This window comes from Ruegeria sp. CH6 (genome assembly GCF_056537005.1).
Genome location: NZ_JBQFQS010000009.1, coordinates 110,055 through 165,579, shown reverse-complemented (window position 1 = coordinate 165,579; position 55,525 = coordinate 110,055). Strand labels below are relative to the sequence as shown.

Genomic DNA, 55,525 nt, shown 5'->3' with positions numbered 1-55,525 from the left:
CCTGCCGCCCAGATCGCGGATCAAATCACCGGACTTCGGATCGCCGGGCTTTACGTATGGAACCAGTTTGACCGTACCGACACGCATCACAACGTATGGTGTCAGCGGTGGGATACAGTCATTGGGATCGGTGTCTTCCAGACAAGACAGAGCAGTGGCCCAGGTCGAATGCAGATGAACCACGGCGCCCGTTTCTGGCCGCGTCCCATAGAAGGCTTGATGCAGGGAAACCTCTTTGGTCGGCTTGTCGCCGGAGACGTGGTTCCCATCCAAATCAATCTTGGCGATGCGCTCGGGGTCGATATCTCCCAAGGTCGAATTCGTTGGCGTCATGAGAATCCCGTCAAGTAAACGCACAGAGACATTGCCCGCAGTGCCAACGGAAAAGCCACGCGCAAACAGCGAGGCGCACAGCTCGGACATCTGCCGTCGCAGGGCCTGTTCTTCAGAACTCATTTGCCTGCCTCCATCATTCTGAGGGCGTTCGCGAAAAAGTCTGGAGCGCCAAAGTTTCCAGACTTCAAAGCCAGCGCAATCGGTTCAGATTTCCCAACGCTAAGGACTGGCACGCCCGGGTCGATCTCTGGCCCAATTGACATGGCCGGTGACCCCAGTGCCTCAAAGACGGCTTTGGCAACAGCTCCCGACGTCTCTCCTCCTGCCACCACAAGGCGCTTGTACCCCGTTTCGGCAAGTTCTCGTGCTGTATCTGCAAAGAGATTGTCCAGCTTTTCCGCCACGGCTTCTTGGCCGAATTGACCTTGGATCGCGCGAACATCTTCCGGGCTTCCCGATGAATACGCGAGCGGCGCTTGATCCGGATGCGCTTCAAAGAAATCCAGAAGCGATTGCGCGGTCACATCCCCGGACATCACGCCCGGAACATTAATGGCGAAGGTTGGATGGGATTTCGCATGAATCTCAATCTGCCCGCGGGTCGCACCTGAACACGAACCGGCAAGGATCGCGGCAGGCCCTGCGATACCCGTGAAGACACTGCCAGCACTTTTGGACGAAGTCTCTCTCAGGAAGTTTTTTGGTAGCCCCAGCGCAATACCCGATCCCCCAGTAATGAGCTTGGCATTCTTTAGAGCTTCGCCCCAGGTCAACAAATCTTCATCCGAAATCGCATCGCCAATCACAAATCGTTCGTCGGCGTTCTGCAAAGCAGCAGCAATCGCCTCTGATCCTTGCTTCACAGCGTCAACTGGCACCAATCCAACCGCTTCTTCGGTCTGATGTTGCAACCAGCGCTTGATGTTCGCATCCGTCATCGGAGTAAGAGGGTGATTTTCCATCCCAGACTCGTGCAACAGCTTACCAAGCACAAAGAGATGACCGTAATAGATAGTACGCCCCGTTGTCGGAAAGGCCGGGCAGAAAACCACCTTTTGCGCGCCCAGTTCGTTGGCCAGCGCTTCCGCAACGGGGCCAATATTTCCCTCCGTGGTGGAATCGAAAGTCGAGCAGTACTTGAAGATGAACTGCTGGCATCCTTGGTCCGCGAGCCACCGCAAGGCACTCAGACTGTCTGCAACAGCTTCCTCGACAGGTGTAGTGCGGCTCTTGAGCGAGACGACACCTGCTTCGATCTCCTCGTCGGCTGGGGTTGTTGGAATACCCGGGAACTGAGCCGTTCGTAACCCACCTTCCGGCTCAACGCCCTTTGCCAAGGTGTTCGCGATATCACTCGCACCGGTAAAGTCGTCCGCTATGACGCCGATCTTCATAATTTGATGTCCCTGGTTGGCCCGAAATCCAGCCTATGGATATGCGGTGCCGCTCCGACGGGAAAAACCTCACGCACAAGCGGATCATGGCCGGGCACGATAAGTCGAGGGTGCGAGGCCAACTTTTCGAGCGTCTCGAAACCATCCATCATGTCTTGCAGGTCGACAACGATGGGAAACGCTTTGCGCGCCATGAAATTCTCGTAATAATGCGAGGCATCAGAGGCGAGTACCATCCACCCGGCAGCCGTTCTGACGCGAACGCATTGCAACCCGCGCGAATGTCCACCGATGCAGTGTACCGAGACCCCATCTGCAATCTCGGCTTCTCCATCGTAGAACACGACCTTGCCTGAATAGAGGCGCTTTACGACCTCGCAGACATGGCCAGCCGTGAAAGGCGCACGTAGGTGGTCATGGCACATGCAGGGGCCTGTGGCGAAGGCCATTTCCGCCGATTGTATGTGCAACTTTGCGTTGGGGAACATATGCAGCCCCCCTGCGTGGTCATAGTGAAGATGGGTCACGATGACCTCAGTCACCGCTTCCGGCGCGATGCCTAAGGGTCGCAAAGCCTCGCGCGGGTCCATCGCAATGGGACGACCACGGGCGACTGCCTCATCGGAATCGTAGCCGGTATCGACCAGAATGACTTCGTTACCGCGCTTCAATACCCAGATGAAGTAGTCCATCGCATGAGGTGCGTCGTGATTATCATCGATGATGAAACTGTCAGCTCGCGTCCGGGCATTTCGATCCGCGTATTTCACGGCGTGGATTTCCCAATCGTTCATCGGATGACCTCGGAATATTGGTGTACTATTTTCGTAGCGATCATATCAGCCACAGCCGCATCGAAGGATTTGAAATGCGCGCTTACTAGGTGGTCGGAAAACGCCGCGCTGTCATCATAAACCTCATAGAGAAAAACTGTCTCAGGATCATCGCCGAGGCAAACGTCAAACTGCTGGCACCCGGGTTCTTCACGCAAAGAGGTTGAAGCGTTTTCGACCATCAGCGGCAAAAAGGTGTCCCGCGTACCGGGCTTGAGAGTGAAGGTGACAGTAACCACAAACATCAGACGGAAAGTCCTTTCAGACGTGAGAAAGCGCGCTTCGCAACAGGCAGTTGGCTTAGGATCAGACCAATGTTGAGCACCAGCAGAATGGCGGCACCAGGTCGTGAAAAGAAGACCGCAAGATCCCCATCCGCCAAGAACAGCGACCGGCGGAAGGTTTCGTCAAACAGGCTGCCCAGAATAACCCCGATCACCAACGGCGCGATTGGGTATTTCATCAAGTTCATGAAATAGGCAACGGCGCCTACTCCAAGCATCAGGTAGAGATCATTGATGCCACCCCCAACACTGAAAGACCCAATTGTTGTCAGAACCATAACAACGGGCAAGAAGATGGTCTGCGGGATGGCGAGTATTTTGATAAAGACCCGAGCGGTGAAAAGCCCCATCAAGAACATTGTCAGGGAGGCCAGCACCAAAATTGCAACCACACGCAGAATGATCTCGGGGTCTATCGTCGGACCTGGGATCACGTTGTTGATCTTGAAAGCCCCCATCAAAGCCGCGGCGGGTGGTGAACCGGGAATGCCCAAAACCAAAAGCGGGATTAGCGCGCCCCCAATGCAGGCGTTGTTTGCTGTTTCAGAGCACAGCAGACCTTCCAATGACCCTTTTCCAAACTTATCGCCCTCGGTAGATACGGTCTTGCCGACTCCGTAGCTGACCCAACCGGCGACATCTTCGCCGACGCCAGGAAGCGCTCCTACCCCAGTCCCGATCACTCCTGAACGGCCAATGGTGGGCAGGTAGCGTCGGATGGAGCGTAGGTTCGGAAGGATACGACCTTTCAAGGCCAGAACTTTCCCTGCGTCAACGTGCCGAAGGCCATCGATAATTTGTGGAATGGCGAAGGCCCCCATCAAAACTGGCACGACCTGAAACCCGCTCAACAGGTAAGACCAGCCGAAAGTATAGCGCGGTTCAGACAAAAGAGGGTCGAGCCCCACCATGGACATCGCAAGCCCGATCAGACCGGCGATCCATCCCTTAATCACCAGGTCTTCGCTCATCAAAGTGCCAGAAAGCAATATACCGAAGAGGGCCAGCAGTGCTTTCTCCGGGCTTGCGATGTTCTTTGAAACCAAAAGCAGCGCCCAGACAAAAATCAAAAGCGTGATGGTTCCGATAACTGTGCCAATGAAACTGGCCGTCGTGGTCAGCCCTAGTGCTTCGCCACCTCGACCCGCTTTGGCCAGAGGGTAGCCATCCATGGCCGTTGCCGCGCTGGCTGCCGTGCCCGGAATGTTCAGCAGAATAGAAGGATAAGAGCCGCCGTAAATCGCGCCGACATAGGCCCCAAGCAAAGCGATAAGCGAATAGTCCAATGGGATCTTGTTGCCGAAAAATCCCGTCAGGATCGTCACTGCCAGCGTTGCGGTCAGACCGGGCAATGCGCCGAACGTGATGCCCAGGAACACAGATGCGATCAAATACAGATAAGTCAGCGGGTCCGCTGCCAGGCCCACGAATGCAGTCCCAAATCCAGCCAGTTGCGAAAGAATAAAATCCATCCGGTCAGTCTTTCCATAGCGGACGAAGCGTTACGTAGTAGTGGTATTCGATTTGCTTGAAGATCAGCCCGCCGCGCGCGGGCACGTTCTGCCGGAAAACAAAGGCCATCGCACAAACGAGGATGAGCGGGGCAAGTATTGCCACCAATGGAACGAACCGCAAAACACGTTCGGAAGCCGCTTTGGTCAACACCACTAGTGTTAACGCCACCCAAAAGGCCAGCGTGAACCAATCATCACCGTGTGCATTCCAATCCGCCTGAGCAGGATACACGGCGAACGCAAACAAACCGGCGACGACAACTGCTATGCAAGCCACCAAAGCACGCCGCGCGTGACCGCCGTAGTAGCCGTAAGTCAAAGCCGTGATCAGCAACCCAGAGCACAGAATGAAGTCCACTCTTGGAACCAACCCAACGACATATGCAAGAAGGATCAGTCCTATGGTTGAAGCTCGATAGGCTTCCGACTTATCCCACCCGATGCCCAAAGCACTGAGCGCGTTTTGGGCTCCACCTGAGCGGATGGAAATAGCCAGCAAGACGAAGGACAACACAAGCAATCCACAGAAGATGAACAACGGTACAATTGCAGCCGAGTTGTACCAGTCCGACCCACTTACACCTGCGCGGTTTTCACCCCAAAGTGGGATGTCCAATGTCTTCCAAAGGAAAAAGACGGACACTGTTATTAGAACAATAGCAGCCCAAAAATCGCGGGTCCGCGTGACCAGTGTTTCGTCGATTTTGTCCATGCCTGCCTCCTGGCAGAAAGGGCGCGATCAAACGCGCCCTTCCAAAGTTGATCGGATTAGGGCTTCTCGATACCCAGCGACGCCGGATCGACGGTCGCTGCGCCCAGATCTTGCAAGGTGTAGGCAAATGTCGCCTCAAGGTTCGCAAACAGCTCCTGAGCTTCTTCGCCGTGTTGACCACCGACATCGTAATTGTTTGCAGAGGCCCATTCAGCGACGGTGTCGGAGGCAATCGCTTGCTCGAAGGCATCACCAAGCGCGGCCTTTACGTCGTCCCCGGCTGAACTGTGAACTGCAAACCCGATGGCCTGTTTGAGCGGTAAATACTGATCGAGACCGTCATAAATGCCAAAGGCAGAAGGCACTGTTGCCCCTGCAATCTGTGCATCTTCGGGCGTCAACATCGCAAGCGGTTTAAGTTGACCGCCTTCGATCAACGGGGCCTGTTCAGCCAGTGAGGTCACAACCAACGCGACTTCACCCGCTATCGCTGCTTCCTGCCCGGGCGCTGAGCCTTTGTAGGGAACAAACTTGAACTCAGTCCCTGACCCTTTTTCGATGGCCAGAAGATTCAAATGATGGATCGAACCCGCGCCGGAAGCCGCAGCCGGAATAGTGCCAGGAGCAGCTTTTGCGGCGTCGACCAGTTCTTCCAGTGTATTGTAAGGGCTGTCCGCCGGGACCGAGATCAGATCAGGTGATCCACCGACAATAAACGGATACCAAAAGTCAAATTTCTTATCCCAACCACCCTGCACAGCAGCGGTGACGTTCGATTCAGAAAGACCAACCAATGTGTAGCCATCGTCTGGTTGGTTCATGACGTAGACCATACCGTTAGAGCCTGCGACACCACCTGTTTGATTGATCACATTGATCGAGACCGGAAGGTGTTTTTCCATCTCGGCCATGATCATTCGGTTGATCGTGTCCGTGCCACCACCGGCCCCCCAGACCACAGCTGTGGTGATATCACGATAGGGATAATCCTGCGCAGCAGCTGCGCCTGCAATGCCGGTCGCCATCACGGCTGCGGCCGCCAACCGCCCTAGCTTCAGTTTCATTTCCAAGTCCTCCCAAACATCTTTGCGTTTATTATTGCATTTAATTGCGTATACATTAAAGAATGCATTGTCAACGGACTGTAGTGAAAGCTGCTATCGCGCTATGAATGCGAAACGGGAAGGAAGCGGGCTAAGATGAAGAAAAGTTATGATGTGGCAGTGTTCCACGGGGACGGAATCGGCCCTGAAATTATGGCCCCTACGCTTGAAATCCTGCGTCAGCTCTCGCGCCGCAGTCCTTCCTACGAACTGGCGTTTACAGACGCTCCGGCGGGCGCAGGCCACTACGCCAAAACTGGAGATTCGTTTCCGGCTGGATCACTCGAAACTGCACGCAACGCTGACGCGATTTTGCTGTCTGCAATGGGCTTGCCGGATGTTCGATACCCTGACGGAACCGAGATTTCACCGCAGATTGATTTGCGAAAGCAACTGGGACTCTTCGCTGGTGTACGGCCAGTAAAGGTAAGCAGCGGACAAATGACCCCCTTGGCACTGCCTCCCGGAAAAGAGATCGACTTTGTGTTGATACGCGAAAGCACAGAAGGACTGTTCTTCACCCAAGGCGCTGGCGAAGTTACTGAACACGAAGCACGTGAAACTTTGCTGATCACTCGTGAGGTGTCCGAAAAACTGTTCCGTTTCGCGTTTGAACTCGCCCAGAACCGCAAAAGAACCGGGCGCGGTCGGGGTCGAGTTACATGTGTCGACAAAGCCAATGTATTCCGCGCCTTTGCGTTCTTCAGATCGATGTTTGATGCAGAAGCTGCAAACCATCCCGAATTGCAGGCAGACCATGTTTATGTTGATGCCACCGCTCTATGGATGGTTCAAAAACCTTGGGAATTTGATGTTATGGTCACTGAGAACATGTTCGGAGACATCCTCTCCGACCTTGGTGCAGGTCTTATGGGCGGTCTTGGACTGGCGCCTTCAGCAGATATCGGGTTAAACCACGCCGTGTTCCAACCCTGCCATGGTTCCGCTCCGGACATTGCGGGACAGGGTATTGCCAACCCATTTGCGATGATCCTATCCGCAGCAATGATGCTTGAATGGTTGGGGCTGACCCATGATCACCCAGACCTGTCCAACGACGGCGAACGATTGCGTGAAGCCGTGGAAAAGGTGACGGCGAACGGAAAGGACCTGACGCGTGACCTTGGTGGCACCGCCGGAACGCAGGACGCAGCCTCATCGGTATTGGAGGCATTGCGGGCATGAATACCCAACAAGCCATCAGGGTCGCTTGTGTGGGTGCGGGGTATTTCAGTAGGTTCCACTACGAAAGCTGGTCCCGAATGCCCGGAGCGGTTCCGATTGCATCCTGCAACCGTGATATCAACAAGGCGAAGGAAACAGGGCTGGCCGCTTACGATGATCTGTCGAAAATGCTGGAGGCGGAAAAACCAGATCTCGTGGACATCATCCTTCCACCTGTGGCGCAAGCCGACGCTATTCGAACTGCGCTGCATTCGGGCATAAAGTGGCTGATCTGCCAAAAACCTTTCTGCATGTCTCTGGATGAAGCGGAGAAGATCGTCTCCGAGGCTGAAGCGGTAGGCGCAACTATTGTTGTGCACGAGAACTTTCGCTTCCAGCCCTGGTATCGTTCGATCAAGGTAGCGATGACCGAGGGTCGAATTGGAACACCTCTACAAGCGACTTTCCGGCTTCGGCCCGGCGACGGACAGGGACCGCACGCCTACCTTGACCGGCAGCCGTACTTTCAAGTTATGCCACGTTTTCTGGTGCATGAAACTGCGGTGCACTGGGTAGACACATTCCGTTATTTGTTCGATGCGCCCAGCGCAGTTTATGCAGACTTGCGCCAAGTTAACCCAGTTATCGCAGGCGAGGATGCAGGTTACATCCTGTTTGACCACCCCAACGGTTTGAAAGCTCTGTTCGATGGCAACAGATGCCTTGACCACAGTGCCGAAAACCTGCGTCAGACCATGGGCGAGGCTCTCATCGAGGGAACGCAAGGATCACTGCTTCTTAACGGCGACGGTTCAGTAGAACTCCGCGGTTTTGGAAAACAGGAGCGGCAGCAGATTCTACCTCCAAGCGATCACGATGGATTTGGAGGAGACTGCGTCCACGCCTTGCAAAGTCACGTCGTTTCAGGCCTTCTAAGAGGCACGCCGTTGGAAAACACGGCCCGAGATTATTTGGATGTGATCCGCATCGAAGAGAACATCTATCTCTCGGCTGCGGAAGGGCGAAAGATCAACCTGGAGACACCGTGAAGGATCAGGACGCAAAAACTCTTTCCAATACGCAACGCGCTGTTAGGGATTTGCGACAGATGATCCTGTCTGGCGAACTTGCGGCCGGAACTGACCATCTGGAGTCGGAACTCGCCGAAACTCTGGGCATGTCCCGCACTCCGATACGGGAAGCTGCGCTGATGTTGGAAAGTAAGGGGTTGCTGGAAATGCGGCCCCGCAAGGGTGTGCGGATACTGCCTGTTTCATCAGACGATATGCGTGAAATTTACGACATACTGACGGAACTCGAGAGCCTAGCAGCACAGCGCGCTGCCGAAGCGGGTTATTCAGAAGATGAACTGGCAGTACTTGCCGGATCAATTGCAAAGATGGACCAAGCCATCGAAGCCGAAGACCTAGAAGACTGGGCCGAGGCCGACGAGTTGTTTCATCAGGAGCTCGTTCGGTTGGGCGGCAACAAACGGGTCGAAGCGATTGTCGCCATGATGAGCGACCAGGTGCGTCGCGCGCGCGCAACGACGTTGTTCATCAGGCCCCTGCCCGTCAAATCCAACGAAGATCACCGTGTTGTTTTTCAAGCAATTAGTGAAGGTCGACCGGATGTTGCCCGTGAACGTCATCGTGAACACAGACTACAAGCCAAGGCTATGCTTTGCGGGATACTCGAAAAACATCGGCTCAACAGCCTCTGATCTGCTCGTATTCGATCGTTAATCAACTAAAGTAGCTGCTTTTTTAGGCACAAAAGGCTCTCCGAACACCTGTCTAACACGGCAGTCCATCGTTGAGCCCGGTTGTTCTGATTTACTTTTTTCAGGTCACTCAACCAATCACTGCATCGATGGGGTTAAGATAGTACGATTTCGGATTAAATTAGTTCGATATCGTACTATTGGAGACTCAAAATGCCAAATCGAAGACGTTTTCTCAAGATTCTAGGCGGCGGCACAATACTGGCGGCAACGGGCGCGGTCGCGTTCCTTGCTACACGCACGCCGCATGACGCGCTGGCTCCGTGGACGCCAAAACCGTATGACGACCTACGCAAAGCCGCTTTGTCCTACGCAATTCTCGCCCCCAATCCACACAACTTGCAACCTTGGCTGGTCGAGTTGGTTGGACAAGACAAGGTGCGCATCCACCGTGATCCTGATCGCGAGCTTCCGGAAACCGATCCTTACAACCGCCAACTCTATATTGGCCTCGGCGCCTTTGTTGAGACGATGGTATTGGCGGCAAGTGCTCTCGGGTTTGATACTGAGGTCAAGTTGCTGCCAGATGGGGATGACGGACCCATCGCAGAAGCGGTGTTTGTTCCTGGCGGGGCATCCGATCCGCTTTCAGATCAAATCCTCAACCGACATTCAAACAAAGAACCGTACACTGAACAGCGGCTGTCCGAGGCGGAAGTGTCAGCCCTTGAAAACTACGCCACTCTGATTACCGATGAAGATTTGGTGGCCCGTATTCGAGACCTCACGAAACGCGCCTTTGAAATCGAAATGCGAACGCCGCAGACCCTGAAAGAATCCGTCGACCTGATGCGGATCGGGAAAGCAGAAATCAATGCCAACCCAGACGGGATTGAATTGCGCGATCCCATGCTGGAAACGCTGCGACTTACCGGCCTATTGGACAATGAGACCCTGATGAACGTTGACCACCCAGGCACTCAGTCACACATGCGAGACTACTTCGCGATGCTAGACGCGACGCCGCAATACGCAATCCTTACGACAGCCACAAATACGCGAAGCGATCAACTCGATGCCGGACGTCAATTGATGCGTTTTTACCTGAAGACAACCGAAATGGGCCTGGGCGTTCATCCAGTCAGTCAGGCCCTTCAGGAATATCCTGAGATGGCTAACGAATACGCTCTGGCGCATGAGCTTCTTGCGTCACCGGGCCACACAGTGCAAATGTTGCTGCGTTTGGGGTATGGACCCGAGCCAATTGCCACACCCCGCTGGCCGCTGGAGACACGAATTCTAAATGAAGCTTGAGGATGAGACCAACGAAGTCTACCGGTTCTTCACCGAGGTCGGGATCATTAATCAGCTGATCTCGACCAAGCTTGAAGCGTTCTTGCCTGGTCGAATGACAGCGACTCAATTTGGAATTTTAGGCCACCTGGTCCGGCGTCCCGAGGGAGAAACTCCACTACAGCTATCGAACGCTTTTCAAGTGCCCAAGACATCGATGACGCATATGCTCTCGAGCCTTGAAAATCATGCCCTGATTACCCTTGAAGCCAATCCCAATGATAAGCGTTCGAAAATTGCTCGGTCCACACCGGAAGGCGCGGAGTTTTTGAAAGCTTGTATGGAGCGGATGTCGGAAGCTCTTGGTCCAGTTTTGTTCGAACTGGGGCCTGAACCGTTTCACAGTTCTTTGCCTAATCTGACCCTCATTCGCGAAACATTGGACCGTGAGCGGGACTAGGCGCAACCTGCGTCAGCTCAAGCAAGCAGTAAAATTCTCAGAACATCATGAAGTCTCCGCCCGGGGAAGCGGCAGTGATCCTTTTGGCAATGTGGACGTGTAGGCAAATGTCACAACCATCAGAGGCACACACCTTGTTATTGCGCGCACTCATAGAGAGAGAACAGCTCAATGGGTTGGGCAAGGCCACGTATTTCGTGATCTCCACAGCTGACGAACATGTTCGGTACAGTATTTGCAACAGCTGAAGTCGCCAACACTCTCCGACCAATTGATTTTGTTAAGCCTTCAATTCGGCTTGCGACGTTAACCGCGCCGCCCAGAACTGTAAAATCAAGCCTGCCAGGGCTGCCGATATTACCATAACTGACCTGTCCAACGTTGATTCCAACACCAATGTCCAAAGGCGGTTTTTGAATACCTTCTCGTCGTGAATTGAGAGAAGTCAAACCACTCAATATGCTCTGAGCTGCGAGCGCTGCCATGCGGCATCGGTCGGCGTGGTCATTTTGAGTTTCAATAGTAAAGATTGATAGGATGCCGTCGCCCATGAACTTGAGGACGTCTCCACCGTTGTCTTCTACGGCTTTGACCACCAGATCAAAATAGTCAGTAAGCGTGTCAAAGATTTCTTCTTCCGGAGAGGTCTCGGAAAGTGCCGTAAAACCTCGCAGATCAGAGAACATAACCACGGCATCCAGAGTTGTTCGCTCACCGCGCTTTATATTGCCGCTCCAGACGGCCTCGGAAGGTCCATCTCCTAAATAAGTTCGAAGTAAACCTTTAGACGATTTGCGCATCGTAACGGGCTCAAGAGCGGAAGAAAGGGCCGGTAATGCCGCTTCAATCAGTCTAAGATGATCCTGCAAAAATCCGTCCGGCGACTGCGTAACAAAGGTGTAACCATGCAACGATCCATCACCGTAATAGAGCAAGGTGGCATAGTAGTCGGTGCCGCCCTGCTCTGCAAATTCCAGATAGGATGAATGCTCTGTTTCTAAGTCCAGTTGCCGGAGACTTTTGTGAAGTGGCTTTCTGTTCGCAAGAATATACTCAAATGAGCTCCCGACATAACCATCTGTCAACATCGTCTCATGGGTGACGTCGTAGCAGTCGGTACCTTCAGGCGTCCAAACTACCCCCCAGGCAATAAGCAATGGGTTGGCAAAGCGCTGGCCGATGTTTGCTCGCCACAGCGGAACTCCGGCTTCGGTCAAGGAAGAACAGAACTGTGACACCACCTTTACGGGATCGCCGGAGCGCCGACCTTCTGTGATCATCCATTCGGTTAGTCGAGCGACTTGTTCCATGGGCCCAATTTAGTCGCTCGGAAACGATGAGCAAAGACTATTGGATTTGCAATGTCGCTTGCTTTTACTGAGCAAACTGATCTGACTGATCCAAGTTGACGCTAGGGTGATCTTTGGATTGTAATCCATCGGAAAGATAGTTTGGTACATTTCGATTTCGTGCGGTTCCAAACCGGCCTAACTGAAGATTGCAGCCCTTCGCTCGGGCGACCATCAATAGAAACCAATCCCGCTGACATCTACGAGAACCTCGTGGTCGCGCCCGTAGGCTACAACTCCAACTGAGGTGATTTCGTCAGCGACGGGAATAGCGCGTAACATGGCACCTGAAGCCTTGAATTCTGACAGAGGCAAAGTGACTTCGGTCCATTCTTCAGAAGTTGCAAACCCGGCCTGATAGTATTGCCACGGAAGCACCGTGCCACGAGTCCTGAGGTGGACGAAGTATTGCTCGCCGTTACCCCGGACCAAGAGCCTGACGCCCGAAACACTCGCATCTGGCCGATCAGGCAACTTGCGTCGAAACTGGATGAAGCCCCCGTTGTTTTCTGTACTCACTGTTCCGGTCAACCGCGCGAATGCAACCTCACCTTCCGAACTAAACTGCACCTGCCCTGATGAGACCCCTCCCATGACAGTGTCGGCAACGTAGTCCCAACGTGTCTCCGGAGACTCGGAGAAGTCCTCTGCAAGATTTTCACCAGCCTGTGCCATTGTAGATCCGATGATAAAAAGACTTGAAACAAGCCCAGCGAAGTTTCCACGCATATCGTACTTTCTCAGTTCAGTATCGCGATAGAAAAGTTCAAGGCCGTGGCAAATGCGACCCACGCAAAGTACGGCAGGAAGGCCAGTGCGGAAACCCGATCTGAATTCCTGACCCGAGCGATGAACATGACGATTACAGCCAACAACGCGACAATGATCACAAGAGCAAACCACGGCAGTTGCAGTACGAAAAAGGCTGGGGACCACAGAAAGTTCAGACCCATCTGCGCCCACCACAGCTTCATGGCAGTCGAGCTTCGGTCTGTTTCGAACTGGCGCCAACCGGCATTGGCAATCAACACATAAAGCACCGTCCAGACCGGGCCAAATATCCAATTTGGTGGATTGAAAGCCGGTTTAGAAAGCTGCGCATACCAATCACCAGGTGCGGTCAGTGTCCCGATCAGGATGCCGCCTCCCAACATGAGCGCAAGAAATGCTATGCGGATCAACAAATTCGACATTGCGGGACTGCTTTCAGCAATGCTTGGTCGTCACGTTGACAAGCGCTTCGGAAGAGAATGTTGCAGTACTGACGTTGTCCGCATCGGAATATGATACCGTGGCGCCTTCGATCTCCGACCCTGTTACGGTGATTTCGCGTTGCCCGATGGTGTCATCCACATCGATGGTAAAGGCGAGTTTATCCCCGGCTGCGAGGGATGCGATCTCAAGTTCAATTGTATTTTGTCCGTCCACGACCACTGGAAATTGCCGCAGAGCATCCGCACCCTCAACGAATTCGAGAGGTTGAAAGACCTCTACGCCCGCACCTTTTTCGGTAACGTCGAAGATCAATCGTCCGGTAGATTGCGACAAATCAATTTTGAGGGTCGAAGCTTCAACTTCGCACGTTCCGATATTTGTCAGAACAAAACGGTCCTTGGGTGCGCCTTCTATAAAGCGAATTTGTACACCAGCTTGAAGCGAGGTGGCTGTGAAAAGTCCAAGGGTCGCCGCAAGAATACTCTTCGGGAGCATATTTATCTCCTAACTAAAGGGTTCTTGATAGATACGCTTCGACGGGTTTCATGGATCAGACTTATACCCTTTGACCATCGTGGTTTAGCCGACAGGGCCTTTCGAAGTTCTATGCACCGCTGTCAGAACGGCGAAGTCAAAACATGCCATTGTCATTCTCGCTGTTTGCTGGAACTTCCTGAAGAACGTCCCAGTGCTCGACAACCTTCCCATCGACATCCAGGCGAAAAATATCGATCCCTGCGTACTCGAGACCATCGGGCCAGATTTGGTGGCAATGCAGAATAACGTGGTCGTCTTCAGCAAAGGCACGTTTGATATCCACACGCTTTCCCGGGTATTCGGCGGCCATGCGCTCGAAATATTCGATAAACGCTTGCTTGCCGTCGCCAACATGCGGGTTGTGCTGCGTATAGGTTTCCCCAACAAAGATCTCTATGGCCTCGGCAGGTCGACACTCGTTGAACATCATTTCGTAGAAAGCGATGACATTTTTCTTGTTTGTTTTGAGGTCCGGCATACTGATCTCCAAATCGACGTTTGCACCGCCCAAAAAAATGTTGGCCCACGCAAGTCTTGGAAGCAACCCGGCAAGGACCTCAATCCCTAATCGGCAAGAAGTTACCGGCTTGATTTTGCGTTGCGACTATTTCACGGGTTAGCCACTTATTCGGTTTCTTCAAAGTCTATGTGAATATGATTTCCATCAGGATCGGCCACATGGATTTGCACCTTTCCAGCCCCCGGGAAATCAGTTTTGCGATACTGGATCTGACACGAGATCAGTTTTTCTTCGAATGCTCTCAACCCTGTGGCTGAGAGCGCAAAATGCTCGAGCTTGAGCTTCACTTCGGAGCCGACATTAGGCGTTCCTTCGTGACCTACAAGGTGAACCACGGCGTGATCACCCGCATACAACCACGCTCCGGGAAACGGAAAATCAGGGCGGGCCCCGAGTTTTAAACCCAAGACCTCTTCATACCAAGTAACCATCTCAGGCAACCTAGTCGTCACGATATTCACATGATCCAGCCGCTCAATTCTCATCTAAAAACCCTCAAGCACCAGCTTTCCTTTGGCCTTGCCGCTTTCAAGGATAGCATGCGCTTTCTTTAAGTTTGCAGCATTGATCCTACCAAGTGTATCGGTCGCTGTGGATCTGATCTTTCCGTCATCTATCAACCCGGCGACCTGATTCAGGATTTCGCTTTGACGGTTCATATCTCCAGTCCCAAAAAGCGACCGAGTGTACATGAACTCCCAATGCAATGAGATCGATTTGGGTTTGAACGGCGCGATGTCGAAGGTTTCAGGATCATCAATCAACCCAAAGCGACCTTGAGGTGTCATCACCTCTCCAGCTTGGGAAGCATAAAGCTGGGAATGGTTTGTCGAATAAATGAAATCCACGCTGTCGATACCGAGAGCCTCGAGTTGTGTGCCAAAAGGTTCCGCATGGTTGATGACATGGTGTGCGCCCAGCTCTCGAACCCAGTCTTGTGTCTCGGGTCGGGACGCCGTCGCTATCACTGTCAATTCAGTGAGAGCCCGTGCCAATTGAATGGTGATTGACCCAACACCACCAGCGCCACCAATAACCAGCAACGTATTGGTTCCGCCGGAAACGGCATCTTGGACTCGCAAGCGGTCGAACAGCATCTCAAAAGCAGTAAGCGTCGTTAGCGGCATCGCCGCAGCCGCTTTCGCCGGTATGGATTTTGGCGCGGCTCCGACAATACGTTCATCCACCAGATGAAACTCGGCATTGGTCCCCGATCTGTTTATTGCCCCGGCGTACCAAACTGTATCTCCCGGACTGAAAGTCTCAACCGTTTCGCCAATTGCTTCGACGATCCCTACTGCGTCCCATCCCAGAATATCAGGTGCTGGACCCGCGGGAGCACGTTTTTGCCGAATTTTCGTATCGACTGGGTTCACTGACACGGCCTGCACTTTCACCAACAAGTCATGCCCCTTCGGCGTCGGTTTATCGGCCTCAAAGTCGATTAAGGCGTCCGCCCGATCAATCGACCCTGTCTCACGGTATCCCACGGCTTTCATAACGTGCTCCTTTGTTCGGTTCTGTATCAACCGATGACTGTCATTTCATTCAACGTGAATTCTGCAACGGCACCCTCTGTTGCTTCCAAGTAAGCCGCAAGGTGCTGAGCACCCATGTGGGTTTGCCAAAGCTCCCGGCTTTCCCAGTTTTCGTAGAATACGAAATGAGCCGGGTTGTCGTTGTCCTGATGAAGGTCGTAGTTGATGCAACCCTCTTCGGCACGGGTTATGTCGATGAGCTTGATCAGCTCGGCCTTTACGAGGTCGATCTTGTCAGGGTTGGCTTTGATGTTGGCGACGATTGTCAGCTTGGCCATTGGAATAGGTCCCTTGTGTTCTTGAAGGATGTGCCAGATTTACGCCGCAGTCCTTTCGGGATAAACAGGTCCAAATCGAACATATAATCCGGAAATTCCGTTTAATGCTTTTAGACAATCTTCGCTTGTTTCTGACTATAGCCGAGAAAGGCAGTCTTGTGGCCGCGGCGCGGGAGACAGGGATGTCGAGCACGACAGTATCCGAGCGCCTCGCGGCCCTAGAAACACACTACGGAGTGGTTTTATTCAACCGAACCACCCGTTCCATCAGCCTGACTGAAGAAGGCCGGTTACTAGCCGACGGTGCAAAAAGTGTACTCGGTGAGGTTGCGGACTTGGACACACTTGTTCGGCATGGTGCCGAAACTCTATCTGGTCCAATTCGCATAAGCGCGCCTATCGATTTGGGACGGAGCTTTGTCTCCGAAGTTATTGCCGAATTCACCGAAAAGAACCCCGCCGTCTCAATCGAACTGTCCCTCTCGGACGGCTATGTCGACCTTGTAGGCCAGGGTTTTGACCTCGCCGTTCGCTTTGGCAACATAACAGACAGCTCGCTCAGATTGCGAAGTCTAGGAAGCTACCAACGGTTCGTATGTGCGTCCCCAGATTACCTAGCTTCATTCGGAACGCCTGAAAAACCAGAAGATCTATTAAACCACAATTGCTTGGTCATGAGGTTTGGCGACATGATTGATAACGTTTGGGAGTTTGGATCTGGACCAAATGCCCAGCGCGTGTCGGTAAAGGGAAATCGAATAGTCAATGATGGTTCACTCATCCGCGATTGGGCAATTTCAGGCCATGGGGTCGTATTAAAGTCGGAGCTGGATGTTGGCGACGATGTTCGATCTGGCAGACTTGTTTCTGTCTTGCGCGACTTCCTGCCACCGCCGAAACCTCTGCAAATGATGTTTCCGCCTAGCCGCGCCCAACCACGTCGCATAACGGCCTTGGCCGAGCATTTGCGTCGCAAATTTGGTGTGAGTTGAGGCAGCAGGGGAAGACACTAAAGTTTGCTCACAAGAACCTCACCTTATGAGTTCTTCTGAGCTGAAGCGGAGTACATCTGTACGGATCGCCGAGAAGCGGCTCAGAAGAAAAGCGCAAGCCCGGTCATTGAGACAACTAAGAAAAGTAGCGTCATGATTCCGCCTGAGCGAACAAAATCGACCACCCGATAACCTGCGGGCCCCATGATCAACGCGTTCACCTGGTGGGTTGGGATCAAAAATGAGTTAGACGTCGAAATTGCCACGGTAAGAGCAAATACAGCCGGGTTTCCACCCGAAGATACCGCAATAGAAACGGCTAACGGCACCAGCAGAACAGTTGCACCTACGTTGGACATGACCAGCGTGAATACCGTAGCCAAAACGGCTACTCCTGCTTGCAACGACCATATCGGCCAACCCTTCAGTAGAGCCAACACATGTGCTGCAATCCAATCCGCAGTGCCGGTGTTCTGAACTGCCTGACCCAACGGGATCAGTGAAGCGAGTAGAAAAACTGTGCTCCAACTTATCGACTCGTAGGCCTCATCAATCGACAACACCCGGCTCAAAACCATGCCAACAGCGCCAATTAACAGGCACAACGACAAGCGCAGATCAGAAAACAGAATTAAGATCAACGCTATTAGGAAGAAGGCGAGCGCCCATCCAACCTTGTGAGGCCGCAACTCTTCTTGTGGAAAATCCGAGGTGACAACGACGAAATCCCTGTCTGACTTCAGTCGTGTCAGACGGTCCCACTGCACGTGCACCACACACGTATCACCGGCTTGCAAAGGAACTTGCCCGATATGCGTGGCTGAATGATCTTCGGTTTCTACATGGCTCAGTGTTTCTTCGCCGCGCTGAATGGCCAACAGAGACAAACCGTGTGTCTGACGGAGGCGCAAATCAATCGGAGTCTGGCCGATCACTGAAGAGCCGGGCGGAATAACAACCTCTGCGACCCCCGATTGGGTCGCGGCGAAATCATCTGCAAAGACATCTAGTTGGGGTAGGATCTCTAAACCGTAAGGTTCAGCAAACTGATGCTCAACAACACGGCGCAGGCCAAGCACTGCAAGCCGCGCTGGCGCTTCGATCTTTGTATCAGCCATCGGCGCGATGACCTTGTGTCCGCGATAGGATGTGCCAAGAATGTATAAGTTGTGGGCGACCATGACATCTGCGAGCGTTTGTCCAATCAAGATCGAGCCCTCTGGAACCCGTATCTCGAACATATCGGCCCTAAGCCCATAGGTGTTTTCGACATAGGTCTGCATGGACCGAGCCGAGCTTGCGTCCTCGCCACGCTCCCGCTGCGCTGGGAGGACCCAACGACCAAAGAGCACAAAATAAAGCACCCCTGTCAGCACCAGCATCACGCCGATAGGCGTGACTGAAAACAACCCAAATGTCTCCATTTGTTGGTTGGCCGGTAGAGATGAATTTGCCGAAACAATCAGGTCATTCAACAGGATGAGGGGCGACGACCCGACTAATGTGATGGTACCACCCAGTATTGCGCAAAACCCCATGGGCATCAGCAACCTACTCATCGGGATTTCCGTACGTGCTGAGATGCGGCTCACAACGGGAAGAAAAAGCGCAGCAGCTCCGACGTTCTGCATGAAGGAGCTGATGACACCAACCGTTGTAGATATTATGGGGATTATCCGAGCCTCTGTCGTGCCACCATTCTTGAGGATCAGGGCCGCAACTTTTGACATAAGCCCCGTCTTATCAAGCCCAGCCCCGATTACCATAACTGCGATGATGGACATCACAGCGTTCGAGGAAAAACCTTCAAAGAGCTTGGATACATCTGCAAGATTACCTAGCCCCGGGAGATAGCTCAGTGCACCAAGCAGCACCATTACAAGAATTGCTGCGACATCAATCCGTATAATCTCGGTAACAAAAAGTAAGACGGTAAAAGACAATAGACTCAGTACGGCTATCATTTCGTACGTCAGTGTTGGTAATTCCATATCGTACTCCCAACCTAACGTTACCCAACCAGCAGCAAATACGAAGGACCAACTCTGCGCCGCAGATAAGGCCAAAATCCATCAGGCCGTCTCACGCGGCTCGTTTTCTCGAACGTGGTATCTGCTGAAACCTGGATTTCGCCAACTCAAAAGAGACGCTGATAATAAACTCAAAAGCCTCTCTTAATCACCGCAATCGGAGGGAAGCAGTCCATTCGCAGAGTTGTGATAGATCCCGCGTCCAGAATAGATATTGCCGTACCTGCGAAATGAGCGCGTCCAAACCGGCGCGCTCACTCTATTTTTTATTGTTTTTCACTAAGGAGTTAAGAGTGATGCATCACTCTGCGGCAACAGCTTCCTGTCCCAGTGTCGGGTAGTCCGTGTATCCCTTTTCATTACCGCCGTAGAGGGTAGTTGCATCCAGCTCATTCAAAGGGGCGTCTTTCTCCAGCCGACTGACAAGATCCGGATTGGAAATGAACGGTCTGCCAAAGGCCACCAGATCGACGGCGCCGGTATCAACCGATTCAATCGCCATTTCGCGATCATAAGCGTTGTTGCCCATTTTCGCGCCGTCAAACAATTCATATAGCGCCTTTAAATCACCACCTTCAGGAATATCGCGCGGGCCGCCGGTTTGTCCTTCTACGAGATGGAGATAGGCCAACCCAAAGCTATTCAACAACTTGATCGCATGCGAGAACGTCGCCTGTGGATCGCTGTCGGAAATGTTGTTGGCGTCCGAGAAGGGGCTGAGGCGGACACCAACACGGTCGGCACCCCACACGTCGACTACTGCGTCCATGACCTCTTTCAGGAACCGTGCTCTGTTCTCGACAGGACCGCCGTATTCGTCTTCACGCTTGTTGGACTCGTCCCGCAGAAACTGATCAATAAGATATCCGTTGGCTGCATGGACTTCGACACCGTCAAATCCGGCCTTCTTGGCGTTTTCTGCGGCCTGTCGGTAGTCGGCGACAACGCTTGCAATTTCTTCGATACTCAGAGCCCGAGGTTCCGATGTTTCGACAAACTGCTCGCCATCAAAGGTCATGGCTTTAGCGCCAATTGCGGATGGTGCAACAGGGGCGCCGCCATCCTGTTGCAAGCTAAAATGAGAAATCCGGCCCACATGCCAAAGTTGGATCACAATCTTCCCACCCTCGGCATGGACAGCCTCAGTCACTTTTTTCCAGCCGTCGATCTGCGCATCGGAATAGATGCCGGGCGTCCAGGCATAGCCTTTGCCTTGGGGCGAGATTTGCGAAGCTTCCGTAATGATCAGTCCAGCATCCGCGCGCTGCGCATAGTATTTGGCCTGCAATTCATGGACGCTGTCATCCTCGGCTCTTGCCCGGTTGCGGGTCAATGGCGCCATAACAACGCGATTTTTCAGCTCGATTGCTCCAGCTTTGATGCCGGAAAACAGTTTTTCATCAGCCATTGCTGCTTCCTTCTTTGGTAAACTTCGTTCAGATATTATTGGACTAATTAGTCCAATATTGGGGTCACGGTCTCTTGTTTGAGTTTGTGGTAGGTTTCATTTCCTTATGGTGTCGGGAGGCCTTATGGCGAAATCACCAAACGGGCTTGTTTCAGAGTTTGCGATATCTGATCGGAGGGCACACCCGCCTTCCGCAAGGCCAATGTGCCGATTGCAAGGGAGGCAAAGGCGCGCGCCTTGACGAGTGCCTGTCCCGGATCCGAAGGTTTAAGCGCTCTCGCAATAATCTCGTCAATGCTCTCCAAATGATGCCGCCCGAGAGCCGCCACTTCCTCATCATGAGGAGCAAGCTCCGTAAGGCAGTTGATCAGCATGCAGCCGTCACGACCACCTTGCGGGTTCGCCAAAGCTTCCATTATCGCACCAACGGGGTCATCCCCGCCCGCGTTCGCGACATCACGCAAAGTCTTCAAACCACGCCTGGAATAGTGGCTTAGGGCTTTGTGAAACAAAGCCTGTTTGTTACCGAACGTTCCATAGAAGCTGGACCGGCTCAAACCCATGGCTTCGGTCAGATCATCCACAGATGCTGTCTCGTAGCCCTTGTGCCAAAAAACGCACAAGGCTTTTTCCAAAGCCTCGGCTTCGTCAAAGCTACGAGGCCGACCCGGACCTGCGGACGATTTGTTGCCGCCAATTATAAGAGTACCTTCGCTCATATCTTGGATGTGGAATGGTCGGTCCAGAATTTCAAGTGGCCATTCGAGGATTTTGGATTAGTCAGTCCGAATTCCAGCTAATGACAAGAATTTTCTGGGTCGATAGATATACCGGAGGCGCCCTTAGTCGTACCTCAAGACTCCGGTTGGTTCCCTTATTTTTCACTGCTTGCAGATACTGCCGTTTGAGGCTGGACTAAAGCAGCGGCAAAGGAAGGTACTCCAACGTTTGCAAAGCCTGTTTTCTGCGCATCGCAGACTTTCGCGAGATTCCAAGCAAAAAGGCCGCAACGAACCCAAGGCTCCTTAGGGAGGCCCTATGCGGGTTGAGCGCCGCAAGAGTCTATGACCGCAACGACTACGCCAAAAAACTGATTGAGATCATCGGTACGGCAGACACAGTCTGTGCAGCGCAAAACTATGCGCATACCACGCAAAAATATGGGGTGTGCGAAGTGTTATCCGCACACCTGCAATTTGTCAGAAATCCAGATTTTCGACGCTCAGCGCATTTTTCTGAATAAACTCACGGCGTGGTTCGACCACATCACCCATCAGCTTGGTGAACAGGTCATCAGCCTCGACCATATCGTCCACTCGTACCTGCAGAAGCGTCCGCGCATCCGGGTCCAGTGTGGTCTCCCAAAGCTGATCGGGGTTCATCTCACCCAGACCTTTATAGCGTTGCAGCGACAGGCCTTTTTCGCCCTCTTCCAGAATGGCACGCAATAGGTCCAGCGGCCCATGAATGACCTGAGACCGGTCGCGCCGGATCAGTGTCGCCGGGGTGTTGTAGATCTCTTGCAAGCTTTGGGTGAAGCTGCCGGTTTTGCGAGCCTCACCTGAACGCAGCATCGGGCCATCTAGCGTACGGACCTCTTCGACACCGCGCAGGATACGGGCCAGACGGATACCGTGATCTTGCGTAATGCGACCTTGCCAGCCACGCTCGTATTCCAGCGCGATCAGGTCGAGACGCGCGGCGACTTTGTCGGCCACGCCTTGAAGGTCGGCATCCACCGCACCTGGGACAAAGGCTCCTGCAACGGCGGCCTGCTCCAGAATGTGGCGCGGATAGTGGGTTGGGAAGGCGTCCAGAACGCGCTTCAACTGGCGCGCTTCGTCCACAACACGGGTCAGGTCCTGACCGACGATCTCTTCGCCCGAGCCCAGTTTCAGTACCGCCCCTTCGACGCCCTGGTTGATCAGGTAGTCGTCCAGTGCCGCCTGATCCTTCAGGTAAACCTCTGATTTACCGCGCGAAACCTTGTAGAGCGGCGGCTGCGCGATATAGAGGTAACCGCCCTCGATCAGCTCCGGCATTTGCCGGTAGAAGAAAGTCAACAACAGCGTTCGGATGTGCGCGCCATCCACGTCGGCATCGGTCATGATGACGATCTTGTGGTAGCGCAGTTTTTCGATGTTGAACTCATCGCGACCAATTCCGGTGCCCAGCGCCATAACAAGATTGCCGATTTCCTGAGACGACAGCATCCGGTCAAACCGGGCGCGCTCGACGTTCAGGATTTTACCGCGCAGAGGCAGAACGGCCTGAGTCAGGCGATCACGACCCGTCTGAGCAGAACCTCCAGCCGAGTCACCCTCGACAAGGAAAACCTCGGTCTTGGACGGATCCTTCTCGGAACAGTCTTTCAGCTTGCCGGCCAGATAGTTCACATCCATCGCCGTTTTGCGGCGGGTCAGTTCGCGCGCCTTACGGGCGGCTTCGCGGGCCAATGCCGCTTCGATGATCTTGCCGACAATGGTCTTGGCCTCGTTGGGATTCTCTTCGAACCATTCGGCCAGTTTTTCGTTCATCAGTCCTTCGACTGCAGGGCGCACCTCGGAGCTGACCAGCTTATCCTTGGTCTGGGACGAAAACTTCGGGTCGGGCACTTTCACCGACAACACGCAGGTCAGACCTTCACGTGCATCATCGCCGGTAAAGCTGACCTTTTCCTTTTTCGCAATCCCGCTGGATTGGGCATAGTTGTTGATCGTCCGGGTCAGCGCCCCCCGGAAACCGGCCACGTGCGTCCCGCCATCGCGCTGCGGGATGTTGTTGGTGAATGGCAAAACAGTCTCGTGATAGCTGTCATTCCACCACATAGCGATTTCAACGCCGATATCGTCGCGTTCGCCTTTGATGTAAATCGGTTCGGGCATCGCGGCCGTCTTGGAACGGTCGAGATACTTTACGAACTCTTTCACACCGCCTTCGTAGAACAGCTCAGTCTCAAGCCGTTCAGCCGGGCGTTCGTCGATCAAAATGATCCGTACGCCCGAGTTCAGGAAGGCAAGCTCGCGAAGGCGCTTTTCCAGCGTCTCGAACGAGTACTCCAGGTTCGAAAACGTATCCGTCGAGGCAAGGAAACGCACCTCAGTTCCCGTCCGGTCACCGCATTCAGCGACAACTTTCAGATGCTCGGTAGTCTCGCCGCCTTCGAACCGCGCTACGTGTTCCTTTCCGTTACGCCAGACGCGCAACTCCAGCCAGTTCGACAGGGCATTCACCACCGAAACGCCCACGCCATGCAGACCACCAGACACTTTATACGAGTTGCTGTCGAACTTACCGCCAGCGTGCAGCTGGGTCATGATAACCTCGGCAGCCGAGACGCCCTCTTCCGGGTGAATATCGACCGGAATCCCGCGCCCGTTGTCGCTGACCGAGACACTGGAATCGGCATGAATCTTGACCGTTACATGGTCGGCGTGACCAGCCAAAGCCTCGTCAATTCCGTTGTCGACAACCTCGTACACCATGTGGTGCAGACCCGAGCCATCGTCGGTGTCGCCGATATACATACCGGGGCGCTTGCGAACGGCCTCCAAGCCCTTGAGAACCTTGATGGAATCCGCGCCATATTCTTGTGGTGCCTGTGCGTCTTCGGACATGCCGTTAGTACCTATATTATTTTGGTAACTTATACGTTTTCTGGGGGGGATTGTCACGCGCTCCCCCAATATTTTGTGTCAGCAGAGGTTGATTACGTTCGATACGGCAGATGTGCGCCGAAACCTCACAATTGATCGATATCAGCCGCTATGTCCGCAGCAATTTCCTGCGCGTTTACGTCCTTTCGCTCAGCAGACAACCGAAGACCCAGAAGATCAGATTGGTAACGCGTTGCTAGCCGGTTCGGATCATGATCCGAAGCGATATCCCCTGCTTCCCGCGCGCGACGAAACAGATCGGCGAAACACGCCTTCATCTCTGCCATATGAATGCCAGCTGCTTCGGCGAGTGCGTGGTCTTTGGCCTGCAGTTCCGCGTATGTTTTGGCCAGCATGCAAGCTTTTGCGGGGGCATCGCTGGCCTCAATAACAAGCCGTGGCTGCGCCTTCAAAGCCTCAAGCGGGCCTAATTTATCAGCAAGCGCCTTTAGCCTCGCAATCCCTTCCTGCGCGTAGCGTTCCAAAGCCAAGCCATACAGCGCATCCTTGGACCCAAATGCCGCATAAAAACTGCCGGGTTTCAGTTTCAGTTCGCGCTCCAGATCCTTCAGCGACGTCCCGGCCCACCCCTGACGCCAAAAGATATCCCTGGCCTGAGCAATCAGAGCATCACGGTCATATTCGGGTTTGCGTGGCATTGTCTTCACCAATTCTTGAACGGTTGCTCAAATATATACTTGAGTGATCGCTCAAGAAAGACTATTTCTGCCTCAACGCGCCAGAAAAGGAGTTTTCAAATGGCCAACTTCCCGTCCCACGATCTCGAATCCGCCCCTGAGGGATCCAAACCACTGCTGGAAAAATCGCAGGCCGCATTTGGCCGCCTGCCTGGCCTGCACAAGGTGATGGCGGAAAGCCCCCAGCACCTGGAAGGCTATCAGGTGCTGCACGGCCTGTTCATGCAGACCGATTTCGACAACGATGAGAAAACCGTCGTTTGGCAGACCATCAACGTGGAAAACGAATGCCACTACTGCGTCCCTGCCCACACCGGTATTGCCAAGATGATGAAGGTTTCCGACGACATCACCGAAGCCCTGCGCAATGAAACCCCGCTGCCCAACGCAAAGCTGGAAGCGCTGCGCACATTTACGCTGCAAGTCATGGAATCTCGCGGCAACCCGACCGAAGAGCAGCTGCAGGCGTTCTTCGACGCAGGTTATTCGCACCGTGCGGTTCTGGATGTGGTTCTAGGCCTCGCGCAGAAAACCATGTCGAACTACGTCAACCACATGGCGAAAACGCCAGTCGACGAAGTTATGCGCGGTTTCCTGTGGGAGCGTAAGGTCAGCGAACCCGCCTAAGAGCTTACGACCGAGCCGTCGTCGCCTTCGGAAACGATCAGCGTCTGAGCTCGGTCACCCAGTTCCGCAAACAGTTCAGGCCCGGTGCCCGTCATCCAGGCCTGAGCACCCAAAGCACAGATCTCGTCATACAGCGCCGCACGGCGATCCGCGTCCAGATGCGCGGCCACCTCATCCAGCAACACAATCGGTGGAGCACCCACCATCCCGGCCAGCGCCCGCGCGTTGGAGAGGATCAGCGAAACCAGCAGCGCCTTCTGCTCACCAGTCGAACAATCCTTTGCCGGAACACCCTTGGCCGCAAACACACCGTACAAATCCGACCGATGCGGACCCACCAAAGTCCTGCCTGCAGCCAGATCGCGAAAGCGGCTTTCATTCAGTGCATCCCGCAGATCGTCAGCTGTTTCCGGCATCGCACCTTCGGTTTGAACCAGTTCCAGATCAGCAGATGGAAAGGCTGTTTCAGCCTGATCCTGTGCGCTTCGCAGATGATCCAGCGCTGATAGGCGCGCAGTGTGTATCCGGTGCCCCGTCTCGGCCATCTGACCTTCCAACGCTGCATACCAGTGGGCATCGCGCACCTGCTCTTTCAGCAGACGATTGCGCTCCCGCATGGATTTTTCATAGGTCAGCGAAGCCTCGGCATGTTCCGGATCGAAACTCAACGCGATCCGATCCAAAAATCGGCGCCGTCCTTCTGCGCCTTCGATCCACAACCTGTCCATAGAAGGAACCAGCCAGACGACTCGTGCCAGTTTACCCAGTTCGATCTGACTGGACGCCTTGTCATCAATGCGAACCTGGCGCGCGGCACCGCCCTCGGACCAGGTTTCGATCTCAAATTGCTGCGCCTGCGCCTGCAATAGCCCCGACAGCTTCCAGCCCAAAGCCTCGGGTCGTCTTGTCATCTCGGCCGCACTCGCCCGTCGCATACCGCGACCGGGCGAAAACAAGGACACCGCTTCAAGGATGTTGGTCTTACCCGCCCCGTTTGGCCCATGAATGGCCACCGGCCGCCCATCCAGCGACAAACGCGCCAGCTTGTGCGACCGAAAATGCGAGACCGTAAGCTCGGTCAGGGCCAAAGCCATGACCCCTCCCTTCTGTTAGTTCACGTCTGTCACAAGCAACGCGATCAGACGCGCATCGGCATGACAACATACACTGCGCTCTGGTCATTACCTTCGCGCATCAGGGTCGGATCACCTGCCGAGTTGAACATGAATACCGCGTTCTCGCGGTCGACCTGAGATGCGATCTCGAGCAGATACTTGGCGTTAAAGCCTATCTCGAGGCGCTCATCCCCGTAGGCTACGGCCAGCTCTTCCTCAGCTGCACCGCTATCGGGTGCGTTGACGGACAAGACCAGCTTATCACCGTCCAGCTGCAACTTTACCGCGCGCGAACGCTCTGACGAAACCGTTGCGACCCGATCCACGGCTTGCGCGAATTCGGCGGCGTCCACCTCAAGCTTGCGCGTATTGCCCTGGGGGATAACGCGTGTGTAGTCGGGGAAAGTTCCGTCGATCACCTTTGAAGTCAGCGTTATGTCAGGTGTCGCGAACCGTACTTTGGTTTCGCTGACCGAGACGGCGATATCCATCTCATCATCATCCAGCAGCTTGCGCAATTCACCTACGGTTTTGCGCGGCACGATTACGCCTGGCATGTCAGCGGCCCCGTCAGGCAGGTCTGCGTCGATGCGGGCCAGTCGGTGCCCGTCGGTTGCCACACAGCGCAGAACTTTGCCACCTTCGGAGCCATCAGCAACATGCATATAGACACCGTTCAGATAGTAGCGCGTCTCTTCGGTTGAGATGGCAAATTTCGATTTGTCGAACAACCGGCGCAGCAAGGCAGCCGAAGCGGTAAAGTTCGACTGGTACTCCGAGGACGCCATGACCGGGAAATCTTCTTTTGGCAGCGTTGCCAGCGAGAAGTTCGAGCGCCCCGCTTCAACGGTCAGACGGCCTGCTGCACTATCAGCAGTCAATGTCACCAATGCGCCGTCGGGCAGTTTCCGCACGATCTCATGCAGGGTCGTCGCTGCGACGGTTGTAGCGCCCGCCTTTTCGACCTGCGCCGGCGCCTTGTCGACCACCTCGATATCCAGATCGGTGGCACGGAACAAAGCCTGATCACCTTCGGCTTCGATCAATACGTTCGCCAGGATCGGAATTGTGTTTCGGCGTTCCACAACGGATTGGGCCTGCGAGACGGCCTTGAGAAGGGTGCCGCGTTCGATGCTGATCTTCATACCCTCAATTCCTCTGACTTGAGTGCCGTTATGGGCGGGACTGGCAAGTTAGCGGTTCAGCCCTGAGGCACAAGGATTTTTTACGGATTTCTGGGTCGGAATGACCAAACGGTCAAGAGGCGCGTGTTGCATTTGGCACAGTTCCTCGGCGACCGTGGACAATACCGCACAAGAAAACGCCCCGAACCCGCTTGTCCGAGGCGTTGTGTTCCGAATTACCGGACCAACTCAGGCTTCGAGTGACCGGCGCAGCATCTCGACATCTTCGGCGATCTGACCGTCGGTCAGCTTCAGCTCTTCGATGCGCTTTACGCCGTGCATGACGGTGGTGTGATCACGGCCACCAAAGCGGCGACCAATCTCCGGCAGCGAGCGGCTGGTCAGTTGCTTGCATAGATACATCGCCACCTGACGCGGGCGGGCATAGGACCTCAGGCGCTTGGGGCCGATGATGTCGGACAGGCGGATGTTGTAATAGTCTGAAACTTTGCGCTGAATCTCTTCGACCGTGATCTTGCGCTCGGATGCGCGCAGCACATCGGCCAGGCAGTCCTGCGTCAGTTCCATGTCGATTTCGCGACCCACCAGCGAAGCGAAGGCAAACAGACGGGTCAAAGCGCCTTCCAAAACGCGAACATTGGTCGAAATGCGATGCGCGAGGAACTCGAGCACACCATCGGCGATGGTCAGATCAGGATAGGTGCTGCTGTAATGCTGTACTTTGTTCTGCAGGATGCCCAGACGCAGTTCGTAATCGGTCGGGTGCAGATCAACAACCAGACCACATTGCAGGCGCGACTTTACACGATCTTCCAGATCCTTGATCTCACCCGGCGCACGATCGGCCGATATGATAATCTGCTTGTTCTGATCCACCAGCGCGTTGAACGTGTGGAAGAACTCTTCCTGGGTCGAATCCTTGCCTGCGATGAATTGCACGTCATCAACCATCAGCACGTCGACCGAGCGGAACAGATGTTTGAAATCCATCATCCGACGCTCGCGCAGCGCCTGCACAAAGCGATACATGAACTGTTCTGCCGAAAGGTACAGTACGTTGAGTTCGGGGCGTTTGGTTTTCAGCTCCCACGCGATGGCATGCATCAGGTGTGTTTTACCCAGACCGACACCCCCATACAGGACCAGCGGATTGAATGTGACGGGACCACCCTCGGAGACGCGGCGCGCAGCGGCATGGGCCAATTCATTGGGTTTGCCGACCACAAAGCTTTCAAATGTAAAACGGGCGTCAAGTGGCGCAGCCTGCAGGGATTCCAGCGCGTCACTTGCAATATCTGACGGATAAGATGCTTCAGGTTGCACCGGTGCGACAGTTTCCGAGACCGCTGCGAGTGCTGGCTCTGCCACTGGCGCAGCAACGGGGCGCGCAGGAGAATTCGCCGCTACACGAAAGGCAAGGCGCTGAACCGATTCACCCGAGGTGTTCAGCTCATACAGAATGAGGTCCGCAAAATTCTGACTGACATAGTTGCCCATAAAGTTCGTCGGCACCGAAAATACAGCCACACCATCCTGCAACTCCTGGAATTCCAGAGGTTCGATCCAGGTGGTGAAATTGTTCCGGCCGATGGCCTTCAGCAACTTGCTACGCAGTTGTCCCCATTTCTCTTGTGTCATTAAGCGCCTCACGCATCCCATTCTTTATTGGCCTGTCGGCCTTATTAATGTGTCCGGTCTCCCGGCTTCTGGCGTTCACTCGCAAAAAGGTATCCTTGCGCCGAACCAAGGGATTCGGCGGATAATTTCTTCTTCGCCCGCACAACAGCAGTTTGGCCACGTCCCACAGCAGGCACGTCCCCAGAAACAGGGTTGCGCGTTACCTTTCAATTTTTAGACAGGGCTAAGATCGTCGGTGATCCCGAGATCCGTAGCAGATCGTCAAACCAGTTCGAGCCGGTTGCCGACATTCGTCAATGGATCGTCCTGATGCCCGTCAGTATGATCGCAATGACAGCCTGTCCCCCCAAGCGAGTGAATCGCTGAATCAGTGGTAACAAGAGGCAGCGGGTCGCGGCAACGAAACTCTGATATTGACTCGGGTCTTTGGCCGAAAGAATCTCTCAGATTTGTGAAGACGCGGCATTCAGGCAACAATGAAAAAGGCGCCGCAATCCGCGACGCCCCTTCGAACGATCTAAGTCAACAATAGTTGACGTAAGGTCAACCCAGCGCCTTCACGCGAGCCGACAGGCGCGACATTTTACGTGCCGCTGTGTTCTTGTGGAAGACACCTTTGGTGACGCCGCGCATCAGTTCAGGCTGAGCGACGCGCAGAGCTGCGGTTGCTGCTTCCTTGTCACCGGATGCGATTGCTTCTTCGACCTTGCGCAGGAAGGTACGGATGCGCGAACGACGTGCTTTGTTGATTGCGAAACGCTTGTCGTTCTGACGAGCGCGCTTCTTAGCTTGGGGCGAATTTGCCATGTGTATCTCTGACCTTTGTTCGGTTCGATTGTCTCAGGGTTGCGCGCCACGGACATTTCCGTACCGGATCAGGGATCACGAGTGTGATTCTGGCCAAGCGGGCCGCACGCGCATGTATAGCGGCGCTGCATATCCAAGTTTGCTGTATTTGCCAAGCCGAATCTTCAACGGTGCATAGCAGGTATGAAAAAGGCGGGCCCTGCCCGCCTCATCCGATCAGCTATTTCGGCGTTTACTTGTCCCGAAACTGCGCTGCCCGTTTTTCGAGAAACGCTGCCATGCCTTCCTTCTGGTCTTCGGTCGCGAACATCGAGTGGAAGACCCGGCGTTCGAACAGCATGCCCTCGCTCAGCGGCAATTCATAGCTGCGATTCACCGCCTCTTTGGCCGCCATTGCGCTGAGCAGCGATTTCTCAGCGATCTTCTGTGCTGCACCCACAGCCTCTTCGATCAGCTTCTTGGATGGGACAACCCGACTGACAAGACCCGAGCGTTCGGCCTCTTCCGCGTCCATGAAACGGCCTGTCAGGTTCATGTCCATCGACTTGGATTTGCCAACAAAGCGAGTCAGGCGCTGGCTGCCACCCATTCCGGCAATAACACCAAGGTTGATCTCGGGCTGGCCAAACTTGGCAGTGTCCGCGGCAATGATGAAGTCACACATCATCGCGACCTCACAGCCACCGCCCAACGCATAGCCGGCAACAGCTGCGATGATCGGTTTGCGGATCGCGGCAATCCGATCATTTACATCGGCAAACAGGTTTTCAGTGTAAACTTCAACATAGCTCTTCTCGGACATTTCCTTGATGTCCGCGCCAGCGGCAAAGGCCTTGTCAGAACCGGTGATGACGATGCAACGCACCTTGTCATTCTGGTCCGCATCTTCCAGCGCATCGCACAGTTCACTCAAAAGTTGAGTGTTCAGAGCATTCAGCGCATCCGGTCTGTTGAGCTTGATTAGGGCGACGTGGTCTTCAATTTCGACGATGATCGTCTCAAAAGCCATGAGGTCTAAGCTTTCGGTTGTTCCGTTCAGATACGATTCCTTATCACGCGAAAAACTTGGATCAAGCTATCTTTGGCATTGCGCACAATAGAATGATGAGCGACCGGACTGAGTGATTCTCTTTACTTTCGCGTCACAACCTTCTGTTCTGCACGGCTCATCTTCACGGCCATACACATCAAACCTGTGCTGAAAATATCCAAGTTCTCCATCGGCTTGCCGGAAATCCCGCAAGGATGATCCCCCCGCCCTGATCGCCTCTTCCAGAACCTGGCGGATGATTGGAACCAATGCCGCTACACGTTGCTCGGAAATCTGCCCTGCTTTGCGACGTGGCGACACTCCGCCGCGATAAAGCGCTTCACACACATAGATATTACCCAATCCGGCAACGATTCTCTGATCCAGCAGCGCCGACTTAACCGGAGTATTCTTCCCCCGAAACGCATCGATCAAATGCTGCTCGTGAAAATCATTCCCAAGGGGTTCGGGCCCCAGAACAGACAACAGCTTGTGTTCGTGGGCAGTATCTGTCGGCAGCAAATCCATCGCCCCAAACCGACGGGGATCATTGAACGTGATCCGTGCACCATTGGCCATGTGAAACACGACGTGGTCATGCTTTTCAGGTGCAGGGTGATTGTGAACAAACTGGCCCAGCGGATCGCCGGATACCGTCATCCGCCCTGACATGCCCAAATGAATCAGCAGGGTCTCACCGCTGTCTAAATCGGCCAGAATATACTTCGACCGTCGACGCAAACGATCCACCCGTTGACCGGACAGCCGCTTTGCCATCTGATCGGGGAACGGCCAACGCAGGTCCGGACGGTTCACGTCGGCGCGATCGATGACAACACCTTCCATTGCGGGGCTTAGCCCGCGGCGGACCGTTTCGACTTCGGGAAGTTCCGGCATGCGCTCTCCTGATTTGCCGCAAGAGCATTTTCCAGCGCCTGCACCATTTCATCATGTCCGGTTACATATTTCAGAATCCGTGCCGTCTTCCCATCAGAAAAACGCAGCACATAGGTCCCGTGATGCCTGAGGCTGATTTTGGTCAGCGTGGTCAAATCAAAGTAGCGCCGTTGAAACAGCCAACCCGTTGTGACCAATTCGGCCCCATCAATCGTCACCGTGTTCACCAGATGAAAGACTAGGGTGTAGACGACCAACCCGACCAGCGACAACTTGATCCACAGTATTGTTTCTGCCTCCAAACCCGGGAAAACCTTGTCATCGGGCATCAGCTCGGGTTGGAAAAAACTGATGTTGAGCACATTGAAAAACGCAATCGCGATCAGGACCAGCAAACCCGGTGTCGTTCGAAAGGTCAGCCGCGTCAGCGATTGCTGAGCAGGCCGTTCGCTGCCCGCGCGGGAGATTGCCTCGTCCACAGGGTCATTGGGAAAATGTCTGGCGACGGCGTCCAGTTTGTCACCCACCCCTTCGGCACGATGCACGCGCCGGATCGTGCGAAACACCGCTCTGATCCGCCATCCCAAAAATATCAGCACCAGAAGAATGGACAACAAAACTGCCAGAACGTTTGCCAACGGGGAAAACTCCGTTTGTTCAAAATACCTGCCTGTCGTCTTATGCAGCGACTAAGGAAAATCTGTGGCGCGCCTGTCCGATCGTCCCCCCTGCTACCATTTCGCGCGATTGTCTTCCCCGCGCTGAGGCCTATAAGGATGAGCAACACAGGCAGAGGCGTCCATTCATGTCCGACACCAACGACAAGACCACCCATTTCGGGTTTGAAACCGTCCCCGAGGCCGACAAGGCCGGCCGCGTGCAGGGCGTTTTCAACTCGGTTGCCTCGAAATACGACGTGATGAACGATGTCATGTCGATGGGCATTCACCGGGTTTGGAAAGACGCGATGATGGATTGGCTTGCCCCCCGGCCCGGTCAGCATCTTCTGGATGTAGCTGGTGGGACAGGCGATATCTCATTCAGGTTCCTGAAACGTGCAGGTCACGGCCAAGCGACAGTGCTGGACCTGACGGAGCCGATGTTGGTCGAAGGACGCCAGCGCGCCGAGGCTGACCAGATGTCGGACAGCCTGAGTTGGGTGGTCGGCGATGCCATGGCACTGCCTTTCGACGACAATACTTTCGACGTCTACACAATCTCATTCGGCATCCGGAACGTGACCCGCCCACAAGAGGCACTAAACGAGGCGTTCCGCGTCCTCAAACCTGGTGGACGGCTGATGGTGTTGGAGTTCAGCCAGTTGCCGAATGACGGGCTGCAAAAGCTCTATGACCTCTACAGTTTCAACGTCATCCCCCGGATGGGAAAACTGATCGCCAATGATTACGACAGCTATCAGTATCTCGTGGAATCGATCCGCAAGTTCCCCGATCAGGAGACATTCCTGAGCATGGTCCGAACAGCAGGATTTGAGAATGCCAAGTATCGCAATCTCAGCATGGGCATCGCTGCGCTGCATTCCGGTTGGAAGATCTGATACATGCGCGGACCTCATAACATTATCCGCCTGATCCGGACAGGCGCCACTTTGGAGCGGACCGGTGCCATGAACGTGGTGCTGGACGCTTTCGAAGCACCACGTGCTTTGCGCATCGTGGCGCACACGCTGGGCAAACCGTTCCAGTGGTTGGGCTACAAGGGTGATCCGGACATGCCGCCCGCCACACGCGCGCTGACGGCACTGGGTCCGGCATACATCAAATTTGGTCAGGTGCTGTCGACCCGCCCGGACGTGGTCGGTGATGAACTGGCCGAGCAGCTGCGTGTTCTGCAGGATAAACTGCCCCCCTTCTCTCGCGCCGAGGCGATGGCCGAAGTTGAGAAAGAACTGGGTCAACCGGTCGACGAATTGTTCACCGAATTCAGCGAACCCATTGCGGCGGCTTCGATCGCTCAGGTTCACAAGGCCAAACGGGCCAGTACCGGTGAAGAGGTCGCTGTCAAAGTTCTGCGCCCAGGGATCGAACGCGCCTTCCGCAAGGACGTGGACGCCTTCTATTTCGCAGCTCGCATCGTGCAGCTGTTTGCCCCGGGTGCGCGACGCCTGCGTCCGATGGATGTCATCGAACATTTTGATGGTGTGGTCCGTGGAGAGCTGGACCTGAGGCTCGAAAGCGCTGCAGCATCGGAATACCAAGCCAACACCAAAGATGATGAAGGCTTCTGGTTGCCGCCGGTTGTGTGGTCATTGTCCGCGCGCCGCGTCATGACACTTAGCTGGGCAGACGGTATTCCGCTGGGCGACAATGACGCGCTGGATGCCGCCAATCATGATCGCCATTCGTTGGCAGAACGCGTCTTGCGCCTGTTCCTGATGCACGCGTTGCGGGACGGCTATTTTCATGCCGACATGCATCAGGGCAACCTGAAAGTTGCCGCCAATGGTGACATTATTGCCTATGATTTTGGCATCATGGGCCATATCGATGAATATACGCGCCGGGTCTATGCCGAGATACTGTTCGGCTTCATCCGCCGCGATTACAAACGCGTGGCCGAGGTTCATTTCGAAGCCGGATATGTCCCTGCCAATCAGGATGTAGACGAGTTCGCCCGCGCACTGCGCGCGGTGGGTGAGCCCATCTTTGGCATGGACGCCACCCATATCTCGATGGGTCGGCTACTCAACTATCTGTTCGAAGTCACCGAACGTTTCGGCATGGAAACACGGACTGAACTGATCCTTTTGCAGCGCACGATGGTAGTGGTTGAAGGCGTCGCACGTTCACTGGATCCGCACATCAATATCTGGGAAGTCGCGCGCCCCGTGGTCGAAGATTACATCAAAAAATCGATCGGCCCGCGTGCGGCTCTGCGTGATTTTGGCAAGACCGCGTTGGTTCTCGCACGTTTCGGACCGCGCCTGCCTGATCTGGTCGAAAACGCTTTGATTGCGCAGACTCACAAAGATGAGCCAAAGAGATCAGGTGTTTTGCCTATGCTCCTGCCGGCGGCCATTGGTGCCATTGCTGGTGCGGCAGCCGTAATGCTGATGAGCTCTCTGGGCTAAACACACCCAAAGAGCCCAGAGTTTTCAAGATGGTTTTGGGGGCAATCTGCCCCCGTTCCGTATCAGAGACGCTCGATTGCGATTGCGATCCCCTGACCACCGCCAATGCACATGGTGATCAGACCTTTCGATCCCCCGGTACGCTCCAATTCATACAGCGTCTTCAGGGTGATGATCGCACCGGTAGCCCCAACTGGATGGCCCAGAGCGATCGCCCCACCATTCGGATTCACCTTGGCGGCGTCCAGTCCCAGTTCCTGATTGACGGCGAGCGCCTGAGATGCAAACGCTTCATTGCTTTCGATCACATCGAAATCTTCAACCGACAAACCAGTCTTTGCCATCAGGTTCTGCACTGCCGGTACAGGCCCGATCCCCATAACCTCGGGACGAACACCTGCATGTCCATATCCCAGAATGCGGGCCTTTGGCTTCAGACCTGCTTTCTCGGCAGCATCCGCCGTGGCCAGAACCATCGCAGCCGCACCGTCATTGATGCCCGATGCGTTGCCTGCAGTAACACGGCCATCTTTTTTGAACACTGGCCGCAATCCGGCGAGTGCCTCGGCGGTTGTGGCTTTGGGATGTTCGTCGACCTTGAAATCCACCATGTCACGCTTGACCTTCACCTGAACCGGCGTGATCTGGTCGTCGAAGTATCCCGCATCAATGGCCGAGGCAGCGCGGGTCTGACTGGACAGGGCAAACTCATCCATCTGTTCACGCGTGATCCGATGTTCGTCGGCAACGTTTTCAGCTGTCACCCCCATGTGCCCGGTTCCAAACGGGCAGTTCAGCGCACCCAGCATCATATCCATCGAGGTTACATCGCCCATTTTTGCACCCCAGCGGGCCTGCGGCACGATATACGGACTGCGCGACATGCTTTCGGCCCCGCCTGCGACCGCGAACTCTGCATCCCCCAGCATCAGGGACTGGACCGCAGATACAACAGCCTGCGCGCCGGACCCACATAGACGGTTTACGTTCATTGCCGGCGTTTCATTCGGAATGCCCGCCTGCATCGCAGCGACACGCGAAAGATACATGTCGCGTGGTTCGGTACTGATCACATTGCCAAACACCACATGACCGATTTGACCACCCTCGACGCCCGAACGTTCCATTGCCGCTTCGGTGACGACCGTTGCCAGATCGATGGGCGCGGTCGAGGCAAGCGCCCCGCCGAATGTGCCGATAGCCGTACGGGCTCCGTCCAGTATCACAATGTCGGTCATGTCTCTCTCCTCTTGGATTTGGGCGCAGTATGCATCTGCAGCATTGAGCTGTCCCACAGGACGTTCCGTCACTGTCGGAATTGACAACGGATCGTCAAGCGCGCATGAAATTCCGTCATGACGGAAGACTCAAACGATATCCTGACACGTCTGCCCGCCCGCCTGAAAGAGGCACGCCGGGCAAAAGGATTGTCCCTGGAAGCTGTAGCCAATCTCAGCGGCGTATCCCGATCCATGGTCAGCCAGATCGAACGGGGTGAAAGCAGCCCGACAATTTCGACGCTGTGGAACCTCACCCGTGCACTGCAGGTGGATTTTGCCGGATTGCTGGAAGAGGCCGATGGTACGGATCAGATCGAAGTTCTGAGAAACTCCGAAGTTCCCAGCATCGACAATATGGGGCAGGCTTGCCGTATCCGCATCCTGTCTCCACCCGAAGAAGCCGGCGGGCATGAAGTCTATGATATCTCCTTTGATCGGGACGGTGCATTGAACAGCCAGCCCCATACTCGGGGCGCACAGGAACAACTGACTGTGCTGGAAGGGTCCGTCCGGATCACCTCCGGAACAGCCAGTATGGATCTGAGGCAGGGTGACACTGCGCGTTATGCGGCTGATGTTCTGCATTCGATTTCATCGCTTGATGGCCCCGCTCGAGTTTTCCTGATCGTAAAAAACGCCTGACACCGGCGAATATCCGCCTTCACGGAAATTTTTCCGCAATTTTGCCATTCCCCTATTTGGGAAATGCATCCGTTATGTTAGATACGCGACTCAGAACAAGGAGATCGCCATGGCAGATGCATTCCTGTCCCATATCACGGACACCCTCGCGCAGATCGAATCCGAAGGTCTGTATAAACGCGAGCGAATGATCACCTCGCCTCAGGGCGGTGAGATCACGGTGGGCGACAAACAGGTGATCAACCTGTGCGCCAACAATTATCTGGGTCTGGCCGATCACCCCGCGCTGATCGACGCTGCCAAGGGCGCGATGGAGCCCAAGGGGTTCGGCATGGCCTCGGTCCGGTTCATCTGCGGCACGCAGGACATACACCGTGAGCTTGAGCAGAAACTGGCAAAGTTCCTGAACAAGGACGATTCGATCCTGTTCGCTGCATGTTTCGACGCCAATGGCGGGTTGTTCGAGCCCCTGCTGGGGCCCGAAGACGCTATCATCTCGGACAGTCTGAACCACGCCTCGATCATTGACGGCGTGCGTCTTTGTAAAGCCAAACGCTATCGCTATCTGAACAACGACATGAACGACCTCGAAGCCTGGCTGAAACAGGCCCGCGAGGATAGTGCACGGCACATCATGATCGCCACCGACGGCGTATTTTCGATGGACGGCTATCTGGCCAACCTGCCGAAAATCCGGGAGCTGGCAGACAAATACGACGCTATCGTCATGGTCGATGATTGCCACGCTACTGGCTTTATGGGGCCGAACGGCGCCGGGACGCCGGATCATTTCGACGTCGATGTTGACATTCTGACGGGAACTCTGGGCAAGGCACTTGGGGGGGCAATCGGCGGTTACATCGCCGGGCCGCAGCCAGTGATTGATCTGCTACGGCAGCGGGCGCGGCCCTATCTGTTCTCAAACTCGCTGCCGCCGTCCATCGTCGCCGCCGGACTTGAGGCGATCCGTCTGGTCGAAGAGGGTGAGATGCTGCGCGCTCAGCTGTTCGGAAATGCGAAATACTGGCGTGCAGGTCTGGAGAAACTGGGGTTTGATCTGCTGCCCGGAGAACATCCAATCATTCCAGTCATGCTGGGTGAGGCCACTTTGGCACAAGAAATGGCGTCGCGACTGTTCGATGAGGGTGTCTATGTTTCGGGCTTTTTCTTCCCCGTCGTGCCGCGCGGGCAGGCCCGTATCAGGACGCAGATGAATGCGGCTCTGACAAAGGATGAACTGGACCGGGCACTTACAGCCTTTGGTAAAGTCGGCAAAGAGTTGGGGATTATCTCTTGATCCTGCCATCGGTCATAGACGTTATCGGAAACACACCGCTGGTGGAGCTTTCGCGAGTGACACGCTCGCTTGGGCTTGAGGGACGCATTCTGGCCAAGCTGGATTATCTGATGCCAGGTTTTTCCAAGAAAGACCGGGCTGCGCGATCTATCATCGAAATCGCCCGGGCTGATGGTTCACTCCTGCCCGAGCAAACCGTTGTTGAGCTGACCTCGGGCAATATGGGCACTGGCCTCGCGATTGTTTGCGGAATTCTCGGGCATCCGTTCGTCGCAGTCATGAGCGCAGGAAACTCGGTCGAACGCGCCCGAATGATGCGTGCGCTAGGGGCCGAAGTTGTCATTGTTCCACAGGCGTCAGGCAGCAAACCGGGTGAAGTTTCAGGCGCTGATCTGGCGTTGGTCGATCAGGAAGCGACGCGCATCACCCTTGAACGTGATGCATTCCGGGCAGACCAGTTTGGGCATGCGGGTAATCCTGCTGCCCACGAAACTGGAACCGGCCCTGAAATCTGGGATCAGTCAGGTGGCGAAATTACAGCGTTCTGCGATTTTGCCGGATCAGGTGGCACTTTGGCGGGTGCTGCAAGATTTCTGTCACCACTTGGTGTCCGGTGCTACGCGGTTGAGCCTCAAGGCGCACGTGCGCTGGCAGGGGAAGCGGTATCTACCCCAGATCATCCGATCCAGGGTGGTGGTTATGCGATGAATGATCTTGTTCATATGCGAGATGCGCCCATAGCAGACTATCTTTCCGTGACGGGTGAAGAAGCCCGCGAGAATGCCAGACTGCTGGCAAGCCGCGAAGGGATATTTGCCGGGTATTCCGCCGGGGCAAATCTCGCAGCTGCAATCCAATTGCTGCGAGGCCCCGAACGTGGTGGCTGCGTTGCGATTGTCATGTGCGACAGCGGCCTGAAATATCTTTCAACGGACTTATGGGAGTGATCTGATGCGTGCAAACACGATGAAAGCATTGGAAAAATCCAAACCGGAAGAAGGACTGTGGAAGGTACAGGCTCCGGTCCCTGAGATCGGCCCGGAGGAGGTGCTGATCCGCATCAGGAAAACAGGGATTTGCGGGACCGATATCCACATCTGGAACTGGGATGACTGGGCCTCGCACACTGTACCGGTACCGCTGATCACCGGTCATGAGTTCGCAGGCGAAATCGTCGAGATCGGGCGCAATGTGACCGGGCTTGAGATTGGTCAGCGCTGCTCGGGCGAAGGGCACCTGATTGGTACTGACAGCCGTCAGAGCCGGGCGGGCAAGTTCCACCTCGACCCCGGCACTCGCGGGATAGGTGTGAACGAACAGGGCGCGTTCGCTGAGTACCTGAAGCTGCCCGCGTTCAATGTCGTACCTTTGCCCGATGATATCCCTGATGAAATCGGCGCCATTCTCGACCCATTGGGGAATGCAGTGCATACGGCGCTGAGTTTTGATCTGCTGGGGGAAGATGTGCTGATCACTGGCGCAGGGCCGATCGGCATCATGGCGGCGGCCGTTGCCCGCCATGCCGGGGCACGGCACGTGGTGATCACCGATATCAACCCGGATCGTCTAAAACTGGCTGAACATGTTGTACCAACACTGCGCGCGGTCGATGTCAGTAAAGAGGATCTGCAGGACGTCATTCACGAGCTTGAGATGAAAGAAGGGTTTGATGTCGGGCTGGAAATGTCGGGTTCTCAGGCCGCACTTGATCAGATGGTCGAGGCCCTGGTGATGGGTGGGAAAATTGCGCTTTTGGGCATTCCCCCCGGCAAATCGCCGGTTGATTGGAGCCGCATCGTATTCAAGGCAATCACCATCAAAGGCGTTTATGGCCGCGAAATGTTTGAAACCTGGTATAAGATGATTGCGATGCTGCAGAATGGCCTGGATGTCAGCCGCGTCATAACGCACGAGTTTCCCGTCGATGATTTCACTAAGGGTTTTGCTGCCATGAAATCAGGTCAATCCGGCAAGGTGGTTCTGGACTGGGGCTAACACACTGGAAAGTTGCAAAACTAGCCCCTAAACAGGTGCAAAAATCACCGAAGGGAGGGGCAATATGGGTGACAAAAACAAAGACGATCGCCTGTTGGAACGGGGGATCGAAGACTCTCTGGTCACCGATTTTGCGGACACTCATCGCAAAAGCTATGGCGATTTCCTGCAACTCAAGACTCTGCTGAATCTGCAGAAGACCTTTCAGGAACCAGCGCAGCCGGATGAGATGTTGTTCATCATCATCCATCAGGTCAGCGAGCTGTGGCTGAAACTGATGCACCACCAGTTGGTCGAGGTACGCCGTTTCCTGCAGCAGGACGAATTTGGACCGGCCATGAAGAATCTGGACCGGATCAAAGCCATTCAGCGGCAGTTGATTACAGCTTGGGAAACTCTGCTGACCATGACGCCAGCCGACTACATGACGTTCCGGCAGGCCTTGGGCAGCTCATCCGGGTTTCAAAGCTATGGCTACCGTCAGATCGAGTTCATTCTGGGCAACAAGGATCCATCTACGCTGAAAGTGCATGAACATGACACTGAGGTGATGGAGATGCTGAACGCAGCTCTTACCAAACCTTCGCTCTATGATGAGGTCTTGCATATGCTGGCTCGGCAGGGTTTCGATGTGCCACAGGATTTGATCGAACGTGATTACGCGCAACCCTATTCAGGTGACCCGCGTATTGTTAAAATCTGGGTCGAGGTGTTCCGGAATACGGACAAGTATTGGGACCTTTATGCGCTGGCCGAAAAGCTGATGGACGTCGAGTCGCTGTTCCAGCGCTGGCGCTTTGATCATGCCACTGCGGTAGAGCGTGTGATCGGCATGCAACCCGGCACAGGGGGTTCCAGCGGTGTTGCGTTCTTGCGCAAAGCGTTGGAGTTGCGGTTCTTTCACGATCTCTACGACATGCGGACAGAACTGATGTATAGCGAGCAAAGCTGATGTTGTATCGTGGATTTAGTCAAACCGAACTCAATCAGGAGTATTCACCCAGCTCGATGGTTGGCGGTGACATCACACCGTATCTTGCCAGCTACAAAGCACTTAGTGCGCAGGCGCGGGACGATCTGACAGTTCAGGAAGACCTCAGATATGGCGACAGTCCGGAACACGTTCTGGACTTCTTCCCCTCGCAAAAGCCCGGGGCACCCCTGCACGTTTTCATTCACGGCGGGTATTGGCAGGCGCTCAGTCAGCGCGAATCGGCGATGATGGCCCCTGCCCTGATCGAAAGCGGACACGCCTTTGCCACGCTGAACTATACGATTGCTCCAAAGGCACGTCTGGGACAGATGATCGATGAATGCCGCCAGGCTTTGCTATGGCTGGCTGGTCGGGCCAAGGAACTGGGATTTGATCCGTCAAGGATCACCTTGTCCGGACACAGTGCCGGGGGGCATCTGGCATCCATGGTGATGGCCAGTTCTTCTGATGTTCTGGCCCGATCAGGGTTACGCGTCCGCGATGTGATCCTGATCAGCGGAGTGTTCGATCTTGAACCGATCTCTCTAACACCGGTAAACGACCCTCTGCAGCTGAGCCCGGTCGAGGTTCACGATCTCTCACCCAATCTGCATCTGCCAACGCCGGGGCCACGCTATCGAGTGACCGTTGCCGAGAGGGACACGCCTGAATTCATCCGCCAAAGCCGGGATTATGCCGAACTGCTGCGTCGGGCCGGGCACTCGGTCAGCTTTGATCTGCAAATGGGGATGCATCATTTCGATATCATCCTGCATCTTGGAACGTTTGTGACGACCCATACTGATTAAATTTTAAAGATTTGAACAAAAAACAGCGGCCCGATTGGACCGCTGTTTTTGAACACTTAGATTTTGCCGGAATTAGTCCAGCGTCCGAGTAACCTCTTCGCGCTCGAAGATTTCGATCACGTCGCCCGCACGGATATCGTCATAGTTTTCGAACGCCATACCGCATTCCTGACCCGACTGAACCTCGGCTACTTCGTCCTTGAAGCGCTTGAGCGTCTTCAGCGTGCCTTCGTGGATCACCACGTTGTCGCGCAGCAGGCGAACACCTGCGGAGCGGCGGGCAACGCCTTCGGTGACCAGACAGCCAGCGACCTTGCCAACACCAGTGACCTTGAAGACTTCGCGGATCTCGGCATAACCGATGAACTTCTCGCGGATCTCGGCGCTCAGCAGGCCAGATGCGGCGGCTTTCACGTCATCCACAAGGTCATAGATCACCGAGTAATAACGGATCTCGACACCCTTCTGGTTCGCTGTGTTCCGCGCCGATGCGTTGGCACGAACGTTGAAGCCAAAGATCGGTGCGCCCGAGGCTTCGGCCAGACCGACATCCGTTTCAGTGATCGCGCCGACACCCGAGTGCAGAACGCGTACGCGGACTTCTTCGTTGCCGATCTTCTCCATCGCCTGAACGATGGCTTCGGCAGAACCTTGTACATCCGCTTTCATCAGAATCGGCAGCTCGGTGACGTTTTCGTCCTCCTTGGCCTTCTGCATCAGCTGCTCAAGGGTTGTCGCGGCACCAGCGGCAGCGCGTTTGTCCTTGGCGGCTTGCTCACGATAGGCAGCGATTTCACGGGCCTGCGCTTCGGTCTCGGTCACGTTCAGAACGTCGCCCGCTTCGGGCGTGCCGTTCAGACCCAGAACCTCAACCGGAACCGACGGACCAGCTTCTTTGACGCGGTCACCTTTGTCGTTGATCAGCGCACGAACCTTACCGTACTGCTCACCCACAACGAAGATATCGCCCTGACGCAGCGTGCCGTTCTGAACCAGAACGGTGGCCACAGGGCCGCGACCTACATCCAGCTGGGCCTCGATTACGGCACCTTGGGCGGCGCGATCCGGGTTGGCTTTCAGCTCCAGAATCTCGGCTTGCAGCGCGATGGCTTCGAGCAGTTCGTCCAGACCCTGACCGGTGATGGCGGACACTTCGACGTCCTGAACCTCACCCGACATTTTCTCGACAATCACTTCGTGCTGCAGCAGATCGGTGCGCACTTTGTCCGGGTTGGCGTCCGGTTTGTCCACCTTGTTGATCGCCACGATCATCGGCACTCCGGCCGCTTTGGCGTGGTTGATCGCCTCAATGGTCTGCGGCATCACGGCGTCGTCAGCTGCAACAACCAGAACCACGATATCCGTTACCTGAGCACCGCGTGAGCGCATCGAAGTAAAGGCCGCGTGGCCCGGCGTATCCAAGAAGGTCAGCGTTGTACCACCATCGGTTTTTACCTGATAGGCACCGATATGCTGGGTGATGCCACCAGCCTCGCCCGCAACAACCCGTGCATCACGGATCGCATCCAGCAGCGAGGTTTTACCGTGGTCAACGTGACCCATGATGGTGATGACCGGCGGACGCGGCTGCAGATCGCCTTCGTCGTCTTCGACCTCTTTGATGACATCTTCCACGTCCGAATCAGAGACACGGGTCACCTTGTGGCCAAATTCTTCGATGATCAGCTCTGCAGTGTCGGCATCGATGGTCTGGTTTTGCGTAACCATCATACCCATCTGCATCAGCGATTTGACTACGTCGGCCACGCGCTCGGCCATACGGTTGGCCAGCTCGGACACCATAATCGCCTCGGGCAGCTGAACATCGCGGATCACCTTTTCCCTCTCGACCGTACCGCCCATGGCTTTTTGACGCGCGCGCTCTTGCTTACGCTTCATCGCGGCCATCGAACGCTGACGGTTGCCTTCGCCACCTGTGGCCTGACCCAGAGTCAGTTTGCCCGAACGGCGGTTGTCGTCACGCCCTTTGCCACGACCACGCTGTTCGCGTTCGCGCTCCTGCTTGCGCGGTGCGGCTGCTGGCGCTGGTTTACTTGCCGGGCTGCGGGCCGCTTTGGGCTCTTCCGGTGCAGGCGCTGCGGCAGCACGTTTGGCAGCTTCTTCTGCCTCTTTGCGCTTGCGCTCTTCCTCTTCGGCTTTGGCACGTGCACGTTCTTCAGCTTCACGCTGCTCACGTTCCTTGGCCTCTTGCTCGGCACGACGGCGGGCGCGCTCTTCTTCGCGCGCCTTTTCAGCGGCCTCACGGGCTGCGGCCTCTTCGGCTTCACGGGCCTTGGCAGCCTGCAATGCCTTCATCCGGCGCGCCATTTCGGCGTCGGAGATACCTGCAGGACGACGCGAAGGATCACCCGATGGCGTAGCGCCACCGCCCGGTTTGGTCGCACCCGGCTTGGGGACCACCACGCGCTTGCGTTTGGTTTCCACCACGACATTCTTGGTGCGTCCGTGGCTGAAACTCTGTTTCACATTTCCGGGGCGTGCCCCGCCACGAAGACCCAATGTCTTTTTGCCGTCATTATCGCTCATAAAGCTTCTTACCCTTCCGCGCGGCCCCTGCCGCCGTCATCCGTTTCGCGCAAGCCACGCAGGCGCTGCGCTTCCTCTACAACACGTTTGGCGAGTCCGCCAGAGGCCAGCGCCGCATGAATCACGGTTTGGCGCCCAAATGCCTGTCCTAATTCGTCTGCGGTCAGCCATCCGATGTATTTACCGAAGTGCGGCGTGCTCAGTTTCGACTTGCCGCGCCCCGATCCATCGACAGCCTGAATCAGCACTTGTGCCTCTTCCCGGTCCAACCACGTCTTGACCTTTTCGTAACCGGCAACCGCGTCGCCCGACTTGCGTGCCAAGCTCAGCAATTCGATCACACGACGCGAGACCTGCCTTTCGACCTCGTCCGTCAGGTCTTTAGGCACGGTCACCTGCGCCTTAAACCCGCGGGCAAACAGCTTTTTGCCCACAGCCTGATCCAGAGCGGCGCGATCCGCCGATACGTAGACACCACGCCCCGGCAGTTTAGCTGCAACATCCGGAAAGACCTGACCATCGGGCCCCGTCACAAAGCGTATCAACCCATATTTAGGCTGAATCTCGCCCGTGGCGATGCATTTCCGCTCAGGTCCTTCGGACCGATCTTTATGGACGCCACCGCGACCCATTTGCGCCACCCGAAGCCTGCGATCAGGCCTCGGCCTCCTCTTCAGTTGTCTCGCCGTCGACTTCTTCTTCGGCCTGTTCCAGTTCAGCCGGATCAACCCAGCCCAACATGATACGCGCGGTCATAACCAGATCCTGCGCCTCTTCCAGCGACACACCGAAAGGCTCCAGAACGCCATCATCCTTGGTGCGTTCCCCATCGACCGTGGTCCAGCCACCGGCCAGCTCCCAGTCTGCGCAGGTTGCAAAATCTTCCAGAGTTTTGACGTCGTCCTTGGCCAGAGCCTCAACCATCTGGGGTGTCAGGCCTTCGAATTCAATAAGGCTGTCCTCGGCACCCAAGGCACGGGCCGCATCCAGAGCGGCCTTTGCCTGTGCTTCAAGGAATTCGCGCGCACGTGTTTGCAGTTCCTGCGCGGTGCCTTCGTCCACACCGTCAATGACCAGTAGTTCGTCGATCTCGACATAGGCAACCTCTTCGAGGTTGGTGAACCCTTCGGAAACCAGCAGCTGAGCGAAGAACTCGTCCAGATCCAGGCTATCCATGAACAGCTTGGTGCGGGCTTCGAATTCTTTCTGACGACGCGCCGATTCTTCGGCTTCGGTCATGATGTCGATGTCCAGACCGGTCAGCTGGCTGGCCAGACGCACGTTCTGACCGCGGCGACCGATGGCAAGCGACAGCTGTTCCTCGGGAACCACAACTTCGATCTTGCCTGCTTCTTCATCCAGAACCACCTTGGAGACCTCGGCGGGCTGCAGCGCGTTCACAAGGAAGGTCGGCTGATCTTCGTTCCACGGGATGATGTCGATCTTTTCTCCCTGCAGCTCGTTTACAACGGCCTGAACACGGCTACCGCGCATACCAACGCAGGCACCGACAGGATCGATCGAGCCGTCATACGAGATCACAGCAATCTTGGCACGCGAACCGGGGTCACGGGCCACGGCCTTAACTTCGATGATGCCGTCGTAGATTTCCGGCACTTCCATCTTGAACAGCTCGGCCATGAATTCCGGTGCGGTGCGCGACAGGAAGATCTGGTGGCCGCGAACCTCGCGACGTACTTCCTTGATATACGCACGCACGCGATCATTCGGGCGATAGCTTTCGCGGCCGATCTTGTCGTTGCGACGCAGAACGGCCTCGGCACCACCGAGATCAATGATGACATTACCGAATTCTTCGCGTTTGACGGCACCGTTGATGATGGTGCCTGCGCGATCCTTGAATTCTTCGTACTGACGATCACGCTCAGCTTCACGAACCTTCTGCAGGATGACCTGCTTGGCCGACTGCGCCGCGATACGGCCCATTTCAACCGGCGGAACCTCTTCAACGAACACATCGCCGACTTCGGGCGCTTCCATGTACTGGCGCGCCTGCTCGACGGTCATCTCAGCCTGGTAGTTTTCCAGCTCGTCATCCTCTACCACGGTACGGACGCGAGTGAAGGTCGCCTTGCCGGTCTTGCGGTCGATCGACACGCGAATGTCCATCTCGGCGCCGTAACGGCTCTTGGCGGCACGGGCGAGCGATTCCTCCATCGCTTCGACAACCAGACCGGGGTCGATCATCTTTTCGCGGGCCACGGCCTCGGCGGTTTGCAAAAGCTCCAGCTGGTTGGCTGAGGTAATTGCCATCAGTTCGTCTCCTCTTCGGACCCTTCGGTCTCAATCTCGTCGAAGGCGTTTTCGTTCAGAGCACCCGCATCTTTGCGCTGGCGCAGCATTTCCTTGATTAGGTCGTCGGTCAGAACCAACTTGGCGTCGCTCAGCCAGTCGAATTGCAGACCGATGGTAATTGTCTCGTCCCCCTCGGGGATGTTGATCAGAACCTCGTCCCCTTCGATTCCGGCCAATTCGCCTTTGAAGCGGCGGCGGCCGTCGATCAGTTCTGCGGTTTCAATCTTGGCCTCATATCCCTCGAAGGTCTCGAAATCCTTGAGGCGAGTCAGGGGGCGGTCGATACCGGGGCTCGATACCTCAAGCGTATAGGCGTCAAGAATCGGGTCCTCGACGTCCAGCGTGGCACTGACTGCGTTCGAGATTTCGGCGCAGTCATCCACTTCGATGCCACCATCGGGCTTGTCAGCCATGATCTGCAGCGTGGTCTGTTTGCCGCTCATCAGGCGAATGCGGACCAGCTCATACCCCAGATCCTCGATCACAGGGGTGATGATCTCGGCCAGTCGCCGGTCGATGGCTGCTTTGGCTATCAGGTCGTTTGTCATCTGGTTCTCTACCCTGTCATACGGGCACAAAAAAACGGGCGCGCGGCCCGTCGATCTTTTCCGGTGGAGCCCCGGACCAGAAGTCCGACACGCCGCTGTTGCAAATGCATATACGCAGGAGAATCCGAATCTGCAACCCCCACGTCGCCGGCCAGACAAAACAGGGTCAGAATTCCGCCGAACTCAGATCATCCACCAGCGTTCAGCGACCCGCCCGTCATCCAACGGACCCTGCCGCCCGATCTGGCGCGGCAGCCCCACATTTGATGAAACGGCAAGCGCCATTTCCACCTCGGTCGGATGGAACCGCAATCCGCGTACCGAGCGAATCCCATCAGCATCCGGCATTGCCGCAACATCCACGAACCCGTCGCGCAGGGCTTCGGCACGAACGGTGGCATCCGGTATCACGACAATCTCAACTGCGTCCAGCCAGCCTGCCTGGCCATCCTTATAGTGACCGGCTACGCGACGCCCCAGAAAGTGCCGACCATCTTCCGCGCGCTCAACCCGATAACAGCCCGTTCCATTCGCCGATTTGAGCGGCGTCACATCCTGCCCATCCCGGGTGATAACGAAACGACTGTCAGCAAGCAGGAAGGGTAATCCGGGATTGGCCTCAGTCAGCTCAAGGCGTAAGCGATTGGGATCCAGCGCTTCGACCTGCCCAACCTGTGCCAAAACGGCAAGCACATCCTCGACCCTCAGCGCATCGCCATCATGAAAACGCGCATCATCGCGCACATCAAAGGTCCAGACACGCGCATCCGCATCTGTTTGCCATCCCGTCGCCAATTCTCCGCGCAGGGTTCCGTCCGGGGCAATTTCCGTCAGATTGTCGAAGACCGCGCCGCGCGCAACCTGTTCGAGGCTGTCATCACGCGGCACCGCCAGCCGAAGAACGCCACCGGATTTGGGGGTGTCAGCAAGTGATGCGCCTGTAGCCGCCAGCAGCGCTGCAGCGGCACCGGATGCAAACAGAGCACGACGGTCAATGCGTGTCATACCAAACCCTCCGCCACACGATCCATGATACGAACCAGTTCGGCGCTGATGCCCGGCTCGGACAATGCGTGACCGGCCTGACGCACCATCTTCAGATCAGCGTTCGGCCAACGCTCGGCAAGCTCCCACGCGGCCTGAGGCGGGCAGATCATGTCGTAGCGACCCTGCACGATATGTCCGGGTATATGAGCGATACGATCCATCTGATCCAGAATTTGCCCATCAAACTCCAGAAAACCGCCATTGATGAAATAGTGATTCTCCAGCCGCGCAAAGGTGCGCGCATATTCGCCGGGGCTTTCGCCAACCGAGCCATTCGTATGGATTGAGGCTAGCGCGTTTTCCCAATGCGACCAAGCGCGGGCGTAAAGAATCTCGGTCGCGCGATCACCCGAAAACAACCGCTTGTGATACGCGCCAATTGTATCGGACAACTCGTTTGCCGGAAGAAGAGAGGTGAATTTTGCCCATTGTTCTGGCCAGAATTTCCCGGCGCCCCCGCCGTAGAACCATTCCAGTTCGGCCTCAGTCATCAGGAATACGCCACGCAAAACCAGCCGGCTGACCCGATCCGGATGGGTCTGAGCATAAATCAGCGCCAGTGTCGCGCCCCAGCTGCCCCCAAAAACGATCCATTCATCGATTTCAAAGATTTTGCGCAAACGCTCGATATCAGCGATCAGATGCCAGGTCGTGTTGTTTTCAACCGACGCCGTCGGCCGTGACCGTCCACACCCGCGCTGATCAAACAGAATCACCCGATACGCCTTGGGATCGAAGTACCGCCGCATCGCAGGGCTGCAGCCGCCACCGGGCCCCCCATGCAGCACCACAACGGGTATCCCATCTGGATTTCCGCATTGTTCCACATAGATGCGGTGTCCATCGCCCATATCCACCACACGCTGATCAAAAGGATCGGTCGGCGGATAGAGATATTGAACTGCGCGCTTTTGGTCCGGGTACTTGTCCATTATGGCCCTATATAGTCCTTAAGCGTAAAAGAGCATACGGAGACAGGAATGCAAGCGCATCCGAACACTGTGGACCCATCCGAGATCGCAAAATTTGAGGCGATGGCTGCGGAATGGTGGGATCCGCATGGTAAATTCAAACCGCTGCACATGCTCAACCCGTGCCGTCTTGATTATATCACACAGCAGATAGCAGCCGAATTTGACCGCGATTTGAAAGACGCAAAGCCGTTTCAGGGTCTTCGCCTGCTGGACATTGGTTGCGGTGGCGGGCTGCTGAGCGAACCCATGGCACGCCTTGGAGCGGAGGTTGTCGGCGCGGACGCCGCCGAAGGGAATCTGCCGGTTGCCCGTATCCACGCCGAACAATCGGGGCTGCAGATCGATTATCGCCACACCACTGCCGAAGACATGGCCGCCGCTGGCGAACAATTCGACGTGGTTCTGAACATGGAAGTGGTCGAACACGTGGCCGATCCGCTGTCCTACCTGACCGCCACGCGGCAATTGCTGAAACCCGGCGGGCTTGAGATCTGTTCCACCATCAATCGCAACCCTAAATCATATGCGATGGCCATTTTCGGGGCCGAGGTCGTCATGCGCTGGCTGCCCCGCGGCACGCATGAATGGAACAAGTTCATCACCCCGGATGAACTGTTTGACCTGCTGCGTCAGGCCGGGCTCGATCCGGTGGACCGCAAGGGGTTCGTGTTCAACCCGATTCTGTGGAGTTGGTCGATCTCGGACCGGGATCTGAGCGTGAATTATGTGACGGCGAGTGTGAAGCCCGGCTGACCCTATTCGTCTTCCAGTTGGATGCGTAGATCACGCAACACTGGCAAGGTGGCGCGAACGCGCTCAAGCCCCAGCTCACCAACAACACGATTGATCAAAGGCGCGATCGAGGAAATGGCCTGATCGCGCGCACGCCGCCCTGCCGGACTGATCGCCACCATCTTGCGGCGGGCGTCGTCCCAGTCAGGGCGAATATGGACGTAACCAGCCCATTCCAGTTTGGCCAAAGTGTTGGTCATGGCACCCCGTGTCACGTGGAACGTGTTTGCCAGTTGCGCCGGGCTCCGTTCACCACCAACAAAAACCAGATGATTGAGCACCGAGAAATGCGAAATTTCCATGCCCTTGGGCAGTACTCGGCTCAGCCGATTCCGCAATAATTGATCTGCGGTCAGGATCTCGCTGAACAGCGCGACCGCAAGGGCATTGGTTTCGTCAGTCATGGTCCGGTTCTGGATCAGGGCCCGTCAAAGGGACGGACATGTGTCAGCGAGGGTACGCGTCGGCGTGCCTCTGTCACAGAACTATCATCCAAATCGAAAAAGTGAATGCCGGTCTCGGTCCCTGCGTCGATCAGCACCTCTCCCCAAGGGGCGACAACCATGCTGTGGCCATAGGTATAACGCGTCTTTCCGCGCGTCTTGGGATGTTCGCCGGTTTGCGCAGGCGCAATCACCCAACACCCGTTTTCTATGGCCCGGGCACGCAGCAGTGATTCCCAATGTGCAGCACCTGTGACCGGAGAAAACGCGGCCGGAACCGTCAAAATCCGCGCACCGGCCTGTGCCAGCGCCGAATGAAGATGCGGAAAGCGCAGGTCATAGCAGATTGTCATTCCGACCTTGCCGAAGTCCGTATCGGCCACAACAGCCCTGGTTCCGGGCCGGTAATTCGCTGATTCGCGGAATGTCTCCGACTCGGTGACCTGCACATCGAACATATGAATCTTGTCATACCGCGCCACGATCTCACCCTGCGGGTTGATCATAAACGATCGGTTGGCGAATCTGCCGTCGGCGTCATGAGTTTTGATCCCCAAAGAGCCGATCAACAGCCAGACGCCCAGCGCGGCGGCTTGCTCACGCAGGCCAGCCAGAGAGATGTCGTCTTCTTCGTGTTGCAGAACCTCACGCTGCCGCGTCGTGCTGGTCGATACGCAATTGGTAACCTCGGGCGTCAGGATGAACCCAGCGCCCTGAGCGGCAGCATCGGCCATCATGGCGCGCACGGTTTCGAGGTTTCCGACCGGGTCGTCCGACGAGGTGATCTGCAGCAGTGCTGTTTTCATCAGGCCGCCAAAAGACCGTCCAGCCTGCCCTGACGATCCAGATCATACAGATCATCACAGCCACCTACATGTGTCTCACCCACGAAAATCTGGGGAACGGTGCGCTTTCCACCGGCACGCTTGATCATTTCGGGTTTGCGTTTGGGATGCAAAAGCACGTCGATCTCTTTAAACTCGACACCCTTCTGTTTCAACAGACGCTTGGCCGCATGACAGTATCCGCACAAAGGCGAGGTATAGATTTCTACCGGTTTCATATTCCGTTCCCTTGGGTTTCGCGCAATCCTGAGCGAATTAGGCATCCTTGGCAACGCGTGCCAGTGCCAACACGAAAATATGATTTGCGCCTGATGCAAGGCAGGCGCGCGCACAGGCCGACAATGTCGCGCCCGACGTCATGACGTCATCCACTAACAATACATCCCGCCCTGCCAGATGGTGACCACGTTTCGGATGTACGGATATGGCATTCATCAGCACCTCAGCCCGCTCTGCCGCGGTCCTGCCATCCAGCACTGGGGTACGCAGTTTACGAACCAGCAGATCGGGACACACAGGCAGACCGGTTTCGCGCCCGAGGTTCTGCGCCAGCAGGGCTGACTGGTTGTAGCGACGTTTAATCAGCCGCGACCAATGGAGCGGTACTGGTGCAATGAGCATATCTGACACAATAATTTCGCGCCCAGCATGCGCCATCCAACGCGCAGCGGGTCGAGCCAACTCCGGCCGATCCCCGTGCTTCAATGCCAAGACCAAAGACCGTGCCTTTCCCTCATACAGCAGGGCCGCCCGCCCATCACGCCAGGGCCGAGGCACATCCATACAATCATCGCATTCAATCCGATGATCGTCCGTATCCCCAGGCAAAGGGGTTCCGCAGCTTTCACAAACCACTCCACCGATAAAAGGCGTATCACGCCAACAAGAGCCGCAGAGTCCGAAATCGGACTCCGTCAATTCCCCACATCCCATGCATCGGGGGGGATAGATCAGCTCGACAGCGGTTTGAATCTGCTGCCAGATGCGATACTTGCGGCCTATGAAATTGCCTGCGCCCAATGCACCCTCTCTGTTTGACCGCAAGAGCCTTGCTATGCACCGCGCCCGTGTCCGCAAGGATGCGCTGTTCCTTCACGAAGCGGCCATTGATGAGATCAAGGATCGTCTTTCCTTGGTTAACAAAACCTTTACAGCACCAGCGATTGTGAGCCCGTTTGCTGATATCTGGAGTGACATCATTCCCGATGCCCGGATCATCCGAGATGACGAAGTGCTCGACCTGCAAGCGGGGTCTCATGATCTTGTGATCCATGCCATGGCCTTACATTGGGCGAATGATCCAGTGGGCCAGTTGATCCAATGTAACAGGGCGCTTCAACCTGATGGGCTGATGCTTGTGATCTGTCTAGGCGGCGAAACCCTGCATGAACTGCGTGCTTCGCTCGGGCAAGCCGAAGTCGAAGTAACAGGTGGCCTCAGCCCTCGTGTCGCGCCCATGGCAGAATTGCGCGATCTGGGAGGCCTGTTGCAGCGCGCCGGTTTCGCGCTGCCAGTAGCAGACAAACTCCCACTCACTGCGCAATACCGTGACATTTGGCACCTGATGCGCGACCTGCGGGCGATGGGGGAAAACAACGCTCTGACTGGGCGCCTCAGGCATCCGACGCATCGGGCAGTTTTCAGCAAAGCCCAAGAAATATACCGATCACACTTCCCGGCACCTGATGGCCGGCTATCCGCGACATTCGAACTGATCTGCCTGACAGGTTGGTCACCCGATGAAAGTCAGCCCAAACCCTTGCGTCCCGGGTCGGCTCAGATGCGGTTGGCTGAAGCTCTGGGAACCGATGAGGGCAAACTGCCCGATTGACGATCGGCCAATTCCATTTATCTCAGGTGCGAACCTAATTTTCAGGAAGCTACTTATGCTTGATGCCACCCGCCCCGTGCACGCCAAAGCCGATCATCCCAAAATCAAGATGGGCCGCGTTGGTGTCCTGCTGGCAAATCTGGGAACGCCCGACGACTACAGCTATTGGCCCATGCGCCGATACCTGAATGAGTTCCTTTCCGACAGGAGGGTCATCGACTACCCGGCCTGGAAATGGCAGCCGATTCTGCAGGGTATAATTCTGACCAAGCGGCCATTCAGTTCAGGCGAAGCCTACAAATCGATCTGGAATCACGACAAGGGCGAAAGCCCGCTTATGACCATCACTAAAGATCAGACCGCCAAGCTGAAATCAGCGATGCAGGAGCGGTATGGGGACCGGGTGCTGGTGGATTTCTGCATGCGTTACGGCAATCCTTCGACCAAATCAAAGGTTCGGCAAATGGTTGCCGAAGGATGCGATCGCATTCTGTTCTTCCCACTGTACCCCCAGTACGCCGGGGCTACGACAGCAACGGCAAATGACGAGTTCTTTCGCGCCTTGATGAAAGAGGCCTGGCAGCCTGCCAGCCGAACGGTTCCGGCTTATTTCGATGAACCGGCTTACATCGATGCTTTGGCGCAATCCGTCGAAACGGCCTATGCCGGGATGGAAACAAGGCCCGATGTTCTGGTGTGTTCATACCACGGAATGCCCGAGCGATACCTGCAACAGGGTGATCCGTATCATTGCCAATGCGTCAAAACCTCCAGATTGCTGAAGGAACGGCTGGGTTGGTCAGATGATCAGCTGGTATCGACGTTCCAGTCACGATTCGGGCCGGAAGAATGGCTCAAACCCTACACTGTGGATCATGTGGCTGAACTTGCGAAGCAAGGGAAAAAGAACATCGCGGTGATTGCGCCCGCTTTTTCCGCCGATTGCATCGAAACGCTGGAAGAGATCAACGAAGAGATTCGCGAGAGCTTTGAAGAGGCCGGAGGCGAGACATTCACCTATATTCCGTGCCTGAACGATCAGGATGCCCACATATCAGCACTGGGCAAAGTGATCGAAGATAACCTGCGCGGCTGGCTGGACTGAACAAACCAGATGTCAGAAATAAGAAAAGGCGGTGGAAACTCCACCGCCTTTTCTCTTGATGACTCTCGTCAAATTAGCTTGCTGCAACAGCTGCGGCAACTACGACCAGCAGGATCAGCGGCAGCAGGATGCCCTGCGATGTGCCCTGAGTTTCTTCAACAACAACAGGTGCCTCAACAACCGGCTCTTCCAGGTTGCCAGCAGATGCGGTCGAAGCAGCAGCGGTCAGTGCAGCGGCGAGAACGAGTTTCTTCATATTAACCTCCAGAATTTGCGCGATTCCAACAATCGGAACCGCACACCCAAGACTTACCTCGTGGTTTTTTCTAATCAGCTATGCGGTTGGAATGCAATTGCAACTTGAGCCACAAGCGGGTTCGTGCGCGAAAATGTCGTCAAATTAGCAACACTTGCGTGCCGACCTTCGCCATTGAAAACAGCTCAGCGATGTCTTCGTTGAACAACCCTATGCAGCCATTGGACGACCGACGCCCGATTTTGCGGGTGTCATGCGTTCCATGGATGCGGTAGTACTTCCAACTCAGGTACAAAGCGTGTGTTCCCAAGGGGTTATCCGGTCCCGGAGGAATATAGTCGGGCCATTCCGGATTTCTCTTCTTCATCGAAGGCGTTGGTGACCAGCTTGGACCTTCGACCTTGCGGATGACGCTGGTACGCCCTCTGCGGGTCAGTT

Annotated in this window: 58 protein-coding genes (2 of these 58 only partly in view); 18 read left to right on the top strand and 40 right to left on the bottom strand. The window is 55.4% G+C overall.

Going from position 1 to position 55,525, the window contains the following annotated elements; genetic code table 11:
• The 7 genes in view from otnC to ACR0CW_RS17200 are tightly spaced (at most 56 nt apart) and all read right to left on the bottom strand, a layout consistent with a single transcriptional unit that may run on beyond the window.
• A protein-coding gene (otnC, locus tag ACR0CW_RS17230) for a 3-oxo-tetronate 4-phosphate decarboxylase (protein ID WP_480788723.1) crosses the window boundary here: on the bottom strand, positions 1-456 show its 5' portion. It extends 186 nt beyond the left edge of the window; the window shows 456 of its 642 coding nt (coding positions 1-456); its start codon is at positions 454-456; its stop codon lies off the left edge, out of view.
• Positions 453-1,730 carry a 3-oxo-tetronate kinase gene (gene otnK / locus ACR0CW_RS17225; RefSeq protein ID WP_480788722.1) on the bottom strand — a complete coding sequence of 426 codons (1,278 nt, stop codon included), beginning with the start codon at positions 1,728-1,730 and terminating at the stop codon, positions 453-455. The genes otnC and otnK overlap by 4 nt, the downstream gene beginning before the upstream one ends.
• A complete protein-coding gene (locus ACR0CW_RS17220; protein ID WP_480788721.1) occupies positions 1,727-2,524 on the bottom strand; it encodes an N-acyl homoserine lactonase family protein in 798 nt (265 codons plus the stop codon). The genes otnK and ACR0CW_RS17220 overlap by 4 nt, the downstream gene beginning before the upstream one ends.
• Positions 2,521-2,808 (bottom strand): putative quinol monooxygenase, encoded by a 288-nt coding sequence (locus ACR0CW_RS17215; RefSeq protein ID WP_480788720.1) that lies wholly within the window; start codon positions 2,806-2,808, stop codon positions 2,521-2,523. Before ACR0CW_RS17215 ends, ACR0CW_RS17220 begins: the two co-directional genes overlap by 4 nt.
• Positions 2,808-4,319 carry a tripartite tricarboxylate transporter permease gene (locus tag ACR0CW_RS17210; protein ID WP_480788719.1) on the bottom strand — a complete coding sequence of 504 codons (1,512 nt, stop codon included), beginning with the start codon at positions 4,317-4,319 and terminating at the stop codon, positions 2,808-2,810. Before ACR0CW_RS17210 ends, ACR0CW_RS17215 begins: the two co-directional genes overlap by 1 nt.
• Before the next feature lie 4 nt (positions 4,320-4,323).
• Positions 4,324-5,073, bottom strand: coding sequence for a hypothetical protein (locus tag ACR0CW_RS17205; protein ID WP_480788718.1), 750 nt, complete (start codon positions 5,071-5,073; stop codon positions 4,324-4,326).
• A gap of 56 nt (positions 5,074-5,129) precedes the next feature.
• Positions 5,130-6,137: a Bug family tripartite tricarboxylate transporter substrate binding protein gene (locus ACR0CW_RS17200; RefSeq protein WP_480788717.1), complete on the bottom strand. Its 1,008-nt coding sequence runs from the start codon at positions 6,135-6,137 to the stop codon at positions 5,130-5,132.
• Positions 6,138-6,272: 135 nt separating this feature from the next.
• Between ACR0CW_RS17200 and ACR0CW_RS17195 the strand changes: the two genes are divergently transcribed.
• The 5 genes from ACR0CW_RS17195 to ACR0CW_RS17175 all read left to right on the top strand — a co-directional run bounded on the left by ACR0CW_RS17195 (position 6,273) and on the right by ACR0CW_RS17175 (position 10,816).
• Positions 6,273-7,361 (top strand): isocitrate/isopropylmalate dehydrogenase family protein, encoded by a 1,089-nt coding sequence (locus ACR0CW_RS17195; protein WP_480788716.1) that lies wholly within the window; start codon positions 6,273-6,275, stop codon positions 7,359-7,361.
• Positions 7,358-8,389 (top strand): Gfo/Idh/MocA family protein, encoded by a 1,032-nt coding sequence (locus tag ACR0CW_RS17190; protein WP_480788715.1) that lies wholly within the window; start codon positions 7,358-7,360, stop codon positions 8,387-8,389. The genes ACR0CW_RS17195 and ACR0CW_RS17190 overlap by 4 nt, the downstream gene beginning before the upstream one ends.
• Complete coding sequence (locus ACR0CW_RS17185) at positions 8,386-9,063, top strand: GntR family transcriptional regulator (protein WP_480788714.1); 678 nt, start codon at positions 8,386-8,388, stop codon at positions 9,061-9,063. The genes ACR0CW_RS17190 and ACR0CW_RS17185 overlap by 4 nt, the downstream gene beginning before the upstream one ends.
• A gap of 213 nt (positions 9,064-9,276) precedes the next feature.
• Positions 9,277-10,377: an Acg family FMN-binding oxidoreductase gene (locus tag ACR0CW_RS17180; protein WP_480788713.1), complete on the top strand. Its 1,101-nt coding sequence runs from the start codon at positions 9,277-9,279 to the stop codon at positions 10,375-10,377.
• Positions 10,367-10,816, top strand: coding sequence for a MarR family winged helix-turn-helix transcriptional regulator (locus ACR0CW_RS17175; protein ID WP_480788712.1), 450 nt, complete (start codon positions 10,367-10,369; stop codon positions 10,814-10,816). The genes ACR0CW_RS17180 and ACR0CW_RS17175 overlap by 11 nt, the downstream gene beginning before the upstream one ends.
• A 137-nt stretch (positions 10,817-10,953) precedes the next feature.
• Here the strand turns inward: ACR0CW_RS17175 and ACR0CW_RS17170 are convergent, their stop codons facing one another.
• The 8 genes from ACR0CW_RS17170 to ACR0CW_RS17135 form a co-directional block, all read right to left on the bottom strand.
• Positions 10,954-12,126 (bottom strand): adenylate/guanylate cyclase domain-containing protein, encoded by a 1,173-nt coding sequence (locus ACR0CW_RS17170; protein WP_480788711.1) that lies wholly within the window; start codon positions 12,124-12,126, stop codon positions 10,954-10,956.
• Between the two features lie 213 nt (positions 12,127-12,339).
• Positions 12,340-12,840 (bottom strand): CIA30 family protein, encoded by a 501-nt coding sequence (locus ACR0CW_RS17165; RefSeq protein WP_480788710.1) that lies wholly within the window; start codon positions 12,838-12,840, stop codon positions 12,340-12,342.
• Between the two features lie 65 nt (positions 12,841-12,905).
• Positions 12,906-13,358 carry a TspO/MBR family protein gene (locus ACR0CW_RS17160; RefSeq protein WP_480788709.1) on the bottom strand — a complete coding sequence of 151 codons (453 nt, stop codon included), beginning with the start codon at positions 13,356-13,358 and terminating at the stop codon, positions 12,906-12,908.
• A 13-nt stretch (positions 13,359-13,371) separates the two neighbouring features.
• Entirely contained in the window at positions 13,372-13,875 is a 504-nt protein-coding gene (locus tag ACR0CW_RS17155; protein WP_480788708.1) for an aggregation factor core, read from the bottom strand.
• A gap of 136 nt (positions 13,876-14,011) precedes the next feature.
• On the bottom strand, positions 14,012-14,395 hold the full coding sequence (locus tag ACR0CW_RS17150) for a nuclear transport factor 2 family protein (RefSeq protein ID WP_480652535.1): 384 nt from the start codon (positions 14,393-14,395) through the stop codon (positions 14,012-14,014).
• 146 nt (positions 14,396-14,541) lie between these two features.
• Entirely contained in the window at positions 14,542-14,898 is a 357-nt protein-coding gene (locus ACR0CW_RS17145) for a VOC family protein (protein WP_480788707.1), read from the bottom strand.
• A gap of 24 nt (positions 14,899-14,922) precedes the next feature.
• Positions 14,923-15,936 (bottom strand): zinc-binding alcohol dehydrogenase family protein, encoded by a 1,014-nt coding sequence (locus ACR0CW_RS17140; protein WP_480788706.1) that lies wholly within the window; start codon positions 15,934-15,936, stop codon positions 14,923-14,925.
• Between the two features lie 26 nt (positions 15,937-15,962).
• Positions 15,963-16,253 (bottom strand): putative quinol monooxygenase, encoded by a 291-nt coding sequence (locus ACR0CW_RS17135; protein WP_170336714.1) that lies wholly within the window; start codon positions 16,251-16,253, stop codon positions 15,963-15,965.
• 104 nt (positions 16,254-16,357) lie between these two features.
• Between ACR0CW_RS17135 and ACR0CW_RS17130 the strand changes: the two genes are divergently transcribed.
• Entirely contained in the window at positions 16,358-17,245 is an 888-nt protein-coding gene (locus ACR0CW_RS17130) for a LysR family transcriptional regulator (RefSeq protein WP_480788705.1), read from the top strand.
• 101 nt (positions 17,246-17,346) lie between these two features.
• Here the strand turns inward: ACR0CW_RS17130 and ACR0CW_RS17125 are convergent, their stop codons facing one another.
• From ACR0CW_RS17125 to ACR0CW_RS17105, 5 genes are all read right to left on the bottom strand, one after another.
• Entirely contained in the window at positions 17,347-19,236 is a 1,890-nt protein-coding gene (locus ACR0CW_RS17125; protein ID WP_480788704.1) for an SLC13 family permease, read from the bottom strand.
• Positions 19,237-19,576: 340 nt separating this feature from the next.
• On the bottom strand, positions 19,577-20,683 hold the full coding sequence (locus ACR0CW_RS17120) for an alkene reductase (protein ID WP_480788703.1): 1,107 nt from the start codon (positions 20,681-20,683) through the stop codon (positions 19,577-19,579).
• 122 nt (positions 20,684-20,805) lie between these two features.
• The gene (locus tag ACR0CW_RS17115; RefSeq protein WP_480788702.1) at positions 20,806-21,402 is read right to left on the bottom strand and encodes a TetR/AcrR family transcriptional regulator; all 597 of its coding nucleotides are present in this window, start codon (positions 21,400-21,402) and stop codon (positions 20,806-20,808) included.
• Between the two features lie 480 nt (positions 21,403-21,882).
• Positions 21,883-24,300 carry a DNA topoisomerase (ATP-hydrolyzing) subunit B gene (gene gyrB, locus ACR0CW_RS17110; RefSeq protein WP_155146627.1) on the bottom strand — a complete coding sequence of 806 codons (2,418 nt, stop codon included), beginning with the start codon at positions 24,298-24,300 and terminating at the stop codon, positions 21,883-21,885.
• A gap of 125 nt (positions 24,301-24,425) precedes the next feature.
• Entirely contained in the window at positions 24,426-24,998 is a 573-nt protein-coding gene (locus ACR0CW_RS17105) for a TetR/AcrR family transcriptional regulator (protein ID WP_480788701.1), read from the bottom strand.
• A gap of 99 nt (positions 24,999-25,097) precedes the next feature.
• Between ACR0CW_RS17105 and ACR0CW_RS17100 the strand changes: the two genes are divergently transcribed.
• Entirely contained in the window at positions 25,098-25,664 is a 567-nt protein-coding gene (locus ACR0CW_RS17100) for a carboxymuconolactone decarboxylase family protein (protein WP_170336702.1), read from the top strand.
• Here ACR0CW_RS17100 and recF read toward each other — a convergent pair.
• The 7 genes from recF to ACR0CW_RS17065 all read right to left on the bottom strand — a co-directional run bounded on the left by recF (position 25,661) and on the right by ACR0CW_RS17065 (position 32,934).
• Positions 25,661-26,758 (bottom strand): DNA replication/repair protein RecF, encoded by a 1,098-nt coding sequence (gene recF / locus ACR0CW_RS17095; RefSeq protein WP_480788700.1) that lies wholly within the window; start codon positions 26,756-26,758, stop codon positions 25,661-25,663. The two genes, ACR0CW_RS17100 and recF, sit on opposite strands and share 4 nt — an antisense overlap.
• Before the next feature lie 44 nt (positions 26,759-26,802).
• The gene (dnaN, locus tag ACR0CW_RS17090) at positions 26,803-27,924 is read right to left on the bottom strand and encodes a DNA polymerase III subunit beta (protein ID WP_155146635.1); all 1,122 of its coding nucleotides are present in this window, start codon (positions 27,922-27,924) and stop codon (positions 26,803-26,805) included.
• A 228-nt stretch (positions 27,925-28,152) separates the two neighbouring features.
• Complete coding sequence (gene dnaA, locus ACR0CW_RS17085) at positions 28,153-29,562, bottom strand: chromosomal replication initiator protein DnaA (protein ID WP_480788699.1); 1,410 nt, start codon at positions 29,560-29,562, stop codon at positions 28,153-28,155.
• 543 nt (positions 29,563-30,105) lie between these two features.
• Positions 30,106-30,369, bottom strand: coding sequence for a 30S ribosomal protein S20 (gene rpsT / locus ACR0CW_RS17080; protein ID WP_155146639.1), 264 nt, complete (start codon positions 30,367-30,369; stop codon positions 30,106-30,108).
• A 232-nt stretch (positions 30,370-30,601) separates the two neighbouring features.
• Entirely contained in the window at positions 30,602-31,378 is a 777-nt protein-coding gene (locus tag ACR0CW_RS17075; protein ID WP_155146641.1) for an enoyl-CoA hydratase, read from the bottom strand.
• A gap of 66 nt (positions 31,379-31,444) precedes the next feature.
• Positions 31,445-32,296 (bottom strand): bifunctional DNA-formamidopyrimidine glycosylase/DNA-(apurinic or apyrimidinic site) lyase, encoded by an 852-nt coding sequence (gene mutM, locus ACR0CW_RS17070; RefSeq protein ID WP_480788698.1) that lies wholly within the window; start codon positions 32,294-32,296, stop codon positions 31,445-31,447.
• Complete coding sequence (locus tag ACR0CW_RS17065; protein WP_480788697.1) at positions 32,254-32,934, bottom strand: hypothetical protein; 681 nt, start codon at positions 32,932-32,934, stop codon at positions 32,254-32,256. Before ACR0CW_RS17065 ends, mutM begins: the two co-directional genes overlap by 43 nt.
• A 167-nt stretch (positions 32,935-33,101) precedes the next feature.
• Here ACR0CW_RS17065 and ubiE point away from each other — a divergent pair, with 167 nt between their 5' ends.
• Positions 33,102-33,854: a bifunctional demethylmenaquinone methyltransferase/2-methoxy-6-polyprenyl-1,4-benzoquinol methylase UbiE gene (gene ubiE, locus ACR0CW_RS17060; RefSeq protein ID WP_155146646.1), complete on the top strand. Its 753-nt coding sequence runs from the start codon at positions 33,102-33,104 to the stop codon at positions 33,852-33,854.
• A gap of 3 nt (positions 33,855-33,857) precedes the next feature.
• A complete protein-coding gene (gene ubiB / locus ACR0CW_RS17055) occupies positions 33,858-35,387 on the top strand; it encodes a 2-polyprenylphenol 6-hydroxylase (RefSeq protein WP_480743287.1) in 1,530 nt (509 codons plus the stop codon).
• 62 nt (positions 35,388-35,449) lie between these two features.
• Here the strand turns inward: ubiB and ACR0CW_RS17050 are convergent, their stop codons facing one another.
• Entirely contained in the window at positions 35,450-36,625 is a 1,176-nt protein-coding gene (locus tag ACR0CW_RS17050; protein WP_480788696.1) for an acetyl-CoA C-acyltransferase family protein, read from the bottom strand.
• 117 nt (positions 36,626-36,742) lie between these two features.
• On the opposite strand from ACR0CW_RS17050, the gene ACR0CW_RS17045 reads away from it, so the two are divergent.
• From ACR0CW_RS17045 to ACR0CW_RS17020, 6 genes are all read left to right on the top strand, one after another.
• A complete protein-coding gene (locus tag ACR0CW_RS17045) occupies positions 36,743-37,309 on the top strand; it encodes a helix-turn-helix domain-containing protein (RefSeq protein ID WP_480788695.1) in 567 nt (188 codons plus the stop codon).
• Positions 37,310-37,418: 109 nt separating this feature from the next.
• A complete protein-coding gene (locus tag ACR0CW_RS17040) occupies positions 37,419-38,606 on the top strand; it encodes a glycine C-acetyltransferase (protein WP_170336692.1) in 1,188 nt (395 codons plus the stop codon).
• Positions 38,603-39,553, top strand: a complete 951-nt coding sequence (locus tag ACR0CW_RS17035; RefSeq protein WP_480788694.1) for a PLP-dependent cysteine synthase family protein — start codon at positions 38,603-38,605, stop codon at positions 39,551-39,553. The genes ACR0CW_RS17040 and ACR0CW_RS17035 overlap by 4 nt, the downstream gene beginning before the upstream one ends.
• Before the next feature lie 19 nt (positions 39,554-39,572).
• Positions 39,573-40,601 (top strand): L-threonine 3-dehydrogenase, encoded by a 1,029-nt coding sequence (gene tdh / locus ACR0CW_RS17030; RefSeq protein ID WP_480788727.1) that lies wholly within the window; start codon positions 39,573-39,575, stop codon positions 40,599-40,601.
• A 64-nt stretch (positions 40,602-40,665) separates the two neighbouring features.
• A complete protein-coding gene (locus tag ACR0CW_RS17025) occupies positions 40,666-41,553 on the top strand; it encodes a tryptophan 2,3-dioxygenase (protein ID WP_480788693.1) in 888 nt (295 codons plus the stop codon).
• Positions 41,553-42,383: an alpha/beta hydrolase gene (locus ACR0CW_RS17020; protein WP_480788692.1), complete on the top strand. Its 831-nt coding sequence runs from the start codon at positions 41,553-41,555 to the stop codon at positions 42,381-42,383. Before ACR0CW_RS17025 ends, ACR0CW_RS17020 begins: the two co-directional genes overlap by 1 nt.
• Positions 42,384-42,455: 72 nt before the next feature.
• On the opposite strand, the gene infB is transcribed toward ACR0CW_RS17020, so the two are convergent.
• From infB to pip, 6 genes are all read right to left on the bottom strand, one after another.
• Positions 42,456-44,930, bottom strand: a complete 2,475-nt coding sequence (gene infB / locus ACR0CW_RS17015; protein ID WP_480788691.1) for a translation initiation factor IF-2 — start codon at positions 44,928-44,930, stop codon at positions 42,456-42,458.
• 8 nt (positions 44,931-44,938) lie between these two features.
• Positions 44,939-45,562, bottom strand: coding sequence for an RNA-binding protein (locus ACR0CW_RS17010; protein WP_155146664.1), 624 nt, complete (start codon positions 45,560-45,562; stop codon positions 44,939-44,941).
• Between the two features lie 22 nt (positions 45,563-45,584).
• Positions 45,585-47,204: a transcription termination factor NusA gene (nusA, locus tag ACR0CW_RS17005; RefSeq protein ID WP_170336685.1), complete on the bottom strand. Its 1,620-nt coding sequence runs from the start codon at positions 47,202-47,204 to the stop codon at positions 45,585-45,587.
• Positions 47,204-47,794 (bottom strand): ribosome maturation factor RimP, encoded by a 591-nt coding sequence (gene rimP / locus ACR0CW_RS17000; protein ID WP_152459779.1) that lies wholly within the window; start codon positions 47,792-47,794, stop codon positions 47,204-47,206. Before rimP ends, nusA begins: the two co-directional genes overlap by 1 nt.
• A gap of 183 nt (positions 47,795-47,977) precedes the next feature.
• Positions 47,978-48,799 (bottom strand): ABC transporter substrate-binding protein, encoded by an 822-nt coding sequence (locus ACR0CW_RS16995; protein WP_480788690.1) that lies wholly within the window; start codon positions 48,797-48,799, stop codon positions 47,978-47,980.
• Complete coding sequence (pip, locus tag ACR0CW_RS16990; RefSeq protein ID WP_480788689.1) at positions 48,796-49,773, bottom strand: prolyl aminopeptidase; 978 nt, start codon at positions 49,771-49,773, stop codon at positions 48,796-48,798. The genes ACR0CW_RS16995 and pip overlap by 4 nt, the downstream gene beginning before the upstream one ends.
• Before the next feature lie 48 nt (positions 49,774-49,821).
• Between pip and ubiG the strand changes: the two genes are divergently transcribed.
• On the top strand, positions 49,822-50,568 hold the full coding sequence (gene ubiG, locus ACR0CW_RS16985) for a bifunctional 2-polyprenyl-6-hydroxyphenol methylase/3-demethylubiquinol 3-O-methyltransferase UbiG (RefSeq protein ID WP_480788688.1): 747 nt from the start codon (positions 49,822-49,824) through the stop codon (positions 50,566-50,568).
• A gap of 2 nt (positions 50,569-50,570) precedes the next feature.
• On the opposite strand, the gene ACR0CW_RS16980 is transcribed toward ubiG, so the two are convergent.
• Genes ACR0CW_RS16980 through ACR0CW_RS16965 form a run of 4 tightly spaced genes read right to left on the bottom strand, consistent with a single transcriptional unit; the run spans position 50,571 to position 52,915 of the window.
• Positions 50,571-51,011 (bottom strand): MarR family winged helix-turn-helix transcriptional regulator, encoded by a 441-nt coding sequence (locus ACR0CW_RS16980; RefSeq protein WP_155146677.1) that lies wholly within the window; start codon positions 51,009-51,011, stop codon positions 50,571-50,573.
• Between the two features lie 14 nt (positions 51,012-51,025).
• Positions 51,026-51,856: a carbon-nitrogen hydrolase family protein gene (locus ACR0CW_RS16975; RefSeq protein ID WP_480788687.1), complete on the bottom strand. Its 831-nt coding sequence runs from the start codon at positions 51,854-51,856 to the stop codon at positions 51,026-51,028.
• The gene (gene grxC / locus ACR0CW_RS16970) at positions 51,856-52,113 is read right to left on the bottom strand and encodes a glutaredoxin 3 (RefSeq protein WP_155146681.1); all 258 of its coding nucleotides are present in this window, start codon (positions 52,111-52,113) and stop codon (positions 51,856-51,858) included. The genes ACR0CW_RS16975 and grxC overlap by 1 nt, the downstream gene beginning before the upstream one ends.
• Before the next feature lie 37 nt (positions 52,114-52,150).
• Positions 52,151-52,915, bottom strand: a complete 765-nt coding sequence (locus ACR0CW_RS16965) for a double zinc ribbon domain-containing protein (protein ID WP_480788686.1) — start codon at positions 52,913-52,915, stop codon at positions 52,151-52,153.
• On the opposite strand from ACR0CW_RS16965, the gene ACR0CW_RS16960 reads away from it, so the two are divergent.
• Positions 52,896-53,726, top strand: coding sequence for a methyltransferase domain-containing protein (locus tag ACR0CW_RS16960; protein WP_480788685.1), 831 nt, complete (start codon positions 52,896-52,898; stop codon positions 53,724-53,726). The two genes, ACR0CW_RS16965 and ACR0CW_RS16960, sit on opposite strands and share 20 nt — an antisense overlap.
• Before the next feature lie 55 nt (positions 53,727-53,781).
• The gene (gene hemH, locus ACR0CW_RS16955) at positions 53,782-54,831 is read left to right on the top strand and encodes a ferrochelatase (RefSeq protein ID WP_480788684.1); all 1,050 of its coding nucleotides are present in this window, start codon (positions 53,782-53,784) and stop codon (positions 54,829-54,831) included.
• Positions 54,832-54,904: 73 nt separating this feature from the next.
• Here hemH and ACR0CW_RS16950 read toward each other — a convergent pair whose 3' ends face one another.
• Together ACR0CW_RS16950 and ACR0CW_RS16945 are read right to left on the bottom strand one after the other, a co-directional pair.
• Complete coding sequence (locus tag ACR0CW_RS16950) at positions 54,905-55,087, bottom strand: hypothetical protein (RefSeq protein WP_155146687.1); 183 nt, start codon at positions 55,085-55,087, stop codon at positions 54,905-54,907.
• Positions 55,088-55,226: 139 nt separating this feature from the next.
• Positions 55,227-55,525 carry the 3' end of a L,D-transpeptidase gene (locus ACR0CW_RS16945; protein ID WP_155146689.1) on the bottom strand. 301 nt of this gene lie beyond the right edge of the window, so only the last 299 of its 600 coding nucleotides appear in the window; the start codon falls outside the window, past its right edge; the stop codon is at positions 55,227-55,229.

What these genes read in the sequence shown, in the direction of transcription:
- ACR0CW_RS17075 (WP_155146641.1), bottom strand. Translation starts at nt 31,378, where the DNA reads ATGGCTTTTGAGACGATCATCGTCGAAATTGAAGACCACGTCGCCCTA.
- ubiE (WP_155146646.1), top strand. Translation starts at nt 33,102, where the DNA reads ATGTCCGACACCAACGACAAGACCACCCATTTCGGGTTTGAAACCGTC.
- ACR0CW_RS17130 (WP_480788705.1), top strand. Translation starts at nt 16,358, where the DNA reads ATGCTTTTAGACAATCTTCGCTTGTTTCTGACTATAGCCGAGAAAGGC.
- rpsT (WP_155146639.1), bottom strand. Translation starts at nt 30,369, where the DNA reads ATGGCAAATTCGCCCCAAGCTAAGAAGCGCGCTCGTCAGAACGACAAG.
- gyrB (WP_155146627.1), bottom strand. Translation starts at nt 24,300, where the DNA reads ATGTCCGAAGACGCACAGGCACCACAAGAATATGGCGCGGATTCCATC.
- nusA (WP_170336685.1), bottom strand. Translation starts at nt 47,204, where the DNA reads ATGGCAATTACCTCAGCCAACCAGCTGGAGCTTTTGCAAACCGCCGAG.
- ACR0CW_RS17140 (WP_480788706.1), bottom strand. Translation starts at nt 15,936, where the DNA reads ATGAAAGCCGTGGGATACCGTGAGACAGGGTCGATTGATCGGGCGGAC.
- ACR0CW_RS17215 (WP_480788720.1), bottom strand. Translation starts at nt 2,808, where the DNA reads ATGTTTGTGGTTACTGTCACCTTCACTCTCAAGCCCGGTACGCGGGAC.
- ACR0CW_RS17150 (WP_480652535.1), bottom strand. Translation starts at nt 14,395, where the DNA reads ATGCCGGACCTCAAAACAAACAAGAAAAATGTCATCGCTTTCTACGAA.
- ACR0CW_RS16975 (WP_480788687.1), bottom strand. Translation starts at nt 51,856, where the DNA reads ATGAAAACAGCACTGCTGCAGATCACCTCGTCGGACGACCCGGTCGGA.
- ACR0CW_RS17165 (WP_480788710.1), bottom strand. Translation starts at nt 12,840, where the DNA reads ATGGCACAGGCTGGTGAAAATCTTGCAGAGGACTTCTCCGAGTCTCCG.
- recF (WP_480788700.1), bottom strand. Translation starts at nt 26,758, where the DNA reads ATGGCTTTGGCCCTGACCGAGCTTACGGTCTCGCATTTTCGGTCGCAC.
- ACR0CW_RS17220 (WP_480788721.1), bottom strand. Translation starts at nt 2,524, where the DNA reads ATGAACGATTGGGAAATCCACGCCGTGAAATACGCGGATCGAAATGCC.
- mutM (WP_480788698.1), bottom strand. Translation starts at nt 32,296, where the DNA reads ATGCCGGAACTTCCCGAAGTCGAAACGGTCCGCCGCGGGCTAAGCCCC.
- ACR0CW_RS17155 (WP_480788708.1), bottom strand. Translation starts at nt 13,875, where the DNA reads ATGCTCCCGAAGAGTATTCTTGCGGCGACCCTTGGACTTTTCACAGCC.
- ACR0CW_RS17200 (WP_480788717.1), bottom strand. Translation starts at nt 6,137, where the DNA reads ATGAAACTGAAGCTAGGGCGGTTGGCGGCCGCAGCCGTGATGGCGACC.
- hemH (WP_480788684.1), top strand. Translation starts at nt 53,782, where the DNA reads ATGCTTGATGCCACCCGCCCCGTGCACGCCAAAGCCGATCATCCCAAA.
- ACR0CW_RS17180 (WP_480788713.1), top strand. Translation starts at nt 9,277, where the DNA reads ATGCCAAATCGAAGACGTTTTCTCAAGATTCTAGGCGGCGGCACAATA.
- grxC (WP_155146681.1), bottom strand. Translation starts at nt 52,113, where the DNA reads ATGAAACCGGTAGAAATCTATACCTCGCCTTTGTGCGGATACTGTCAT.
- ACR0CW_RS16980 (WP_155146677.1), bottom strand. Translation starts at nt 51,011, where the DNA reads ATGACTGACGAAACCAATGCCCTTGCGGTCGCGCTGTTCAGCGAGATC.
- tdh (WP_480788727.1), top strand. Translation starts at nt 39,573, where the DNA reads ATGAAAGCATTGGAAAAATCCAAACCGGAAGAAGGACTGTGGAAGGTA.
- ACR0CW_RS17205 (WP_480788718.1), bottom strand. Translation starts at nt 5,073, where the DNA reads ATGGACAAAATCGACGAAACACTGGTCACGCGGACCCGCGATTTTTGG.
- ACR0CW_RS16960 (WP_480788685.1), top strand. Translation starts at nt 52,896, where the DNA reads ATGAAATTGCCTGCGCCCAATGCACCCTCTCTGTTTGACCGCAAGAGC.
- ACR0CW_RS17050 (WP_480788696.1), bottom strand. Translation starts at nt 36,625, where the DNA reads ATGACCGACATTGTGATACTGGACGGAGCCCGTACGGCTATCGGCACA.
- ubiG (WP_480788688.1), top strand. Translation starts at nt 49,822, where the DNA reads ATGCAAGCGCATCCGAACACTGTGGACCCATCCGAGATCGCAAAATTT.
- ACR0CW_RS17135 (WP_170336714.1), bottom strand. Translation starts at nt 16,253, where the DNA reads ATGGCCAAGCTGACAATCGTCGCCAACATCAAAGCCAACCCTGACAAG.
- otnK (WP_480788722.1), bottom strand. Translation starts at nt 1,730, where the DNA reads ATGAAGATCGGCGTCATAGCGGACGACTTTACCGGTGCGAGTGATATC.
- rimP (WP_152459779.1), bottom strand. Translation starts at nt 47,794, where the DNA reads ATGACAAACGACCTGATAGCCAAAGCAGCCATCGACCGGCGACTGGCC.
- ACR0CW_RS17040 (WP_170336692.1), top strand. Translation starts at nt 37,419, where the DNA reads ATGGCAGATGCATTCCTGTCCCATATCACGGACACCCTCGCGCAGATC.
- infB (WP_480788691.1), bottom strand. Translation starts at nt 44,930, where the DNA reads ATGAGCGATAATGACGGCAAAAAGACATTGGGTCTTCGTGGCGGGGCA.
- ACR0CW_RS17120 (WP_480788703.1), bottom strand. Translation starts at nt 20,683, where the DNA reads ATGGCTGATGAAAAACTGTTTTCCGGCATCAAAGCTGGAGCAATCGAG.
- ACR0CW_RS17045 (WP_480788695.1), top strand. Translation starts at nt 36,743, where the DNA reads ATGACGGAAGACTCAAACGATATCCTGACACGTCTGCCCGCCCGCCTG.
- ACR0CW_RS17020 (WP_480788692.1), top strand. Translation starts at nt 41,553, where the DNA reads ATGTTGTATCGTGGATTTAGTCAAACCGAACTCAATCAGGAGTATTCA.
- ACR0CW_RS17160 (WP_480788709.1), bottom strand. Translation starts at nt 13,358, where the DNA reads ATGTCGAATTTGTTGATCCGCATAGCATTTCTTGCGCTCATGTTGGGA.
- ACR0CW_RS17195 (WP_480788716.1), top strand. Translation starts at nt 6,273, where the DNA reads ATGAAGAAAAGTTATGATGTGGCAGTGTTCCACGGGGACGGAATCGGC.
- ACR0CW_RS16995 (WP_480788690.1), bottom strand. Translation starts at nt 48,799, where the DNA reads ATGACACGCATTGACCGTCGTGCTCTGTTTGCATCCGGTGCCGCTGCA.
- ACR0CW_RS17210 (WP_480788719.1), bottom strand. Translation starts at nt 4,319, where the DNA reads ATGGATTTTATTCTTTCGCAACTGGCTGGATTTGGGACTGCATTCGTG.
- ACR0CW_RS17175 (WP_480788712.1), top strand. Translation starts at nt 10,367, where the DNA reads ATGAAGCTTGAGGATGAGACCAACGAAGTCTACCGGTTCTTCACCGAG.
- ubiB (WP_480743287.1), top strand. Translation starts at nt 33,858, where the DNA reads ATGCGCGGACCTCATAACATTATCCGCCTGATCCGGACAGGCGCCACT.
- ACR0CW_RS17010 (WP_155146664.1), bottom strand. Translation starts at nt 45,562, where the DNA reads ATGGGTCGCGGTGGCGTCCATAAAGATCGGTCCGAAGGACCTGAGCGG.
- ACR0CW_RS17100 (WP_170336702.1), top strand. Translation starts at nt 25,098, where the DNA reads ATGGCCAACTTCCCGTCCCACGATCTCGAATCCGCCCCTGAGGGATCC.
- ACR0CW_RS17025 (WP_480788693.1), top strand. Translation starts at nt 40,666, where the DNA reads ATGGGTGACAAAAACAAAGACGATCGCCTGTTGGAACGGGGGATCGAA.
- ACR0CW_RS17190 (WP_480788715.1), top strand. Translation starts at nt 7,358, where the DNA reads ATGAATACCCAACAAGCCATCAGGGTCGCTTGTGTGGGTGCGGGGTAT.
- ACR0CW_RS17170 (WP_480788711.1), bottom strand. Translation starts at nt 12,126, where the DNA reads ATGGAACAAGTCGCTCGACTAACCGAATGGATGATCACAGAAGGTCGG.
- ACR0CW_RS16950 (WP_155146687.1), bottom strand. Translation starts at nt 55,087, where the DNA reads ATGAAGAAACTCGTTCTCGCCGCTGCACTGACCGCTGCTGCTTCGACC.
- ACR0CW_RS17125 (WP_480788704.1), bottom strand. Translation starts at nt 19,236, where the DNA reads ATGGAATTACCAACACTGACGTACGAAATGATAGCCGTACTGAGTCTA.
- pip (WP_480788689.1), bottom strand. Translation starts at nt 49,773, where the DNA reads ATGGACAAGTACCCGGACCAAAAGCGCGCAGTTCAATATCTCTATCCG.
- dnaA (WP_480788699.1), bottom strand. Translation starts at nt 29,562, where the DNA reads ATGACACAAGAGAAATGGGGACAACTGCGTAGCAAGTTGCTGAAGGCC.
- ACR0CW_RS17105 (WP_480788701.1), bottom strand. Translation starts at nt 24,998, where the DNA reads ATGCCACGCAAACCCGAATATGACCGTGATGCTCTGATTGCTCAGGCC.
- ACR0CW_RS17115 (WP_480788702.1), bottom strand. Translation starts at nt 21,402, where the DNA reads ATGAGCGAAGGTACTCTTATAATTGGCGGCAACAAATCGTCCGCAGGT.
- dnaN (WP_155146635.1), bottom strand. Translation starts at nt 27,924, where the DNA reads ATGAAGATCAGCATCGAACGCGGCACCCTTCTCAAGGCCGTCTCGCAG.